Origin of the sequence: Acinetobacter sp. 226-1 (assembly GCF_030329325.1) — a bacterium.
Classification (GTDB): domain Bacteria; phylum Pseudomonadota; class Gammaproteobacteria; order Pseudomonadales; family Moraxellaceae; genus Acinetobacter; species Acinetobacter sichuanensis.
Genome location: NZ_JACANU010000004.1, coordinates 57,672 through 115,342, shown reverse-complemented (window position 1 = coordinate 115,342; position 57,671 = coordinate 57,672). Strand labels below are relative to the sequence as shown.

General features: G+C 35.4%; 62 protein-coding genes and 1 riboswitch (2 of these 63 cut by a window edge). Of the genes, 24 read left to right on the top strand and 38 right to left on the bottom strand.

From position 1 onward, the window contains the following. Positions 1–176, bottom strand: the 5' portion of a protein-coding gene (locus HX124_RS09240; protein ID WP_286382344.1) for a phosphotransferase family protein. 946 nt of this gene lie to the left of the window's left edge; only the first 176 of its 1,122 coding nucleotides appear in the window; the start codon lies at positions 174–176; its stop codon lies off the left edge, out of view. 479 nt (positions 177–655) lie between these two features. Further along, complete coding sequence (locus tag HX124_RS09235; protein ID WP_286382343.1) at positions 656–1,894, bottom strand: acyl-CoA dehydrogenase family protein; 1,239 nt, start codon at positions 1,892–1,894, stop codon at positions 656–658. Between the two features lie 136 nt (positions 1,895–2,030). Here HX124_RS09235 and HX124_RS09230 point away from each other — a divergent pair, with 136 nt between their 5' ends. After that, positions 2,031–2,948: a LysR family transcriptional regulator gene (locus tag HX124_RS09230; RefSeq protein WP_286382342.1), complete on the top strand. Its 918-nt coding sequence runs from the start codon at positions 2,031–2,033 to the stop codon at positions 2,946–2,948. A gap of 90 nt (positions 2,949–3,038) precedes the next feature. Here HX124_RS09230 and HX124_RS09225 read toward each other — a convergent pair whose 3' ends face one another. From HX124_RS09225 to HX124_RS09210, 4 genes are all read right to left on the bottom strand, one after another. Continuing rightward, positions 3,039–3,905, bottom strand: a complete 867-nt coding sequence (locus tag HX124_RS09225) for a hypothetical protein (protein ID WP_286382341.1) — start codon at positions 3,903–3,905, stop codon at positions 3,039–3,041. 81 nt (positions 3,906–3,986) lie between these two features. Continuing rightward, the gene (locus HX124_RS09220; protein WP_286382340.1) at positions 3,987–5,072 is read right to left on the bottom strand and encodes an LLM class flavin-dependent oxidoreductase; all 1,086 of its coding nucleotides are present in this window, start codon (positions 5,070–5,072) and stop codon (positions 3,987–3,989) included. Between the two features lie 42 nt (positions 5,073–5,114). After that, positions 5,115–5,648 (bottom strand): flavin reductase family protein, encoded by a 534-nt coding sequence (locus HX124_RS09215; RefSeq protein WP_174492644.1) that lies wholly within the window; start codon positions 5,646–5,648, stop codon positions 5,115–5,117. A gap of 60 nt (positions 5,649–5,708) precedes the next feature. Beyond that, complete coding sequence (locus tag HX124_RS09210) at positions 5,709–6,959, bottom strand: dienelactone hydrolase family protein (protein ID WP_286382339.1); 1,251 nt, start codon at positions 6,957–6,959, stop codon at positions 5,709–5,711. Between the two features lie 280 nt (positions 6,960–7,239). Here HX124_RS09210 and HX124_RS09205 point away from each other — a divergent pair, with 280 nt between their 5' ends. Beyond that, the gene (locus HX124_RS09205) at positions 7,240–8,223 is read left to right on the top strand and encodes a helix-turn-helix transcriptional regulator (RefSeq protein ID WP_286382338.1); all 984 of its coding nucleotides are present in this window, start codon (positions 7,240–7,242) and stop codon (positions 8,221–8,223) included. Positions 8,224–8,296: 73 nt separating this feature from the next. Here HX124_RS09205 and HX124_RS09200 read toward each other — a convergent pair whose 3' ends face one another. The 8 genes from HX124_RS09200 to HX124_RS09165 form a co-directional block, all read right to left on the bottom strand. Further along, a complete protein-coding gene (locus HX124_RS09200; RefSeq protein ID WP_107007692.1) occupies positions 8,297–8,404 on the bottom strand; it encodes a DUF2474 domain-containing protein in 108 nt (35 codons plus the stop codon). 87 nt (positions 8,405–8,491) lie between these two features. Beyond that, positions 8,492–9,496 carry a cytochrome d ubiquinol oxidase subunit II gene (gene cydB, locus HX124_RS09195; RefSeq protein WP_286382337.1) on the bottom strand — a complete coding sequence of 335 codons (1,005 nt, stop codon included), beginning with the start codon at positions 9,494–9,496 and terminating at the stop codon, positions 8,492–8,494. Further along, positions 9,496–10,953: a cytochrome ubiquinol oxidase subunit I gene (locus HX124_RS09190; RefSeq protein ID WP_286376840.1), complete on the bottom strand. Its 1,458-nt coding sequence runs from the start codon at positions 10,951–10,953 to the stop codon at positions 9,496–9,498. Before HX124_RS09190 ends, cydB begins: the two co-directional genes overlap by 1 nt. 258 nt (positions 10,954–11,211) lie before the next feature. After that, the gene (locus tag HX124_RS09185; RefSeq protein ID WP_107007696.1) at positions 11,212–11,649 is read right to left on the bottom strand and encodes a DUF2946 domain-containing protein; all 438 of its coding nucleotides are present in this window, start codon (positions 11,647–11,649) and stop codon (positions 11,212–11,214) included. Between the two features lie 264 nt (positions 11,650–11,913). Then, positions 11,914–12,780 carry a hypothetical protein gene (locus HX124_RS09180; RefSeq protein WP_286382336.1) on the bottom strand — a complete coding sequence of 289 codons (867 nt, stop codon included), beginning with the start codon at positions 12,778–12,780 and terminating at the stop codon, positions 11,914–11,916. Positions 12,781–12,900: 120 nt separating this feature from the next. Beyond that, positions 12,901–13,503 carry a nitroreductase family protein gene (locus HX124_RS09175; RefSeq protein WP_286382335.1) on the bottom strand — a complete coding sequence of 201 codons (603 nt, stop codon included), beginning with the start codon at positions 13,501–13,503 and terminating at the stop codon, positions 12,901–12,903. Between the two features lie 239 nt (positions 13,504–13,742). Next, entirely contained in the window at positions 13,743–15,137 is a 1,395-nt protein-coding gene (gene fumC / locus HX124_RS09170) for a class II fumarate hydratase (protein ID WP_286382334.1), read from the bottom strand. A 124-nt stretch (positions 15,138–15,261) separates the two neighbouring features. Then, positions 15,262–16,266: an SDR family NAD(P)-dependent oxidoreductase gene (locus HX124_RS09165; RefSeq protein WP_107007699.1), complete on the bottom strand. Its 1,005-nt coding sequence runs from the start codon at positions 16,264–16,266 to the stop codon at positions 15,262–15,264. Positions 16,267–16,336: 70 nt separating this feature from the next. Between HX124_RS09165 and tusD the strand changes: the two genes are divergently transcribed. From tusD to HX124_RS09145, 4 genes are read left to right on the top strand one after another with little or no spacing between them, the layout of a single operon-like run. Next, positions 16,337–16,705, top strand: coding sequence for a sulfurtransferase complex subunit TusD (gene tusD / locus HX124_RS09160; RefSeq protein WP_107007700.1), 369 nt, complete (start codon positions 16,337–16,339; stop codon positions 16,703–16,705). A 43-nt stretch (positions 16,706–16,748) separates the two neighbouring features. Further along, positions 16,749–17,099 (top strand): hypothetical protein, encoded by a 351-nt coding sequence (locus tag HX124_RS09155; protein ID WP_286376845.1) that lies wholly within the window; start codon positions 16,749–16,751, stop codon positions 17,097–17,099. 22 nt (positions 17,100–17,121) lie between these two features. Then, positions 17,122–17,406: a DsrH/TusB family sulfur metabolism protein gene (locus HX124_RS09150; protein WP_286382333.1), complete on the top strand. Its 285-nt coding sequence runs from the start codon at positions 17,122–17,124 to the stop codon at positions 17,404–17,406. A 52-nt stretch (positions 17,407–17,458) separates the two neighbouring features. After that, a complete protein-coding gene (locus tag HX124_RS09145; protein WP_286376846.1) occupies positions 17,459–17,770 on the top strand; it encodes a TusE/DsrC/DsvC family sulfur relay protein in 312 nt (103 codons plus the stop codon). A gap of 9 nt (positions 17,771–17,779) precedes the next feature. Here HX124_RS09145 and HX124_RS09140 read toward each other — a convergent pair whose 3' ends face one another. Further along, positions 17,780–18,250, bottom strand: coding sequence for a winged helix-turn-helix transcriptional regulator (locus tag HX124_RS09140; protein WP_286382332.1), 471 nt, complete (start codon positions 18,248–18,250; stop codon positions 17,780–17,782). Positions 18,251–18,534: 284 nt separating this feature from the next. Here HX124_RS09140 and HX124_RS09135 point away from each other — a divergent pair, with 284 nt between their 5' ends. The 6 genes from HX124_RS09135 to HX124_RS09110 all read left to right on the top strand — a co-directional run bounded on the left by HX124_RS09135 (position 18,535) and on the right by HX124_RS09110 (position 24,631). Beyond that, entirely contained in the window at positions 18,535–19,113 is a 579-nt protein-coding gene (locus HX124_RS09135) for a LexA family protein (RefSeq protein WP_107007705.1), read from the top strand. A gap of 271 nt (positions 19,114–19,384) precedes the next feature. After that, positions 19,385–21,247 carry an ABC transporter ATP-binding protein gene (locus tag HX124_RS09130; protein ID WP_286382331.1) on the top strand — a complete coding sequence of 621 codons (1,863 nt, stop codon included), beginning with the start codon at positions 19,385–19,387 and terminating at the stop codon, positions 21,245–21,247. After that, positions 21,248–21,697: a MaoC family dehydratase gene (locus HX124_RS09125; protein WP_286382330.1), complete on the top strand. Its 450-nt coding sequence runs from the start codon at positions 21,248–21,250 to the stop codon at positions 21,695–21,697. A 93-nt stretch (positions 21,698–21,790) separates the two neighbouring features. After that, a complete protein-coding gene (locus tag HX124_RS09120; RefSeq protein ID WP_107007708.1) occupies positions 21,791–22,822 on the top strand; it encodes a helix-turn-helix transcriptional regulator in 1,032 nt (343 codons plus the stop codon). An 80-nt stretch (positions 22,823–22,902) separates the two neighbouring features. Continuing rightward, complete coding sequence (gene gcvH / locus HX124_RS09115; protein WP_107007709.1) at positions 22,903–23,277, top strand: glycine cleavage system protein GcvH; 375 nt, start codon at positions 22,903–22,905, stop codon at positions 23,275–23,277. 175 nt (positions 23,278–23,452) lie between these two features. Next, positions 23,453–24,631 carry an MFS transporter gene (locus HX124_RS09110; protein WP_286382329.1) on the top strand — a complete coding sequence of 393 codons (1,179 nt, stop codon included), beginning with the start codon at positions 23,453–23,455 and terminating at the stop codon, positions 24,629–24,631. Between the two features lie 76 nt (positions 24,632–24,707). On the opposite strand, the gene HX124_RS09105 is transcribed toward HX124_RS09110, so the two are convergent. Further along, positions 24,708–24,899: a hypothetical protein gene (locus tag HX124_RS09105; protein WP_286382328.1), complete on the bottom strand. Its 192-nt coding sequence runs from the start codon at positions 24,897–24,899 to the stop codon at positions 24,708–24,710. A 112-nt stretch (positions 24,900–25,011) separates the two neighbouring features. On the opposite strand from HX124_RS09105, the gene HX124_RS09100 reads away from it, so the two are divergent. Next, complete coding sequence (locus HX124_RS09100) at positions 25,012–26,427, top strand: cryptochrome/photolyase family protein (protein WP_286382327.1); 1,416 nt, start codon at positions 25,012–25,014, stop codon at positions 26,425–26,427. A 124-nt stretch (positions 26,428–26,551) separates the two neighbouring features. Here HX124_RS09100 and ybaK read toward each other — a convergent pair whose 3' ends face one another. After that, positions 26,552–27,019 carry a Cys-tRNA(Pro) deacylase gene (gene ybaK / locus HX124_RS09095; RefSeq protein ID WP_107007713.1) on the bottom strand — a complete coding sequence of 156 codons (468 nt, stop codon included), beginning with the start codon at positions 27,017–27,019 and terminating at the stop codon, positions 26,552–26,554. A 188-nt stretch (positions 27,020–27,207) separates the two neighbouring features. On the opposite strand from ybaK, the gene HX124_RS09090 reads away from it, so the two are divergent. After that, entirely contained in the window at positions 27,208–27,909 is a 702-nt protein-coding gene (locus HX124_RS09090; RefSeq protein WP_286376853.1) for a lysophospholipid acyltransferase family protein, read from the top strand. Continuing rightward, entirely contained in the window at positions 27,906–28,850 is a 945-nt protein-coding gene (locus HX124_RS09085) for a phosphatidate cytidylyltransferase (protein WP_107007715.1), read from the top strand. Before HX124_RS09090 ends, HX124_RS09085 begins: the two co-directional genes overlap by 4 nt. Positions 28,851–28,967: 117 nt before the next feature. Here the strand turns inward: HX124_RS09085 and HX124_RS09080 are convergent, their stop codons facing one another. The 5 genes from HX124_RS09080 to ftsY form a co-directional block, all read right to left on the bottom strand. Beyond that, positions 28,968–29,633 (bottom strand): DUF2057 family protein, encoded by a 666-nt coding sequence (locus HX124_RS09080; protein WP_286382326.1) that lies wholly within the window; start codon positions 29,631–29,633, stop codon positions 28,968–28,970. Between the two features lie 165 nt (positions 29,634–29,798). After that, complete coding sequence (locus tag HX124_RS09075) at positions 29,799–29,975, bottom strand: hypothetical protein (protein ID WP_171405097.1); 177 nt, start codon at positions 29,973–29,975, stop codon at positions 29,799–29,801. A gap of 207 nt (positions 29,976–30,182) precedes the next feature. Beyond that, the gene (locus HX124_RS09070; RefSeq protein ID WP_286382325.1) at positions 30,183–30,776 is read right to left on the bottom strand and encodes a nitroreductase family protein; all 594 of its coding nucleotides are present in this window, start codon (positions 30,774–30,776) and stop codon (positions 30,183–30,185) included. 291 nt (positions 30,777–31,067) lie between these two features. Next, positions 31,068–31,751 carry a nitroreductase family protein gene (locus HX124_RS09065; RefSeq protein ID WP_286376855.1) on the bottom strand — a complete coding sequence of 228 codons (684 nt, stop codon included), beginning with the start codon at positions 31,749–31,751 and terminating at the stop codon, positions 31,068–31,070. A 165-nt stretch (positions 31,752–31,916) separates the two neighbouring features. Continuing rightward, positions 31,917–33,008 (bottom strand): signal recognition particle-docking protein FtsY, encoded by a 1,092-nt coding sequence (gene ftsY, locus HX124_RS09060; protein ID WP_107007720.1) that lies wholly within the window; start codon positions 33,006–33,008, stop codon positions 31,917–31,919. A gap of 273 nt (positions 33,009–33,281) precedes the next feature. On the opposite strand from ftsY, the gene HX124_RS09055 reads away from it, so the two are divergent. Together HX124_RS09055 and HX124_RS09050 are read left to right on the top strand one after the other, a co-directional pair. After that, a complete protein-coding gene (locus HX124_RS09055; RefSeq protein ID WP_286382557.1) occupies positions 33,282–34,619 on the top strand; it encodes a M16 family metallopeptidase in 1,338 nt (445 codons plus the stop codon). Positions 34,620–34,638: 19 nt separating this feature from the next. After that, a complete protein-coding gene (locus HX124_RS09050) occupies positions 34,639–36,180 on the top strand; it encodes a M16 family metallopeptidase (RefSeq protein WP_286382324.1) in 1,542 nt (513 codons plus the stop codon). 37 nt (positions 36,181–36,217) lie between these two features. Here the strand turns inward: HX124_RS09050 and HX124_RS09045 are convergent, their stop codons facing one another. Together HX124_RS09045 and HX124_RS09040 are read right to left on the bottom strand one after the other, a co-directional pair. Continuing rightward, positions 36,218–36,541, bottom strand: coding sequence for a hypothetical protein (locus HX124_RS09045; RefSeq protein WP_286382323.1), 324 nt, complete (start codon positions 36,539–36,541; stop codon positions 36,218–36,220). A 145-nt stretch (positions 36,542–36,686) separates the two neighbouring features. Next, positions 36,687–37,046: a hypothetical protein gene (locus HX124_RS09040; RefSeq protein ID WP_107007723.1), complete on the bottom strand. Its 360-nt coding sequence runs from the start codon at positions 37,044–37,046 to the stop codon at positions 36,687–36,689. Positions 37,047–37,278: 232 nt separating this feature from the next. Here HX124_RS09040 and HX124_RS09035 point away from each other — a divergent pair, with 232 nt between their 5' ends. The 3 genes from HX124_RS09035 (at position 37,279) to HX124_RS09025 (ending at position 38,639) form a co-directional block, all read left to right on the top strand. Further along, complete coding sequence (locus HX124_RS09035) at positions 37,279–37,512, top strand: hypothetical protein (protein WP_107007724.1); 234 nt, start codon at positions 37,279–37,281, stop codon at positions 37,510–37,512. Positions 37,513–37,640: 128 nt separating this feature from the next. Further along, entirely contained in the window at positions 37,641–38,018 is a 378-nt protein-coding gene (locus tag HX124_RS09030) for a DUF2750 domain-containing protein (RefSeq protein WP_107007745.1), read from the top strand. A 189-nt stretch (positions 38,019–38,207) separates the two neighbouring features. After that, a complete protein-coding gene (locus HX124_RS09025; protein ID WP_107007725.1) occupies positions 38,208–38,639 on the top strand; it encodes a CBS domain-containing protein in 432 nt (143 codons plus the stop codon). 80 nt (positions 38,640–38,719) lie between these two features. On the opposite strand, the gene trpB is transcribed toward HX124_RS09025, so the two are convergent. The 9 genes from trpB to HX124_RS08980 all read right to left on the bottom strand — a co-directional run bounded on the left by trpB (position 38,720) and on the right by HX124_RS08980 (position 46,627). Further along, on the bottom strand, positions 38,720–39,928 hold the full coding sequence (gene trpB / locus HX124_RS09020; protein ID WP_286382322.1) for a tryptophan synthase subunit beta: 1,209 nt from the start codon (positions 39,926–39,928) through the stop codon (positions 38,720–38,722). Between the two features lie 75 nt (positions 39,929–40,003). Continuing rightward, positions 40,004–41,191, bottom strand: a complete 1,188-nt coding sequence (locus HX124_RS09015; protein ID WP_107007727.1) for a vWA domain-containing protein — start codon at positions 41,189–41,191, stop codon at positions 40,004–40,006. 15 nt (positions 41,192–41,206) lie between these two features. Further along, positions 41,207–42,058, bottom strand: coding sequence for an AAA family ATPase (locus HX124_RS09010; RefSeq protein WP_107007728.1), 852 nt, complete (start codon positions 42,056–42,058; stop codon positions 41,207–41,209). A 22-nt stretch (positions 42,059–42,080) separates the two neighbouring features. Next, positions 42,081–42,497: a hypothetical protein gene (locus HX124_RS09005; protein ID WP_286376859.1), complete on the bottom strand. Its 417-nt coding sequence runs from the start codon at positions 42,495–42,497 to the stop codon at positions 42,081–42,083. Then, on the bottom strand, positions 42,490–42,795 hold the full coding sequence (locus tag HX124_RS09000; protein ID WP_107007730.1) for a YcgL domain-containing protein: 306 nt from the start codon (positions 42,793–42,795) through the stop codon (positions 42,490–42,492). The genes HX124_RS09005 and HX124_RS09000 overlap by 8 nt, the downstream gene beginning before the upstream one ends. Before the next feature lie 152 nt (positions 42,796–42,947). Further along, positions 42,948–44,090, bottom strand: a complete 1,143-nt coding sequence (locus HX124_RS08995; RefSeq protein WP_286382321.1) for a ribonuclease D — start codon at positions 44,088–44,090, stop codon at positions 42,948–42,950. Positions 44,091–44,457: 367 nt separating this feature from the next. Beyond that, a complete protein-coding gene (gene recR, locus HX124_RS08990) occupies positions 44,458–45,054 on the bottom strand; it encodes a recombination mediator RecR (protein WP_286376861.1) in 597 nt (198 codons plus the stop codon). 14 nt (positions 45,055–45,068) lie between these two features. Continuing rightward, positions 45,069–45,398, bottom strand: a complete 330-nt coding sequence (locus HX124_RS08985) for a YbaB/EbfC family nucleoid-associated protein (protein WP_107007732.1) — start codon at positions 45,396–45,398, stop codon at positions 45,069–45,071. Positions 45,399–45,439: 41 nt separating this feature from the next. Then, positions 45,440–46,627 carry an O-succinylhomoserine sulfhydrylase gene (locus tag HX124_RS08980; RefSeq protein WP_286376862.1) on the bottom strand — a complete coding sequence of 396 codons (1,188 nt, stop codon included), beginning with the start codon at positions 46,625–46,627 and terminating at the stop codon, positions 45,440–45,442. A gap of 138 nt (positions 46,628–46,765) precedes the next feature. Between HX124_RS08980 and HX124_RS08975 the strand changes: the two genes are divergently transcribed. Both HX124_RS08975 and HX124_RS08970 read left to right on the top strand, forming a co-directional pair. After that, on the top strand, positions 46,766–47,857 hold the full coding sequence (locus HX124_RS08975; RefSeq protein ID WP_286382320.1) for an alpha/beta fold hydrolase: 1,092 nt from the start codon (positions 46,766–46,768) through the stop codon (positions 47,855–47,857). A gap of 9 nt (positions 47,858–47,866) precedes the next feature. Beyond that, positions 47,867–48,739 carry an NAD(P)-dependent oxidoreductase gene (locus HX124_RS08970; RefSeq protein WP_286382319.1) on the top strand — a complete coding sequence of 291 codons (873 nt, stop codon included), beginning with the start codon at positions 47,867–47,869 and terminating at the stop codon, positions 48,737–48,739. Positions 48,740–48,817: 78 nt separating this feature from the next. Here HX124_RS08970 and HX124_RS08965 read toward each other — a convergent pair whose 3' ends face one another. Then, positions 48,818–49,870, bottom strand: a complete 1,053-nt coding sequence (locus HX124_RS08965) for a hypothetical protein (RefSeq protein WP_286382318.1) — start codon at positions 49,868–49,870, stop codon at positions 48,818–48,820. 1,418 nt (positions 49,871–51,288) lie between these two features. On the opposite strand from HX124_RS08965, the gene HX124_RS08960 reads away from it, so the two are divergent. Beyond that, positions 51,289–51,708 (top strand): hypothetical protein, encoded by a 420-nt coding sequence (locus HX124_RS08960; RefSeq protein WP_107007735.1) that lies wholly within the window; start codon positions 51,289–51,291, stop codon positions 51,706–51,708. Between the two features lie 64 nt (positions 51,709–51,772). Here HX124_RS08960 and HX124_RS08955 read toward each other — a convergent pair whose 3' ends face one another. Further along, positions 51,773–52,315 (bottom strand): hypothetical protein, encoded by a 543-nt coding sequence (locus tag HX124_RS08955; RefSeq protein WP_228198997.1) that lies wholly within the window; start codon positions 52,313–52,315, stop codon positions 51,773–51,775. A 423-nt stretch (positions 52,316–52,738) separates the two neighbouring features. Further along, on the bottom strand, positions 52,739–53,536 hold the full coding sequence (gene hpaI / locus HX124_RS08950; RefSeq protein WP_286382317.1) for a 4-hydroxy-2-oxoheptanedioate aldolase: 798 nt from the start codon (positions 53,534–53,536) through the stop codon (positions 52,739–52,741). Positions 53,537–53,756: 220 nt separating this feature from the next. Here hpaI and nfsB point away from each other — a divergent pair, with 220 nt between their 5' ends. Further along, on the top strand, positions 53,757–54,410 hold the full coding sequence (gene nfsB, locus HX124_RS08945) for an oxygen-insensitive NAD(P)H nitroreductase (RefSeq protein WP_107007737.1): 654 nt from the start codon (positions 53,757–53,759) through the stop codon (positions 54,408–54,410). Between the two features lie 45 nt (positions 54,411–54,455). Here nfsB and HX124_RS08940 read toward each other — a convergent pair whose 3' ends face one another. Both HX124_RS08940 and HX124_RS08935 read right to left on the bottom strand, forming a co-directional pair. Continuing rightward, on the bottom strand, positions 54,456–55,703 hold the full coding sequence (locus HX124_RS08940) for a D-amino acid dehydrogenase (protein WP_286376869.1): 1,248 nt from the start codon (positions 55,701–55,703) through the stop codon (positions 54,456–54,458). A 141-nt stretch (positions 55,704–55,844) separates the two neighbouring features. Beyond that, positions 55,845–55,933, bottom strand: a riboswitch (glycine riboswitch). A 175-nt stretch (positions 55,934–56,108) separates the two neighbouring features. After that, on the bottom strand, positions 56,109–57,671 hold the 3' portion of the coding sequence (locus HX124_RS08935) for a DEAD/DEAH box helicase (RefSeq protein WP_286382316.1). 153 nt of this gene lie beyond the right edge of the window; only the last 1,563 of its 1,716 coding nucleotides appear in the window; its start codon lies beyond the right edge, outside the window — the gene reads right to left on this strand; its stop codon occupies positions 56,109–56,111.

Here is a 57,671-nt window from a genome sequence, read left to right as displayed (position 1 = left end):
AAATCGGCATTTTCGTATTTCAAACGATATGTCCAATTTGACGCTCCACCTGAATACTGTGTGACTTCCACAGGTCCTGAAATTTCAGAACCATTTTCAATGAGCCAATTACCCACTGCACGGACATCGAGTTCTTCGCCTTCACGGACATTTCCACCAACATCAATCACTGACATGCTTTTTCCCTGATTTTGTAAATTTTGAATGGTGTGTATTTTCCTATGTCTATCTTTACATAGGAAAATGGTGTTTCAAATCATTTAAATTAATCATAGTCATCTATATGGATAAGTAAAATTTGATCATAATATTACGTATAATCATTATTGAATGAAAAGAATCCTAAACTTAACAATGGAATCTTATCCATGAAAATTTTAGTTTCAGGATTAGCCTTCGGCTCGACCTACTTTTCTTTCGGGAAAAGTAGGCAAAACCATTGTCATCCGCAAAACTCTTCATTTTTCATCAATATATTAAATACATCGCAAAACCATTATCAATTAAATATATCGTTCCTCAAACAATTGCGGATGAAGTTATCGCGTATCCTTAACCATTGTCGAAACAATTTACCACTCAATTTTCATCCATAGATGATCTTTTATAAAGATAGGATCTACTATCAATTATGTAGATCCATTCTGTTACAGCATTACTTTTTACTTGAAGCATAACCACGTTTTTTAAGTTCGAGTTTGGCAATCATGCCTTTATGCACTTCATCAGGACCATCGGCTAAACGTAAAGCACGAGCCTGTGCAAAAAATCCTGTCAATGGCGTATCACGTGATACGCCTGCACCACCATGAATTTGAATCGCCATATCCACCACTTTTTCAAGTACCGATGGCGCAACGACTTTAATTGCAGAGATTTCAGTCAATGCCGCCATATTCCCTAAAGTATCCATTTTATAAGCCGCATACAAGGTCAATAAACGTGCCTGATCAATCGCAACCCGTGCTTCGGCAACCCGTTCGAGATTGCCACCGAGTTTTAAAATTTCTTTGCCAAATGCATGACGAATCATGCCACGGTCTATCATGAGTTCCAATGATTTTTCAGCCGCACCGATACAACGCATACAATGGTGAATACGTCCCGGTCCTAAGCGCCCTTGTGCAATAGCAAAACCTTGTCCCGCACCGCCAATAAAGTTGGATACAGGTACACGGACATTATCAAAACTGACTTCGCCGTGACCGTGAGGCGCATCGTAATCTCCAAAAACAGGCAGCATACGCTCAATGGTTACGCCTTGCGTATCTACAGGAACCAATACCATCGAGTGTTGTTGATGACGACTTTTTGTTTCGTCAGGAGTATGTGCCATGAAAATAATGATTTTGGCATTGGGATCGCCTAAACCTGAAGACCACCATTTACGACCATTTAGAACAATTTCATCACCATCCACCACAGCCGTTGCTTGCATATTGGTCGCATCCGATGATGCCACCGCAGGTTCAGTCATACAAAAAACAGAACGGATTTTTCCATCAAGTAAAGGTTTCAGCCATTGTTGTTTTTGCGCGTCTGAACCATAACGCCATAAGACTTCCATATTGCCACTGTCAGGCGCGTTACAGTTAAATACGGTTGGTGCAATTAAACTGCGTCCTGAAAGTTCTGCGATATGGGCATATTCCTGCACAGATAGTCCCTGACCGAGTTCAGGACAAGGCAAAAACATATTCCAAAGCCCTGCTTGTTTAGCTTTATTTTTTAAAATTTCAAGTTGAGCCGGCCATTGCCATTTGGTCCAATCCCCACCTTGATTAAGGTGATGGACTTCATTCCAAAATTCTGTTTCGATGGGTTCAATTTCATTTTTTATAAATGCTTTGGTGCGTTCTACAAAATCCTGCGCACGTGCTGAAAGTTCAAACATCCTGCTGTTCCTATTATTTAATAAAAATAAAATGCTGATCGAGTCAAATATGAAATGTTTGCGTGATCAATCTTGCTTTACATTACCTTAACCGAAAATATATTATGAACCAAATGATTTAATTCCATAGAAGATTATGAATAGCATTCATTCTAAAAACACCTTGGATATGGCAATTTTTCATCAGATGGATATCAATTTATATCCACTGTTTTTGACCATTTATGAGCAAAAAAGCATTTCCAAGGCAGCACAGATTTTATGTATTACTCAATCTGCGGCGAGCCATGCCCTACAACGACTTAGACAACATTTACAAGATGATTTATTTGTTCGTGCAGGCAATAAAATGTTGCCAACGCCTTTTGCTGAGCAGATTTATTCACCTGTCAAAAATGCTTTATTTGTCATTCAAAATATTTCCAAACAAAAACAATCTTTTGATCCGACTATGGTGCATACCCTTAAAATTGCGGTTCATGATGAAATTGAACCGATTATTTTTCCGCAACTGGTACAACATTTTCAACAGCAACAATTGGATATTCAATTTTTCAGCAGTAAACTCGACCGTAAAAATGTTGTGGCTGACCTCGCCTCGCAGCAAATTGATTTTGTAATTGATCTTGAACAAAATTATGGTGAGCGTGTTTTGTATCATCCTTTGGTTCAAGATCAGTTTGTGATTTGTACCCAGCAAACTATAATGAACAGCGATCTATATTTTCAGGCACCACATATTGGAGTTTCATCACGCCGTACAGGCTTGTTATTGGAAGATATTTATTTAAATAAAAAACAATTCAGCCGACAAATCTTTATGCGTTGTCAGCATTATTCAACCGCCCTACAAGTGTTGTTACAGTATCCTGAAGCGGTTTTGACGATTCCACAACAAATATTGTCGCATTTAATTATTGATCAAAGTATTTATATTCATGAACATCCGATTGAATTGCCTTTTTTAAATATGGGGATGTATTGGTATAAAGATTTGAATGAAAATTTGAGACATAATTATTTGAAAAATGAAATATTTAATATTTTTGCTTAGGCTATTTATAAAAAATTTAATATGCCATCTAATTGTTATTGCTTTAATACTTTGTAAAATGGCATTTACAAAGTATTCTGCTTAAAATGATTAGAAATGATAGGCTGCTCGAATCATAGGTACACTCGCTGTTGCCCCTTTGCCTGCTGCACCATTGGTATCATTGCCATATTTATTTTCCCAATATTGATAAGCAGCACCTACTTTAAATTTTTGTGATATATGTAACACTTTGCTTAAATCATACATTAGAGCGACATCAACAAAAATTTCAGGTTTGGTTTTATCACCAAATTCATTTTGACCTTTTGAACTCATCCATGTGGCAATACCATCAAAATTTAAACCTGTTGATGCAATAGGTATCCCCCATACAGCTTGTAAAGCAATGTAGGGATCATATGTGTATTTGTGATCAATCACATTGGGTTGATTGCTTTCAAATAAAGCCAACACATTAAAATTAAGATAGCCTACAACATCGAACATCACTGTAGGTCCAACAACCCACATTTGACGATTTGAACCATAATCATCATTTTTCGTATTCCAATCAAAACCAAAAGTTAAGCCATAACCTTTTGTTACACCTGCCGTATATAGCTCCTTCTGAAATATTTTACCAAAATCTAAGGTATGCCTATAAATTGCATAGGCTTCTTGTGCCCCTTTACCTGCTGCATTGCTATTAGGTTCATTATTAGAATGATGCAAATTAAGATGCACAAAATTTACACCATATTTATAAGTGCTATTATGCACAATAGAAAAAATTTGCTTATCAATATCAATTGCACGACCATCTGCACTATTTTTGAAAGGTTCTGAAAATTCTTGCCCATAGCTCCATATCAATGCTGTATCACTCCATTCAGCAGCATGGCTTTGTACAATCCCACAAAATATACAAATAGCAATATTCATTTTTAATATAAGTTTCATCTTATTTTTAAGCATTCAATACATCCTATATTGATCTTCACTACAGATTAAGTTTAAAAAAAGCCGACAATTTATCTAAAAATGTCGGCAGTTCTATTAACGAATGCCTTTTGCTTCAAGTAGTGGTAAAACTTGATCTCTAAAGTATGGAAATTCTTCAATGTAATTTAAAAATGATAAAGTCGTACCACTGAACCCAACTTCATGTAATGCGATTATTTTTTCTGCAATACTTTCAGGTGTTCCAACCAATGGGTAACCACCATGACCAACTGCCATACGATCACGTAATTGTTGACGAATGTCATGTGGAAAACTATGAGCATGTGCAAACATAAGATTCATTAAATTATCAACAGCTTGTGTATCTTCGTTTGCAAGTTGACGATCCCATTCTGCCTGAGCCTCTTGCATGGTTGGACGACAAATAACATGTGAAAAAGTCATCACATTGGTCTTACGCCCAATATCGTGACCTGCTGCTTTTAATTCTTGAATTTCACTACCAGAACGCGCCAAATCAGATACTGGTGTAAATAGGAAATCGGCATTTTTAATTGCAAAATCCCGTCCTTGTTTAGAACCTGCAGCATTGAAAATAGGAGGTTTTACATGTGGATGAGGCTTACTATAACTGCCCTTTGTTTGAAAATATTGACCATTCCAGTCAAATGGTGTGTCACTTTCCCAAAGTTTTTCAATAAAATCAAACCATTCCTGTGCATAACCATAACGTGTTTCATGGTCATTGGGTAATTTTAATCCTAAGGCATCATATTCTGGTTTATTCCAGCCTGCCACAATATTTAACCCGACACGCTCTTTTCCAATTTGTGACATAGTCGCAATTTGTTTTGCTACAACCATAGGATGATTAACAGCCGCTTGCACTGTCGCAAAGACCACTAAGTTTTTAGTAGATGCCAATAAAGCAGAAGTCCATGTTAAAGTTTCTAAAATCGTGCCTTGAAAATCTTTTTGACCACCATAACCAATAAAACGGGCGATTGGCAAAATAAAATCAATACCAGCATCATCTAATAACTGTGCTAATTTTAAATTTTTATCCCAACTCGCATCCCACGTTTCATCTAGCGCTGAAGGTGTCATGCCACCTGAACAATTCGATGCAAATGTACCAAGTAAAAATTTATCACGTTCTAAAAATGGATGTTGTTGCATAGATAACTTCCCTATTTATTTAAAAATTAAAAAACATTTGATTTATCGACAATCGTTATAAGAATGATGCAAGCTTGCTGCATGGTACTTTCCATTATGAAATAACAAAGGCTTTCCTCCGTTATGTTTACAAAGCTCAATTTCACCTAAAATAATATGGTGATCACCACCTTCATAAATTTGATAGGTTCGACAAATTAAAGTCGTCAAAGCTTCATCAATCACAGGAATGTTTTCAATTTCACTGACACAACTCAGACTAGAAAATTTGTCTGTGGATGATTTAGAGAAATGGTTTGACTCCGTATGCTGTGCTTCATTTAAAATATTGATAGCAAAACGTTTACATTTACAAAAATCTGCAACATTACTTGCCGTTTTGGCAATACTCCACAAAATCAAAGGTGGGTCTAAAGACACTGAAGAAAAAGAGTTTGCTGTCATCCCAACTTTTTGCCCCTGCTCATTCAGTGTCGTGACAATTGTTACACCTGTTGCATATTGTCCTAACCACGTTCTTAATACACGCTTATCTACATCTGCTACTGAAAGTACATTATTCTCTTGTTCAATCATGATTCCCTCTACGATTAAATTTAAATATTTGATAACTATGTGATTTGAGATTTTCTATTTTTAAGGTGTAATAGGTCTATCTTCACTACTCGACCAAGTGGGCATTAAGGTATTTGAAGCCAAACTTTCATCTAATAACTTTCGTGCTGTTTCAACTCCAGCAATAGGTAATCCTGTTGGATCTAATTTGCCAATTTGTACCAATAAGCTCGCTTGATCCCAATAAATATGCTCATGACAAAGTTTTGGACCACGAAACTTAATCACACCAAGCATTGGAATTTCGACATATTTTCCTGTAGGTGCGATACCAGGAATGAGCCAATCAATTTCTTCATCATGGGTAAAACTCATGATAAATTCATCGACTACTTGAGTCATACCAACCGTTCTAGAAATCGGGGTAAGTTTCATATCTTTTGGATTATTATGAATAAAATGATAACGATAAAAACGAGATAACTGTTTATAACCTACGCCACCTGTCAATGTTGGAATATGGTTTACATAAGGTTCAGCCACCATCGTTGCCATTGTTGCAGGCACATCACGTGTTTCAAATTCAAACTTGATATGATTTTCCCAAAGTGCTTCTAGATCGTAGTCAGGTCCTACAATTTTTCTAAGAACAGTAATACTACGTTCATGTGCAATCAATGCACTAGATTTATGATAATGATCACTTTTAGGTCGAGCAAAAGCATGATCAACCCCTGTATAAATATAGGTTTCAGCTTTTGGAATAGGGGCTAATGTATTAATAATTTTTTCACGTGCGTTAGCAGGACAAAATTCATCTAATTCAGCAAAATGTAAGACTAATTTAGCTTGAATATTTTTAGCTTCATCTAAGTTATTTTCAATACCCACACCATAATAGCCAACCACGCATGCTAGCTCAGGAATACGGCATGCAGATAAATAAGCCAGTTTTCCACCTAAACAGTACCCTACAACGCTCATCCCTACAGAAGTATCACACTCCTGAAGTGTCTTTAAGTGTTCTATAGTCTGTTGAATATCCTGTACACCAAGATTTTCATCGAATTGTTGGTAGAGCTGAAAAGCTTTTTGAAAATCTTCCTGACTATATGCCAAATCAACATTTTCTTCTAAACGCCAATATAAATCTGGTACCAAAACGGTATAACCTTCTTCAGCTAAAAAATTAGCTTTTTCACGCAATGCATCATTAATACCAAAGATTTCTTGGCATAACACGATTCCTGGTCCTTTACCTGCTTCAGGTACAGCAAGATATGCTTGAAATGATTCTGTTCCATTTTGAATAGTTACATATGTACTTGTCATGTGTATTCTCCGTTGATATGACAAGATCATGCAAATTTTATAAAAAATTGACTATCCAGTTTTTGATATAGATTTATCCAGTTTTATTATGCTAAAAAATATTGCAAGAAATTAAGCTTGTATTTATGTCGATATTTATATACAAATGATACCAATCAAAAGTCTAAGGATAGACTTACATTCAAAAGTGATATTTAAATATTTTTGAATTATTTTCAAAACAAAAATTACGGAATATTTATTGCTTTAAATATTCTAAAAATTGCATTGGAAAATGAAAATGGATCATATTAATTATCTTCCTCGTATTATTATCTCAAACACGCATTCATTTAAAGATGCCAATGACTGCTTAAATCAGATCATTGGTCCACATGAACTGATAGATACTGCAATTAAGCAACCTCTAGATTTTAAGTTTAAAGGTAAACAATATAACTCAATCATTACAGGAGAGTTAGTGTACGGTAAAGATTTAATATTCAAAACAAATCAACACGATAACATGCATTATTATTGTATTACTCGACCAAAATCTGGCACACCTATTTTTAAGAAAGATCGACATACCTTTCATGCAACTCAAAATGATGCAGCTATTGTTTCGCCCAATGAAAAATTTGAAATTTTTTTAGAAAAAGACTGTATTCAATCCTTTACTTCAATATCAAAACCTTTGTTAGAAAATACTTTATCAAATATTATATCCAAACCTATTTTAGAACCGATTTACTTTGAAAATACTATGTTTGGTGATAATGACAAAGTTTCAAGCTGGTGGAATTTAGTCGAAACTTTCATGTCATCTGAGCATCAAAACCATTTTAATCCACTTTTTCATGAAATACGCTCAGACTTAGAACACATCATCATAAAATCTTTATTATTAGCTCAACCTCACAACTACTCACATGAAATTTATAAAAAATATTCTGATCAAGATCCAGAGTATTTTAAAATTGCTTTAGATTATATTCACCACAATATTTGTGATCCAATTGATATTGATGACCTTGAAAGTATCACAGGTATTTCTCGTAAAATATTAGCAAGAATTTTTAAGAAAAAATTAAATATTACATTACAGTCTTATATTCGATATTACCGTTTACAGTGTATTTATAATGAATTATTAAAGTCGAATAAAGATGCAAATATTACCAATATTGCCTTAAAGTGGGGAATTTCACACTTAGGTCGATTTTCTGTAGAATATAAAAAGCGTTTTGGAGAAAGTCCAAGTAATACAATTAAAAGAAAATAAAAGTCATTAAAATAGGGAGTATAAAAACCTCTTATTTTAATGACTAAATTTTGATTGTAACAATAAATTTACATTAATATGCCAACTGAATCAGCATTCTAAAAAATCCTGCAATGATTAATAAAGTCAGAAAACCACCGATCCAAAGCACAATAAACCATTGAGTCTGAGACAATTTCAATTTTCATCTCCTTTGCGTTTATTTAAAGTGAATGTCTTTGTTTTCAATCACTCAGACATTCACCCAATTTAAAATAACAACACCTGATTAATGATAACCGTCATCACCAATACGGACTTTATCTCGGAATACCCAATACGACAGTCCTGTATAGATCAAAATAATTGGTATCAAGATCAAGGCGCCAATCAAAGCAAAAAGCTGACTACTTTCAGGAGCAGCGGCTTCCCAAATGGTGATGGATGGCGGAATCACATAAGGCCAAAGACTGATCATAAAGCCTGTATAGGCTAAGAATACCAATGCCAAAGTATAAATAAACGGGCTTAATTCAGCGCGTTGTTTACATGCACGTAATACCAGCCATGTAAAAATCACCACTAAAATCGGTACAGGACTGAAATACATCAATTGCGGCTGACTAAACCAACGCTCTGCAATTTCAGGATGTGCCATAGGTGTATAAATACTGACTGCACCAAAAATCACAAATAATGCAATGATCATTTTCGGCATGAGTTTGTACATACGATCCTGTAAATCAAGTTCGGTTTTAAAAATCAACCACGTACAACCCAATGCAGCATAAAGCACCACCACGCCAATGCCTGTAAAAATGGTAAATGGTGTTAACCAATCCAGACCACCACCTGCATACATATGATTTTCGACTTTAATGCCTTGAATATAAGCCCCCAAGATCATCCCTTGAAAGAAACTCGCCAAGATTGAACCGCCAATAAAGGACTTGTCCCAAAAATGCTTGGTGCGATTGGCTTTAAAACGAAATTCAAATGCCACACCACGGAAAATCAAAGCAATCACCATCAAAATGATCGGCATATACAATGCAGACAAAACCGTTGCATAGACCAATGGAAATGCCGCGTATAAGGCTGCACCACCGAGTACCATCCACGTTTCATTACCATCCCATACAGGTGCAACGGTATTCATCATCACATCACGTTCATGTTGGTCTTTGAAGAATGGGAATAAAATCCCGATGCCTAGATCAAAACCATCCAACACCACATAAATAAACACGCCAATGGCAATAATCACAATCCAAATCAGAGATAAATCAATCATTATTTACGCTCCTGTTCATTGCTATTGCCAGCATTCAAATCTGAGTCAACGCTTTCTTCTACACTGGTCAATGGACGTTTTGAGGCAAGAATCACCGCCTCTTCGCTGTGAATTGCACCTTCTGGCGTTGCATGAATAAATTGCGGACCTTTATGCATCAGTTTCAGCATGTAATAAATCCCGATGCCAAACACCACGCAGTACACCACCACAAAAATAATCAGCGTTAGACCCACTTGCTCTGCCGATACAGGCGATAATGCATCTTTGGTGCGCATTACCCCATAAACCACCCACGGTTGACGACCAACTTCAGTGGTAAACCAACCTGCAAGTAGTGCAATAAATCCTGATGGTCCCATCACAAAAGCAAAACGATGTAACCATTTATTTTCATACAGCTTGCCACCTTTACGCAAAATCAAAGCAAAGAATGCTAATGCAATCATCAACATACCAAGCCCAACCATGATGCGGAAACTCCAGAACACCACCAATGAATTTGGACGGTCTTCTTTGGCAAATTCTTTTAAGCCTTTAACTTCACCATCCATCGTATGTGTCATGATCAGGCTTCCAAGATTAGGAATACCAATCGCATATTTGGTTTCTTCCGCTTCCATATCAGGAATACCGAATAAATATAACGGCATGCCCTCGCCTTTATTGGTTTCCCAATGCCCTTCAATCGCAGCCAATTTTGCAGGTTGATGTTTCAAGGTATTTAAACCGTGATTATCGCCAATCAACACTTGTAATGGTGCAAGAATCAGGATCATCCACATTGCCATAGAAAAAGATTTTTTCACCAAGGCATCACGGCGACCTTTGAGTAAATGCCATGCCGCAGTTGAAGCAACCAACAAAGCAGACACTAAAAATGCAGCCGCAGCCATGTGTGCTAAACGGTATGGAAATGATGGGTTGAATACGATGGCAAACCAATCGGTTGGAACAATAATGCCATTTTCAATCGCAAAACCTTGTGGTGTCTGCATCCAACTGTTTGAAGACAAAATCCAAAACATGGAAATACAAGTACCTACTGCGACCATCGCGGTTGCAAAAAAGTGTGCACGTGGACCAACACGCCCCCAACCAAACAGCATAATACCGAGAAAACCTGCCTCCAGGAAAAAGGCGCTCAACACTTCATAGGTCAATAAAGGTCCTGTTACAGAACCTGCCACCCGTGAGAACTCGCTCCAGTTGGTACCAAACTGATAACTCATCACCACACCTGATACGACCCCCATACCAAATGCAACCGCGAATATTTTCACCCAAAATTTAAATAAGTCCTGATACACAGGGTCTTTGGTTTTTAGCCATCGCCATTCTAAAACAGCTAAAAAGCTTGCTAAACCAATTGAAATAGCTGGAAAAATAATATGAAAAGACACTGTAAAAGCAAACTGAATACGTGCCAGTTCTAGTGCTGTAAGTCCTAAAGTCATAACATCACCTTACTGTTTTGAGGCAGTTCAATGCTAAACACTGCACAGGAATATTGTTGTTTTACTAAATCAGCATAAACGCTCGTTTTATTACTCGTCTGTTGCTTTATGTTTGTAGTTTTTTTAACCAAACCCAAGCTCAAGATGAGTATATTTCTTCCCACCATTTTTGGAAATTTCATGATAAATCTCTACATAATAAATTCGTAAATTGATTGTTTTATTCTGAAATTTAGAACAAAAAATCATTGAATAGTTTTATGCAAAGCTGAACGGCGGGGCTCGTCCTTGGGGAATTAAATAGAGACGCTGTAAAGCAAAATAAACATGCTGAAATGTTTTGCTATAAGCAATCAATCTGACTTGTAAGCGTACAAAGACTTCACTAATGCCAAACTCGGGTGGTAAGACTAAATTGCCATAGACCACACAATATTGACATTGATGATTGATATCATGCTGATGATCGTGATGATCTGAGTTTTGCGCAGACTGATCTAAATGTAGATAATGATGAATAAAACTGGTTTGATGTACAGGATCTGATTCATCACCGTCAGGATGCAATAAAGAATGCGTAATGTGTTCACAGACCGGAGCAATTTGATATTGCTCAGGCAATAGCGGCTGTAAGAAAACCGCAATCTGTAACAATACTGTTGCAAATGCTAGCAACAGCCCACTACGTCTTAGCACAATTGATTGCTCATATTGAATAAAAGGCGGTGCTGAATAACAACTTGAAAGACACTCAATACTAGATTAGATCTACTAAATTAGACAATATTGAATAAAAACCAAGCACATCACTCAACTTTACTCTTTCAACTATAGTCCATATTTTTAGGTTTTTAAAGCCTATTTCATGTTTTTATTGCAATACCTATATGTTTTCTAAATAATATTTAAATCCTGATAAAATAAGCTCAAACAGCGTTATAAATACTTGAAATATTGAATTCAAAGCAGATGTTGATAGTCAGGATAAAAAATAGCTGCAAAGCTAACACTAATGAAAACCACCCAAAACAGAACATTTGACCATTTTAATAAAAATAATCGTCTTTCATTTAACTGAAAATTTTCCATATTAAAATAACTTTTATACCAAAAACCTGTATAAATTTTTGCACTCGGATTTTTAATTTGCAGTTGTTGTAAGAAAGCACTATACATTTGATATTTATTTTTGAGAAAAAATACTTTCTTGAACGTAAAATCCAACTCAAACATTCGAGGATAATCTTGTAATTCCTTCTTATGTGCTAATGTATAGCGTATTTCCATCCGATGTGTTTTCCCTACCGAGACCATATGAACAGAATCAATATCACAATAATGGATCTGCTCAGTTGAACCATCTGTAAAAAGAATCGCGACAGTATCAGGGTAAATCTGAAAGTTTTGGATGATTGCTTGGGATTGAGATGTAGATATATTTCTATAAAACAAAATAAAAATCGGTAAAACCAACAACAGACTCAAAAAGATGGTGGTATGTACCTCCATAAACACCTCAGGATCAAGGAATTTAATAAACTCAAATACATCTTCAAAAATTGTGTAAAAAACAATCCACACACAAAAGATCAATTGCAAAATAAAAACCAAAATAAAATATTTAATGATCATACTCACAACATACGCAGGCTTACCCTTGAGTGGTAAATCAAACTGCTGTTTATAATACTTAGTTTTAAAAGTTTGATCTTTGCGTAATTGGCTTTCTATAACCTGTTGTTCCACCCACTGCTGTCTTAAATGATGTAAATGAATTTTATTGGGATCAAATTTTTTATGATGTTTACGATGTCGTATCTTAGCCATTTATATAATTTTGCAAAAACAATAGTATGATATAACAATCATAAATCAGCAGTAATATCATGTATACAAAAGCGAGTGATCAATCACTCGCTTTACTGACAATATAAAAATCAATGAAAACTATTTAAAAATTTTAAAGCGTACTTGATCTTCAATATATGTTTTTTCTGTTGCAGGTGCTTCAATAGAACCAAAGACGAATTGTGCGCGCAATTTCCAACTCGCAGGAATCTCCCATTCAGCATGAACTTGATCATCTACGATTGGATTATAATGCTGTAAAGAACCACCTAAACCTTCTGTATGCAATGCTGTCCATGTCGCAAACTGAGCAATTGCGGTTGAATGCTCTGACCAAATGGGGAAATTATCTGCATATAATGGAAATTGATCCTGCAAATGTTTCACTACATCCAAATCTTCAAAAAATAAAACCGTTGCAAAACCTGCTTTAAAGCTTTCAATACGTGTATTGGTTTTTGTTGCAGCAACTTCATCCACAGCATAGCTACGCAATTTTTCTTTCACCAATTGCCAAAATTTTTCATGTTGTTGATTAAATAAAATAACAGCACGTGAAGACTGGGAGTTAAACGAAGATGGACTTTGCTTGATTGCATTTTGAATTAAGGCAGTTAACTGCTCAGGTGTTTGCTCAACACGGCGTCCAATCGCATAAATTGTTCGTCTATTTTCAATTAAATCTAAAAAATGATTCGACATTTTTAAAAATCCTTTGCTATTTTCTCGGGGAAATACCAGACAACGCCAGTTAATTATTAAATAAAAATAAACAATATGTGTTTAATAACGATTTATTTATTAGAACAAAAAAATAGTGAAAAATCTTCTTTTTCACATATAAAAGATCATGATTTATATATCATTTTTTGAAAAAAGATGTTCTCTGATATAAAAAATGCCAATACAAAATTGGCATTTTCATTAAAACTTAATCATGTTTATTTGACATTTGGATGAACCATTTTTTCAGGTTGTACAACCTCATCAAACTGTTCTGGACTGACAAAGCCCAACTCCACTGCGACTTCTTTTAAAGTTTTGCCTTGTTTATATGCTGTTTTTGCAACCTTTGCTGCATTTTCATAACCAATCACAGGATTTAAAGCTGTAACTAACATCAATGAATTATGTAAGAAATAGTCTATTTTTTCACGATTTGGCTCAATCCCTACTGCACAATGCTCGTCAAAACTATTACAAGCATCACCTAATAATTGAATAGATTGAATTAAATTAAATGCAATCACAGGCATAAAAACATTCAGTTCAAAATTTCCAGATGCACCAGCAAAGTTAATCGTTGTGTCATTGCCCATGACCTGTGCAACCACCATTGTCATTGCTTCACATTGTGTTGGATTTACTTTCCCTGGCATGATACTTGAACCAGGCTCATTTTCAGGAATATGTATTTCACCAAAACCACAACGCGGTCCACTTGCTAACCAACGAATGTCATTGGCAATTTTATTTAAACTCGCAGCTAAAGTTTTTAACGCGCCTGAAGCAAAAACAGCAGCATCACGCCCAGCTAAAGCCTCAAACTTATTTGGATTGCTGATAAATGGTAACGAGGTTAAAGCTGACAATTGTGCGGCTGCTTGTTCAGCATAATCAGGGTGAGCATTTAAACCTGTACCCACAGCTGTACCGCCTAAAGGTAACTCATACAACCAAACCAGTGCTTGCTCTAAACGCTTAATACCATTGTCCAGTTGTTGCACATAACCACTAAATTCTTGTCCCAAAGTTAAAGGCGTAGCATCTTGTAAATGGGTACGTCCAATTTTAACAATATCGTTAAAGGCTTCTGACTTTGCATGCAATGTGTTTCGCAATCTTTGTACAGCAGGAATGAGTAATTCATTGATGTGTAATGCAGCAGCAACATGAATAGCAGTAGGAAATGAGTCATTTGTAGACTGTGCACGATTGACATGATCATTTGGATGAACTGGCTTTTGTGAGCCTAAAGGATTGCCTAATTTTTGGTTGGCGATATTCGCAATGACCTCATTACAGTTCATATTGCTTTGTGTGCCAGAACCTGTTTGCCAAACAACCAAAGGAAATTGGTGATCCCATTGTCCTGAAATCACTTCATCTGCGGCATCTACAATATAATTTTTAAGCTCATCTGGAATTTGTTTAAGTTCTGCATTTGTAATTGCAGCAGCCTTTTTGACTAATCCCATCGCACGAATCATGGGACGTGGTAAATGCTCATGACCAATTTTAAAGTTTTGTATACTACGTTGTGTTTGCGCACCCCATAATGCTTCACTTGGGACTTCTACCTCTCCCATGGTGTCATGTTCAATACGTGTCTGCATACTCACCTCTTGCTCACTTAATAACGATTTATCATGATGTTAAAATGCTATTTATTGCATTTTCTGCATGCTAATCAATATTAATACAATTGTAAACAATAATCATTATCAAATATAGCTTAATTTACCCATGATTTAATGTATTTTGATAAAATCGCCATTCATCTTGGATCATTGTGCTTAAAGATCGCTTCGCAGTCCATTTAAGTATATTTTCAGCCTTGTTACTTTTTGAACCTACTTGAGCGAGTTCTTGGTAGATATAACTTGCATCTACTGTGTGAATTTGAGCTTGTGTTACTTCCGCAACAATATCAATTAAATTCTGAATTGAGCTAGGTTGCCCTGCGATATCAAAACTTTCACATATATTAAACTGGTTTTGCAACCACAATATACTGGCTTGAACTGCATCACATACATCCAATACATGAACAAAACTTCTCTCAACTGTTCCATCCGCAGTTGCAGCTTGGTTTTGTAACTCAATCACATCTCTTTGCTGCGCTGCGACTTGTAAAAGCATCGGTACAATGTTTTTCGGTAAAGGATTTACAAACTCGCCTAATACGCCATGTTCAAACGCTCCCACAACATTTGCTAGACGTAAAATCGCAATGCGCCATTCATTATCAGTTTTACATGTATCCTTAATAATTTCCTCAATCATTTGTTGAGATTTAATGTAAGGATTTTCATAAGAATAATTAAACTCAACCGATTCATCGAGTTCTAAACTCGACTTTCCATAAACAGCTAAACTTGATAAATGAACTAAAGTTCGTACACCTGTACGTTGCATTGAGCGTAATAAACTCATAATACAACTCACATTATCATTATAATATTCAAGTGGTTTTAATTTAGACTCTTCAAGTGCCTTAAATCCTGCGGTATGTACGACAGCATCAATCGAATATTGCTCAAAAACTTTATTTAAAGCGGGTGTATTTCGAACATCGATTTTGACAAAAGGAATATACATTCCTGAAATATATTCAAGTCGTTCTAAAGTATGTAAATTTGAATTGGCTAAGTTATCCACAATGACGACCTCTTGCCCTTGAGCAAGCAAGCTTATCACCACGTGCGAGCCTATAAAGCCTAAACCACCAGTCACTAAAATCATTGTATACTACCTATTTTTATCAAGTGTAAATGACATTGCCTTTACCATCTAATCTTCAAGTGAAGTTTCAATGAGTACTCTATTACTAATCACCTCTACGCCTAATTCAGTTCATGCTTGGCATGCCTTAGGCTTAGCACAGGCTTTACAAGCAAAAAATCAAGATTTTCGTGTTTTCTTCTATCAAGATGCTGTCACTGTTGCAAATGGCTTGCAGTGGGTGCCTGATGATCAACGTAATTTAACCCATGAATGGCAACAGCTAGCCATACGCTTACCTGTTTGTGTCAGTGCTGCCCTAGCACGAGGTATCACAGATCAGGAAAATGCTAAACGTCATCAAATTTCAACACATAACCTTGCCGAAGGCTTTGAGTTAGTCGGCTTAGGAGAACTTGCAGATGCAGTTGAATCCTGTGATCGACTCCTTCAATTCTAAGATGTTATTTTCAATTAAGTGTTGCAATTAAAAGGTAAATTGTGTGAAAACTGTACTCGTCATTTTAACTCACCCAAACCTCAACCATTTACAAGTCAATGAAAGTATTTCAGCAACAATGGTTTTGGCAACTTTTGGTAGTGAAGTCAAAGTCTTACTTAAAGAATCAGCACTCAGTTTACTAAAATCTGATCTGCTTTTTGATGCAAAAAAACATCCATTTAAATTAGCATCTAACATGCTAGATAGTTTTGAGTTCTATGATCTCACCCCTATTTTGGTAGAAAATAAGGATAAAAATTCAGTTTTTGTTACGCATTCACAACAACAAATTGAATTTATTGATTTAAATCCAGAATTCCTCCACGATTTTGATCATGTGCTGTATTGGTAAACGCAGAAATAAGAGAATATAAATGTCAGAACCTACTTTATTTTTAATGCAATCTGAATTTGCGAAAACATCAGCACATATTGAACAATTCAAGATGATGAGTACCCCTCAAGATATTCTTGTTTTAATGGGAGATGCTGTTTTATTTGCAGATGATGAACGTTTATCTGATGATTGTCAGATTTATATTTTGGCTTCAGATCTAGACTTATGGGTGGCTGATTTACCAAAATATATTAAAGTGCTTTCTTATGCTGAGTTTGCAGACTTAATTTTAGACTTTAAGCGTTGTATCAGTTTAAAATAATCTTTTGTTTGATTTTATTAGATAGGTTTGCCCTATCTGCTTAGGCTATTTTATGACTTTAGAGTTAGACCAAGATGGGCATTTGGTGGATTACACCATTTGGGATGAACGTGTTGCTCAGCAATTAGCACAAAGTTTAGATTTAGAACTAAACGCTTGGCATTTTGAAATTTTACAAGCAGTTCGCCAATTTTACGCTCAATTTGGGCATTCTCCTGCAACGCGCCCCCTAATTAAGTTTCTCATGAAAACAGTGAATGCTGATATCAATAACGCCATGCTACAAGAAAGATTTAATACAGGTTTAGTTGCCCGTCATTTAAGTCGCTTAGCTGGCGTTCCGAAACCGGCTAACTGTCTATAACACGCTATTTTATGATGACTTCGCTGTCATATTTTCGAGCACATTAAAAATAGGTTTGATGTGCTTTGCTTGTAGAGGTTCACCACAATCTGAACAGATCAGCACAGGCTTTAACCGATGTTGACAAGGTCGATGCACAAACTCAACTGGACGTTCAAATTTTGGATCCATCCATTGCTCTGCCCAATGCGCCATCGTCAATAATACAGGATATAAGGCATGCCCTTTTTCAGTCAGTTGATATTCAAAGCGTTCTTGTTTTTCTTTATAAGGCGTTTTGACTAAAATTTCATGCTCAACTAAACGCTTTAAACGTTCTGACAAAACATGCCGAGTTACACCTAAGCCTTGTTGAAATGCATCAAAACGACGTATCCCCATAAATGCATTTCGAATGATCAAAAATGTCCAACGGTCTCCGATGACAGATAAAATACGTGCAATTGGACAAGGTTGCTCACCGATATCATCCCACTTCATTAGACGCTCAACTTTTTGACTTTCTTTGGCTTAATGTAATGATCTCGTCATACTTTTTAAAGTATTATTTTTAGTCATTGTTAAATATAATGTTTGATCATACAACGTATTACTTGAATTATGACGTAAAAACCAAAATTGTAATGACAATGTATATCTTTATGAATTACATTTAAAATAAAAAATCACTATTTATCTCATTGAAAATAAATATTTTTTAAATTTGATATTGTTCCAATCTCTCTATAATATTTAAAAAGATTTAATTTTTTAAGAATAAAGATATGACGATTTCAAGTAATTCTAATGTAACAAATGAAGTAATTTATTCCTCATCAGATGCTCATGAAGAACTAGAAATGATTCATATTCCAAAATCAAAAGTGAATGAAGTTAAACAATATTTAACGCAAAAAGCGCAAATGAAAAAAGTACAGGAAATTGCATCAATTGCTGTTTTTGAAGCAAAGACGTCGATCTCTATTCCACTTGCTCAAACTAAAATTGCTGCTGGATTACCCTCTCCAGTACAAGACCATACCGAACAATCAATTGATTTTAATGAATATCTTATTCGAAACCCAAATACAACTTTTGTCGTTAAAGTTGCATCATTGTCGATGCTTGGTGCAGGCATTGATGTAGATGATGATTTGATTGTAGACCGTAGCATAGAGGCAAAAAATCGTAATATTGTCGTAGCCTTAGTTGACAATGACTTTACAGTTAAGCGTTTGATGATCGACGGTGATAAAAAATGGTTACAAGCAGAAAACCCTGAATTTCCAGATATTCATTTTAACGAAGGTCAAGAAATGCTGATTTGGGGTGTCGTAACACGTGTGATTAAAAATTTAAAATAGCTCTTAACGCTCAGTTTTTCTGTTTTATTACTTGTAAAACGAAGCAGTATTTGAGCTTTTGCAGCATGCAGTAAGCTGTTTTTTTAGACAATTTATACTTATTTTGGACGTTTACAATTTTCAAAAGTTCTGAATAGAGTTTTAATATTACAACTTGCTCATGTTATCCTACCCTAATTGATTAAATCGCATGTATGAGTCAACTGTTTAAACATTTGTATTGATTCACATCATTTAATTCATTGACGACTAAAGGGTGTCACTTTCTAGTATGAACAATCTATTAAAATGGTTTGAAAATCGCGTTGATCCCTATCCAAATGAGGGACTCAATGAACCTTTGCCTAAAACATTTTTTGCTTTTGTTTGGCAGGCTGCTACAGGTGTAAAAAAGTATTTAGCTCTGCTGATTCTATTTACTGCGGCAACAGCAAGTTTTGAGGCTATATTTTTCTCACAGATTGGGCACTTAGTCGATTGGTTGACACAATCTACACCTGAAACCTTTTTAGAAAATCATCAGAATAATTTAATTATTTTGGCGATGTTCTTAATTGCCAATATTTTCTTTGCAAATATGCAATCTATTATTCGTCATCAGGTACTTTATAGTAGTTTTCCGATGCGTTTGCGTTGGAGATTTCATAATTTATTGCTACGTCAAGGCTTAGACTTCTTCCATAATGACTTTGCAGGACGTTTGTCCGCTAAAGTCATGCAAACCTCATTGGCTGTACGTGAATTTTGGGTCATTTTGGGTGACATGGTCACTTATGTCGTGATTTATTTTATTACGATTAGTGTGGTACTTGGCGCAATTTCTCCAATTTTATTAGTTCCCTTACTCATTTGGTTAGTGCTTTTTATTTCTGCTGCTTATTATTTTATTCCTCGTTTAGGTAAAGTTTCTAAAGCCCAAGCTGATGCACGTGCTGAAATGACAGGTCGTGTAACGGATGCTTATACCAATATTCAAACGGTTAAGTTATTCGCACATGCAGGTCGTGAAAGTCAATATGCCAAAGCCTCTATGCAAAAGTTCATGGTAACTGTATTTCACCAAATGCGCTTAGGCTCAATGTATGAAATTTGCATTAATTTACTCACTTTTGTTTTGTTTTTTGGCGTGCTGGGTACAGCCGTTTGGTTATGGTTGCAAGGTCAAGCTGCGATTGGTGTAATTGCTGCGACAACGGCTATGATCTTAAAACTCAATAGTATGGCTGAGTTTATGATGTGGCAAACTTCAATGCTATTTGAAAATGTCGGGACAATTCAAGATGGTATGAATACGCTCGGCAAACCGATTAAAATTCAAGACAAAGAAAATGCTCAACCCTTAAAAATTCAACAAGGTAATATCAAGTTTCAAGATGTATGTTTTGCTTATAACAATAAAAACGTGATTGATCACTTTAACTTAGATATTAAAGCAGGTGAAAAAATCGGGATTGTTGGGCGTTCTGGCGCAGGAAAATCTACTTTAATCCAACTTCTTTTACATTTCTATGAAATCAACCAAGGTCGTATTTCTATTGATGGGCAAAATATTGAAGATGTAACTCAAGATAGTTTACGCAAAAATATTGCTTTGGTTACACAGGATACTTCTCTATTACATCGAACTGTAGCAGAGAATATTAAATATGGTCGTCCAGATGCAACCGATGAAGAAATGTTTGAAGCTGTAAAAAAAGCCAAAGCTGAAGAGTTTATTCCTCAACTTTCTGATCTACGTGGTCGTACAGGTTATGATGCTTATGTCGGTGAACGCGGTGTAAAACTTTCTGGTGGTCAACGACAACGTATTGCTATTGCTCGAGTATTTTTAAAAGATGCACCTATTTTAATCTTAGATGAAGCAACCAGTGCTTTAGATTCTGAAGTTGAAGCTGCTATTCAATCAAGTTTAGATGATTTGATGCAAAATAAAACAGTTATTGCAATTGCACATCGCTTATCTACCATTGCCCAAATGGATCGCTTGATTGTTTTAGATCAAGGTAAAATTGTGGAACAAGGTCGTCATGAAGATTTAATCACCCAAAATGGTATTTATGCAAGTTTATGGCAAAGACAAACAGGTGGTTTTTTAGTTGAACAACAGCGTATGAAAGAAAAGGAAGATAAATAAATGTTGTATTTAGAAGATCTAAATGTGGGCGATCAATTTCAAAGTCGTGAATATGAAATCACCTTAGAAGAAATTTTAGATTTTGCTCAAAAATACGATCCTCAAGTTTTTCATACAGATCCAGAAAAAGCTAAAAACCATCCTATTTTTCAAGGACTTGCAGCCAGTGGTTGGCATACGTCAGCCATTGTCATGCGGCTTTGGACAGAATGTTTTCCTGTTGCTTATGGCTTGATTGGTTCAGATTCTAATTTACGTTGGCCACGACCAACTCGCGCAGGCGATAAAATATCAGTTGAAGTTGAAATCGTTTCCATCACGCCATCAAAAACCAAAGCTGACCGTGGTATTGTGAGTTATATCACACAAGCAAAAAATCAAAATGGTGATGTTTTACTGATTTCAACAACTAAAATTGTTGTTTTTAATCGACATTTTCAAGAAAATTAAAAGCTAAATTTTGTCTTACAATTTTTATGGTTTTTGATTAGAATCATGACAATATGTAATTTAAACACATATGTTGAGAGCAACGGATAGCATATGAAGAACACTTCAGCTCGCCAAGATCAGGGAATCCCTGGTGTTTATGGACTTTTATTACTAGATATTGTTTCTAGATGGGGCTACAGCGCTGAAACTTTTTTTGCGCCTTTTTCTTTTAATAGTGAACAGTTGGCGGAACCCGATTTTCGTATTCCGACACCTATTGCAAATGAATTAGTCAAACAAGCGCTAAAGTTAACAGGTGAAAGTACATTAGGTTATCAAATTGGTACGCAAATGCGTATTTCAATTCATGGTTTTATTGGCTATGCCATTATGACAGCAAATGATATTACCGATGCCCTTGTACTTGCGAACCGCTTTATTCAACTGCGAATGCCATTTTTACAATTGTATTTTTCTACTTTTGGTGAAAAAGCAACTTTACAATTGCAATGTGATATCGATATAGAACCATTAAGAACTGAAATTTTAATGGGTCTAACCTTTGGCATTATGACGATGGCGCGTGCACTTACAGGTATAGACGATTTACGAGGTGATATTGACTTTGACTTCCCTAAACCTGAAGGCTTTGATAAATACATTGATAAATTACAAAATCGCTATCAAATGCGTTTTGAGCAGCCACATTTAATTGCAAGTTTTGATAAATCCTATTTAGGTTTAAAGATGGTCAATGCAGACCCTATCGCTAGCCAGATTGCTATCAATCAATGTGAAGCGGAGCTTTCTGCAATTGGTGAACGTCGTCGCTTATCTATGCGTGTTCGCGACATTTTGACGCATTCAGAACAGCATTATTTAAGCATTGAAAATGTTGCTGATCGCTTGCACATGTCAGACCGAACTTTAAAGCGTCAACTTGCAGCTGAAGGGACTTCTTTTTCCACCTTAGTTGATGAAGTTCGTTATCGTCATGCAACCTCTTTACTGTCACGAACAGACTATACACTTGAGCAAATCGCAGATGAACTTGGCTATAGTGATGTTGCAAATTTTAGCCGTGCTTTTAAACGTTGGAGCGGACGCAGTCCAAGCAATTGGCGTAAAGACCCATATCTATAGCATTTTTAAATCTTTTGTTTTGTAACAAAAACCTGTATAACACGTAGAAAAATAAATTGAAGTCTTTTTAAGGAGTCAACATGAATCATCCTGCTGAATTGAAGTATGCAGCAACACATGAATGGGTACGTATTGAAGGTGATCTGATCATCACAGGTATTTCTGATCATGCACAAGATGCTTTAGGTGATCTTGTTTATGTAGAAAGCCCAGAAGTTGGTCGTCAAATTACCGCAGGTGAAGCTGTTGGTGTTGTTGAGTCTGTAAAAACAGCTTCAGATATCCATGCGCCTGTTTCAGGTACAGTTGTAGAAATCAATACAGCGCTTGAAGATGATCCAGATTTTGTGAATGATGCACCTTATGACAAAGGTTGGATCTATAAAATCAAAGCCGATAATATTGCCGATGTTGAAAAATTATTAAGTCATACTGAATATGAAGCGGGTTTATAAATCATAGATTTTTACCCTCTGTGAAAAGGAATCTTTTTAGATTCCTTTTTTACATCTTTTAATTGAATTTTCCACTATACTCACGTTCAACATTGTATTAAAATTAAACAAAATTTCTTTGCTTTAAATGACAGCTTTTTTGCTGCCTCGCTCTCTCCCAACATTCAGGTTATTTATGTCAACTGTAAATGCGCAACATTTATGGAATAAATCCTTTATTCTTTGTTTAGCCAACAACTTATTTTTATTCATTTTTTATTTCGCACAAACCACAATTCTTCCTATTTATATTCTGCAAGATTTAAATGGTAGTTTGGCACAAGCAGGTTTAGCGATGACCTTATTTATGGTTTCGTCTATTGCTGTGCGTCCATTTAGTGGATTAATCATTGAAAAATTTGGGCGAAAAAAAACGCTCTATATTTCAGAAACGCTCTTTTGTCTTTTTGCAATTGCGTATCTTCTTGCAGATAGTTTAACTATGCTCATGGTCATTCGCTTTTTACATGGCATCTGGTTTAGTATTTTAACCACAGTGACTGTGCCTATTGCCAATGACTTTATTCCTGAAAAACGTAAAGGTGAAGGAATGGGTTATTTTGTTATGTCTATTAATCTAGGTATTGTCCTTGGACCTTTAATGGGTTTGACATTGATTCAATCAACGTCATACTTTACCGTGACCAGTATTTTAGCTGCGATTATTTGTTTAGGTTTTACTTTATGTTTCTTCATTCCTATACAAAATAATCGTGTTTCACCGCCACAAATGACTGCTAAACGCAAAATTAGCATTCATGATTTTGTTGAAAAAAAAGCGATTCCTGTTTCTATTATGGCAATGATTATTTCTTTTGCCTATGCCAGCATTATGTCATTTATTTCCACTTTTGCAGCTTCACGAAATTTACTGGCTTATGCAAGTGTATTCTTTGTGGTGTTTGCTATTTCGATGATGAGCTTACGTCCATTTACAGGAAAATTGTATGATCGTAAAGGTGCTAGTTATGTGATTTATCCAGCAATTGCTTTATTTGCTGTCGGTCTAGTCGTTCTCAGCCAAGTGGAAACTGTGTTTGGTTTTATGCTCGCTGCTATTTTTATTGGTATGGGTTTTGGTTCAGCACAGCCTTGTTTACAAACATTGGCGATTCAGCGTTCACCTAAGCATCGTATTGGACATGCAACTTCAACGTTTTTCACATGCTATGATTTTGGAATCGCGATAGGCTCTATTTTACTCGGTATGATCATTACTCTTTTTGATTATAGCTTTGCATATTTATTATGTGCTGCAATTACCGCAGGTAGTTTAATATTTTATCGCTTTGCTGTGGCACATAAACCGACTTAAAAGAAAAATTTTCAGCCGCTTAAATGCGGCTTTTTTACACCTAAATATCTAATATATTAGCCATTTTTTAGACTAATTAAAAGCTAATATCAAGACTATCTAAAGCAGATGAGATCAGATCTAAAGTACCTTTACCTAATTCTACCGCCAAGTCTAACACATCAATTGGATTTGTATGATTGATCAAGTCAGTTGCGCTATTTGACTGCGTTTCTTCTTGTTGTACGAGTTCTGATGTTTCATCACTTGGTATTTCTGGAATTGACATTATTTTTTACCTTTTTAAATATCACAATAAAGTATGTCACAGATAGACTACTGTAAATATTGCCGTAGCTTATTATAATTTTATATTGTTTTATTTAAGATACAGTATTTTTATGCAATTGGTATGGTTTCGACAAGACTTAAGAATAACTGATCATGCAGCCCTTTGGCATGCTTCACAAACAGGAAAATGCGTTGCTTTAGTGATGATTTCCATAGCACAATGGCAACAACATGATGATGCAGCCTGTAAAATCTCACTTTATCTTAGGCAAATAGAAACCTTAAAAAGGCAGCTAGCACAACTGAATATTCCTTTAATCATTCAAGATGTTCCATTATGGAAAGATGTCCCTCAACAACTTTATACAGTCGTTCAAGATCTAAAAATTGAAAATGTATTTGCAAATATTGAATTGGGTGTAAATGAACAAAAACGGGATAATCAGGTCAATGCGCTGTTAAGTAAACATAATATTTTGCTTAATCTTTATCATGATCGAACCTTATTTCCTATTGGTTCTATTTTAAATCAGTCTAATCAGCCTTATAAAGTTTTTGGTGCATTTAAAAAACGCTGTTACGAACTTTTAAGTATTCGAGTTCCAAGTTGTTACCCAACACCTGAACCACAATCCTCTATTACATTAGATGATTCACTTGATCTGGAAATCATAACTCAACATATAGCTGCTCTAGATCACAAAGATCTAGCAGACTCATGGTCTGTACGTGAAAACCATGCAGAATCGTTATTAGATGATTTTCTTGAACATAAATTAGCATATTATGCTGAGGAACGTGATTTTCCTAATCTCAGCGCAACCAGTCAACTGTCTGCTTATTTAAATATGGGCGCAATTTCAATACGCCAATGTATACATGGCTTATTTCGCGAACAACTTGGGAACTTTCACTTATCAGGTCATGGGCAACAAATATGGTTAGATGAATTATTATGGCGTGAATTTTATCAGCATATTTTATTTACTTTTCCTCATGTTTCTAAACATCAACCATTTAAAGAAAATACCAATAAAATAAAATGGTTAAATAATGATAACCATTTACAGGCTTGGCAACAAGGTCAAACAGGTATTCCTATTGTCGATGCAGGTATGCGTCAATTAAAAGCAACTGGTTGGATGCATAATCGAGTTCGCATGATTACTGCAATGTTTCTCACAAAAAATTTGCTTATTGATTGGAGAAAAGGTGAAAAATGGTTTATGCAGCATTTAATTGATGGGGATTTAGCAGCCAATAATGGTGGATGGCAATGGTGTGCATCTACAGGAACTGATGCTGTTCCTTATTTTCGAGTGTTTAACCCAACCACTCAGTCACAAAAATTTGACCCTGAAGGTGAATATATTAAACGTTGGGTTCCTGAACTCGCGCATTTAGATGCAAAACAAATTCATGCACCTTTTGCTAAAAACCCTAATTTAGCCTTAAATTACCCTCATCCTCTTGTAGATTTAGGGCTTAGTCGTAAACGCGCAATTGAAGCCTTTAAACTCATTTAAATCAATCAAAAGCTAAAAAACATTCACTCGCTAAATGATTGAATGTTTTTTAGCATTATTTAATCAGTAACTTTGTGAGTAACACTAATAAAATAAAGCATTTCTCATTGATAAAAAATACAGCTTATTCATCCACAATATCTGCAAAATGTGCCGCTAAAACCTTCACTAAGTCATGTGGATTAACCCCGATATCTAAACCTCGTTTCCCACCACTGACATAGATTGTATTTAATGCTTCCGCACTTGAACAAATGACTGTTTTTAATCGTTTCTTTTGTCCAACAGGGCTAATTCCACCCACCAAATATCCTGTTAAACGTTCTGCATCTTTTGGGTCTGCCATATGCAGTTTTTTTGCACCAAATGCGCTTGCTACTTTCTTTAAATTTAACTGATGACTTACAGGTAAAACAGCAACAAAATAGTTTTTATCATCTGTGACCATTAATGTCTTAAAAACTTCTTCAAGCTTTAAGCCTAATTTTTCTGCAGCCTCTAAACCAAAGCTTTTTGCATTAACATCATGTTCATATTCATGGATTGAGAATTCAATTTTATTTGATTTCAAAACTTTACATGCAGGAGTCATAAATTTAATTAAGATGGAGAGGATATGTAATTATATGTCATCTGTGGCTAGATGTTAAATAACTTAGGCTATTTAAATATCTACTGTTCATAATGTAAATTAAACAACTTTACTCGTCATATCGCCTTTTGTTTTAATGAGTTAAGTTGGGCACTTATATTCACACAATAACAATTTTGGTTTGAATTATGACTCAAATTGCACCACAACAAGATAATAACCAACAGACTTCAGTAACACCCTCATCTACTGGAGTTTCTAGCTATCTTGCTCGCTTTATTTCATTTTTCACACGACGTGGCGCGCGTTTATTAACAGGTGCTCGTAGCCTTTGGCTAGGTTGTGAACCTGAATTAAAGCAACGCATTTATTATGCAAATCATAATAGTCATATCGACTTTATTTTATTATGGTCTTCTTTGCCCACCGCTATTCGTCGCAAAACCAAGCCTGTTGCAGCTTCAGACTATTGGTTAAAAGATGGATTTAGGCGTTTTCTCATTCAAAATACTTTTAATGGTGTCACAATTCGGCGCAATCGTGAAAATAATCAAGACCCTTTACAACCCATCAAAGATGCACTTGAACAAGGTTATTCTATTATTTTCTTTCCTGAAGGCACACGAAATCTCAATGATGATGTAGAACTATTACCGTTTAAAAGCGGTTTATATAATTTGCATGAACAATTTCCACATATTGAAATTGTACCTGTTTGGATTTCAAATCTTAGACGTGTTATGCCTAAAGGAGCATTTGTTCCACTCCCATTACTTTCAACAGTGTGTTTTGGTTGCCCTTTAGATCAGCATTTTGAAATGAATAAAAGCGAATTTTTGACCTATGCACAACAAGAATTACTTAAATTAAAAGAGGTTGAAAACCAATGACCTTGAACAATTTACAACAAACTTATCTTTTATTTGGCATTTTTGCATGTATTTTAGTTTTTGCATCAAGTGTTGGATTTATTTTAAAAAAACGTACAGGAGCAAATGCTTCACCTGTGATTGACAACCTGAATGCTCGAATCAATGCATGGTGGGTGATGTTGATTGTTATTGGTGCAGCGATTTTACTTGGTAAAACTGCATTTATCATCTTATTTGGTATCATTTCTTTATTTGCATTACGAGAGTTTATTAGCCTACTTCCAACTCGACGTGGTGATTATTTCCCGTTACTCATCGCTTTTTATTTTGTTATTCCCTATCAGTACTATCTCATTTATACAGATTGGTACGGATTATATTCTATCTTTATTCCACTTTATGTTTTTTTATTGATTCCGATTGCCAGTCTAAAACAAGAAGATACCACTCATTTTTTAGAACGAAGTTCAAAAATTCAATGGGGGCTGATGGTCAGCGTATTTTGTATTTCTCATGTTCCTGCATTATTAAACTTAAAACTACCAGATTTTCAAGGTGAAAAAATTTGGCTCGCGATTTGGCTGATTATGGTGGTGCAAGCTTCAGATGTTTTACAATATGTTTGTGGAAAATTATTTGGAAAACATAAAGTTGCACCTGTTTTATCACCTTCAAAAACTGTAGAAGGTTTAGTTGGTGGCATTCTACTTGCGACAGGTTTAGGTGTATTAATGGCTTGGTTAACACCGTTTACTTATTTACAGGCTGCTTTTATTGGGCTTATTGTCTGTGTTTTTGGCTTCTTTGGCGGTTTAGTGATGTCTGCCATCAAACGAGATCGAGGTGTAAAAGATTGGGGGCAATTAATTCATGGTCATGGCGGCATGTTAGACCGTATTGATTCTATTTGTTTTTCTGCACCCATTTTCTTTCACATTTTACGTTATTGGTGGAGCTAAAATAAAACGCTAAGATGAAAATGATCCAACACATACTCATCTTAGCGTGTATCACGCTTTATTGTTATTCTTGATTATTCGTATTCAATTGACTTAGACAATTTCTTGATTATTCACTTATTGTTCTGCCAACCAACTCATAAAACGCTGACGCTCTACTTTTGAGGCATTTTGCCATATTTGAATCATTTGCTGATCAGCCGTTGTACTATTTACAGATACCGCAGTCGATGTTGTACTCAACGGCATTGCTGTTTGGGATTTTGTATAAACAGGAGCAGGCTGATTACCCTCTTGTTTTTTCGTGGTTGTTAAATCAAAAACTCGACCAAAAAGCCCACCAGATAACCAAGGTTTAGCTTCATTATTTGCCCCAGTTTGCTGTACAATTAATTGATTATGAGCATCATACAAAGCCACTGTAGGTTGTTCTGCATATTTTTTTGCGGCTTCAAAACTTTGTGGTGCATCAACCAAACTTAATTTATAACTTTGCCCATCTTGTAAATTAGGCGCTTTAATTGTCACAACACCTGATTTTAAAATATCGTGTTCACTGTTTAAATGTTCAAAATATTGTTGGTAACGCACACTAATTGAGGCATTGCCTGCATCGACTTTATATTCATTTTTTTTTGTTCTAAAAATACCTGTATTTACTTCCTGATCATTTACTGCCAAGACAACAATTTCTTCAGGTGCAGTAATCGTCACTGCCGCCAAAGCAGAATTACCAATCACTAAACCTAAACTCATGATACTTGCTGCAAACTTTAAACGCATAGATATTTCTCAAATGTCAATAAACTGTAAAATTTAATGCACTATGCTCTGTCCTCATGACAATTTTATGACAATTATCATTTACAGTCATTTTTTAGACATAAACTATTGAAAATACTTAATTTTATAAATTAGCTTATATCTTAAAAATTTGAAAATCAAACATTATTCATTTTTATTTTCTGGGATACTATTCCGATTAGAATGCTGAAAATTTTGCTGACCACAATATCGACATCTTTTTCCACCCTGTCTACGCCACATTTCATAAATCACACCTGGAATAATCGCAAAACATAATAACAATAAAGTCAGCAAAATATTGCCACGAAAAGTAGGCACACTATAATGTCCACATGATAAGCATTTTTCTTTGTTTGACATATTTTTAAGTGATTTAAAATTTTTAGAAATACTAACTGATCCTTATTCACTCAATCAATTGCTACTCATAGCCTCTTGTTAAGATTTTCAGCCAAGTACTATTATTTTTATATCATAAAAAAAGAGTACCTTAGTACTCTTTCTCTTTTTCACATAAAATTTCAATTAGTTAAATGTTTTAAAACGCTCAGCATCATCCATAAATGGTTTTTCACCCGCAGGCGCTTCTACTGAACCAAAGACCAATTGAGCACGTAATTTCCAGTTGCTTGGAACATCAAAAGTTTGCGCAACTTCTTCGTCTACAATCGGATTATAATGCTGTAATGATGCACCTAAACCAGCTTCTGATAAAGCTGTCCATGTTGCAAATTGAGCAATACCCGTTGAGTGTTCAGACCAAATTGGGAAATTTTCTGCATAAAGTGCAAATTGTTCTCGAAGACTTTTTACAACGTCTTGATCTTCATAAAATAAAACTGTGCCATAACCTGCAATAAAGCTATTAATTTTATTGCTTGTACCTTCAAATGCTTCAGCAGGAACAATTTTTCGTAAAGTTTCTAAAACAATTGTCCAAAACTTAACATGTGAATCACCAAATAAAGTGACAGCACGTGAAGTTTGCGAGTTAAATGCTGATGGACTTTGTTTGATTGCTTCTTTAATTGTTTCTTCAATTTTTGCATTGTCTAAAGTTACATTTTTACCAATTGCATAAATTGTACGGCGTTGTTTAATTTGATCTAAAAATGACATTGTATTTTACCCTCAATATTGCTTTGACCATTTTGGTCGTGTTCTTAAGATAGAGTCAGTATATTGCATTTAAATGATAGGCGTCAGTGATATCTTTATGACATAATGTTGCATAAATAGAACGCCCAGCAGTAAAGATAAAAAATACACCTTTCAATTGAATTTGGTCTATTTGTATAAGCATGATTTTACTTCAATATTGAGTGATCTCATCCTATTTGGTCTATTTCTTTCAGCCTTAAAATGTGTATTTTTACCTTCAACTGAATGAATGAATAATTCTTTCTAAACTTATGAAAAAACAAGAAATGTTTCATCATCCTCTACACATATTTTTTCGTCAGCTGGACTTAAAATAGAACCAAAAGTCATCTGTGCTTTAAGCTGCCAGTGTTGTGATAAATTATATTTTTCAATCACTTGAGTATTAATGCTTGGATTATAATGATGCAAAGCAGCACCTAAACCTAAACTTGCAAATAGCGCCCACACAGCAAACTGAACCATTCCTGAGCTTTGTTCAGACCAAATTTCAAACTCTTCTGCTTGTAAGGGTTTAAGTTTTTGTAATTTTTGAAGCACCTGTTGATCTTCAAAAAATAAGACTGTGCCATAAGCTGCACAGCATTGATCAATTTTTAGCGCCACACCTTCATACGCTTTTTCATGCATGTGTTGGCGTTGAATATCTTTTACCATTGTCCAAAATTGTTCATGTGATTGTTGTATTAAAATAACCACTCTTGCACTTTGACTATTCTGTACCGAAGGACAACACGAAACTGTTTCTTTAATTAACTGAATTAATTCATCCTTCTGATAAGGAACTTTTTTCCCTAAATGATATATGCTACGACGTTTCCGTAAATTTTCTAAAAATGGATATTCATCAGACACATTGTCTTTCTTTTTAAACAATAAATCTTTTGACAATTCCGTTGTCAAAACATGACCAATTTTAGATAAAATTGTCATTACACTTCCCCAAGAAATAAAAAATAAAGACATACATTTTGTAAGTATTTTATGGTTTTTATCTATTTTTATCAAAGTTTAATGTTTACTTTTATAGCAATAAATCATGTAAAAATAAAAAAACTCCACACAAATGCAGAGTTTTTTATGATTTAAATTAACGTGTTATTTATCAGTTTCAAATAAAGCTGCAACAAATGACTTCGCTGAGAATGGACGTAAGTCATCAATTTTCTCACCCACACCAATAAAACGAATAGGTACATGTGTGCGACTTGCGATATTAAATAACACACCACCTTTGGCTGTACCGTCAAGTTTAGTGATCGTTAAACCTGTTAAGCCAACTGCTTCATCAAACATTTCAACTTGATTAATTGCGTTTTGACCTGTACCTGCATCCACAACCAACATAACCTCATGAGGTGCAGTTGCATCAATTTTTTGCATCACGCGTTTTACTTTGGTCAACTCTGTCATTAAGTTACTTTTATTATGCAAACGTCCTGCTGTATCTGCAATCAGTACATCAACACCTTTTGCACGTGCACTTTCAAAAGCATCAAAAATTACAGAAGCACTGTCAGCACCATGTCCTTGTGCAACCACTTGAATATTATTACGTTCACCCCAAATCTGAAGTTGTTCCGTTGCTGCTGCACGGAAAGTATCCCCTGCCGCCAACATCACTTTTTTACCTTCACCTTGTAAACGTTTAGCTAATTTACCAATTGTTGTGGTTTTCCCCACACCATTTACACCCACCACTAAAATCACAAATGGATTTTTATTTGGGTCAATATGTAATGGCTTAACACGCGGTGCAAGCAAAGCCACCAATTCTTCTTGCAAAGCTTTATAAAGTGAATGTGAATAGATCAAATCACCACGTTCAGTACGCTCAGTTAAATTTGCAATAATCGTTTTAGTTGCTTCAACACCAATATCGGCAACCAATAATTGCTCTTCAACTTCTTCAAGTAGCTCATCATCAATTTCTTTGCCACCGATCAAGATATTGACCATACCATCAGCAAAGTTTTTACGAGATTTCGTTAAGCCTTCTTTCATGCGGCTAAAGAAGCCACCTTTTGCTTTTGTTTCTTCTTCTACAGCTTCTGCCACAACAGCAGTTGTCTCTGCTCGTTCTATTTTATTTTCAACAATAGGCACATTAACGGCAGGTAAACTAGGTAATGTGACATCGTCATCACCGATATCCGCATCAATCAAGAATTTATTTTGCTGTTCTTGCATGCCGAGTCCTTGAAAAGCATCGTATTAAAAAAGAAAGAGTTTAGCACAGATTGTCATTTTTATAAGAATTTAAGATGTTTTTAAGTTAGGGTTGTGCAGTTTAAAAGCTAGATGCTACAAATCAACCAAAATGCAACATTCTAATATTGATTTAAAACGTAATTTTTTGAAGAATATTGCTAAATACTTTTATATTTTCTTGGATAAGTAGTGATCAATATCAAAAAATTATGCTTGAATATTTTTTCACCACATTTATCTCAACGCTGTCTATTGAGTGGCTTTTTTCTAGTTGGATCGCCTATCCCAACAGTATTTGCAGAAACACAAAGCCAATTGGCACGTACAACTTTTGAAACGACATTAAATAATGGTCTCAAAGTCATTATTCGTGAAGATCACCGTGCTCCTATTGTGATGACACAAATTTGGTATGCTGTGGGGAGTAGCGACGAATCTGGAAATCTGTTAGGTATTTCGCATGTACTTGAACATATGATGTTTAAAGGCACACAAAAAGTCCCAGATGATGAATTTACCCGTCTTAGCCGTATTTATGGTGGACGGATCAATGCAGCAACCTACACCAATTATACAAATTATTATCAACTCTATCCTAAAAAATACTTTCCTCTCGCCTTAGAACTCGAAGCTGATCGCATGCGAAATTTAGTTTTACGACAGCAAGATTTTGAACCTGAAATCAAAGTAGTGATGGAAGAAAGACGCCAACGCACTGATGATAATCCTCGAAATTTAGCATATGAACGCTTTAAATGGATTGCTTATCCCACCAGTCATTATCGTCAACCTGTGATTGGATTTATGAAAAATCTACACAATATTAAACTTGATGATCTAAAAAAATGGTATCAAACATGGTACACACCCAATAATGCAACTTTGGTGATCGTGGGTGATATCAATGCAGAACAAGCCTTAAAACAAGTACAAAAATATTTTGGTGCAATTGCGAAAAAAACCACACCTGACCGTAATGATGTACTTGAGTTTGATCGCTTAGGCTATCGTCATATGGAACTTGCGCTTCCTGTTCAAGTGCCAAATTTGTACATGGCTTGGAATGTGCGTTCTTTAGCAACTGCCAAAAACCCTCAAGATGCTTATGCGCTCACTATTATTCAATCTTTACTTGATGGAGGAATTTCTTCTCGTCTACAAGACCGTTTAGTTCGTGATAAAAAAATCTTAACTGCAATTAATGTCAGCTATGAACCCTATAACCGAGGTGATAGTTTATTTACCATTTCTGCTTTACCTTCAGAAAATGTCAGCTTAGAACAAGCACAAAGCGCAATTGAAAAAGAAATGGATTTATTTAAAACAGAACTGGTAAATCAAGCCGAACTAGAACGTGTTAAAAACAATTTCGTTTCTAACTTAGTCTATAGTCAAGATGATATTGCAGGACAGGCGAATATGATCGGAAATTTAGAAGTTAACGGTTTAAGTTTCCGTCTGATTGATGAGTTACCACAACACTATGACAAAGTGACACCACAAGACTTACAGCGCATCGCTAATATTTACTTTGTTCGAGATAATCTAAGTACCTTGTACTTAAGCCCTGAGTCCAAAGATAAACCCTAAGCCCATTCAGGAGTTTTAAGTGCCAAATTTAAAATTATTGCTTTTAATCAGTACACTTTTATGTTCAAGCTATAGCATAGCCGAATTTAGTGCAGAAGATGCCACAGAAGCAGAACCATTGCCTACCGACACGCCATTAAAATCTCTCAATGTATTGGAAAGTTTAAAAAATTTAGATCAACAAAAAAATTATCAAGCGCCATTTGTCCAAGAATTAAATAATGCACAAAAAGTCAGAACGCTTTTCGTTTCGACCCAAGATCTGCCCATTGTGGATATTCAACTGACTTTTAACGCAGGTTCTGCACAAGACGAAAATATTGCAAAAGGCATGTCGGGTTTAGCAAATATGGCAGCCAAACTTATGGCTGAAGGCACAGATCAATATACAGCCAAACAAATTGCCAGTACTTTTGAAGGATTAGGTGCTAAATTTAGCGTTAATGCTTATCGAGATATGTTTACAGTCCGTTTACGCGTACTTTCTGACCCGCAGAAACTAAATCCTGCAATCAATATGATGTTACATGTACTCAATCATGCGACATTTAATAATTCTGGTCTAAATTTAGTCCTCAATAATACCAAAATTGGGCAAAAGCAAGTTCAAGAAAATCCTAGCCGCTTGATGGGCATTCGCTTTTATCGTGCTATTTATGGCAAACATCCTTATGCAGAGCCTAGTGTCGGCACCAATGCCAGCATTCAAAAAATCACGCCTGAATTGTTAATTCAATTTAGAAATCAATTGCTAGTTGCACAGAATATGAATATTGCCATTACAGGCAATTTAAGCACAGAACAAGCCACTCAACTCGGTAGTTTATTCGCCAGTAGCATCCCTCAAGGCATAGCAGCACCCGAGCTTCCTGAACCCATCGACCAATCTGATTTTAATATTCAGTTTATCCCTTTTCAATCTAAACAAGCGAATATTATGATGGGGCATTTAGCAATTACACGCTCAGACCCCGATCGAGTCGCATTAGAAGTCGCCAATCAAATGTTTGGAGGAAGTGGATTTAATTCTATTTTAATGAAAGAGTTACGTGTAAAACGTGGTTATACTTATGGTGCTTATAGTACGTTATCTTCAACCCAAGCAAAAGGCTTATTTAGTTTAAGTTATGGTACACAACAAGAACAAATGATGGAAAGTATCCGCGTTGCTCATCAAGCATTAATTGACTTTGTAAAACAACCGATTCAACGTAAACAGCTTGAAGAAACCAAAGAAGGAATGTTACGTTCTTTTCCAATGTCATTTAGCAGTAATGCCAATATTAATGCACAATTAGCAGCGATTGGCTTCTATCATTTACCTTCAGATTATCTAACTCAATATCAACAACAACTCAGTAAAATGACAGCCAAACAGATTCAAGCCGCGCTTCAAAAACATATTCGTGCAGATCGGCTTACTTTTGTGATTGTTGCAGAACAGCTCAATAAAGAAGCATTGAAAAAAATGTTGAATCAAAATTTAGGCATTATCACACCTGAAATAGAATCAAACATCGCGAGTAAAAGCATGAAAAATGGTCAAAAAAGTGAAGAATAATACAGTCTTAATCGCTTAAAAATTTGCCTATTGATTGTTATTCATCTTCAATCGCCATCGCTGGATATTCTTTAATACGCGCAGCTTCATAAGCATGTGCACGCATTAATCTAAAATATTGATGTGTAGAAATATAAGGTTGTGTTTGTAAATATTTTGCTAAATCTTGGGTACGAGGATATTGGGCTTGTAATGATAATTTACTCACTTGATAATATTTTTCAGGACTGATTGGACGAATCAGCGTGTAACCTGAAACAAGCAAAATAAAGACCACAACGATCATGATCCCCATTTTCAAAAAAGACTCTAAAGTCATGTGTGACTTTAATTGTAAAATTTGATTTTTTGATATGAGCATGTACTACCTCGAATGAATTCTTAGTGTAATCTTGAGGCAGTGAAAAATATAGTGTTTAGAGAAAAAGCATACAAATTTAAGGGTTATTAAACAACAATGTGCCTAATAACCCGATGGATTCATCAAAAATAGCTAAATTAAACATTTAGTTCAACATACTACGAATCACTGCAAAGTATAAAATTAATGCAATAATTGCTAAAACCAAAAATACTGCAAAAACACTCACTCCCCCTTCTGCATGAGCTGGATGTAAATCATCGTCATCGGCTAAGCGACGTAATTCCCCATCGTATATTCGATAAAAACCCATTTTTTGCAAAGGTTCTAGATTTCGTGTATAATCGTAAATACGCTTCCTTTGCGCTAAACAAAACTCTCCTAGATGTATTTCTTGGTGGAAAATTGCTTCGTCCAATTGTTTGCGGTGATACTGCGCGAGTGCAACTATTTGAGACTCAGCTGGAGGTACATCAAAATTAAAACCATCTATTGTGTTTATCATCTTTGTTCTCCCTTTTTTAGTCTTCCTCATATAGATTTTAATAAAAATCATGATTGATTAATGTTTAATCATGTAATCTTAAGTTATTCTATATTGCTCAAAAATAATAGTTGACAAGTTAAGTAAATTGTAATATTAGTTTAATACAGATAAGTTAGATTAGTTAGCAATGTAAATAAAAGACCTCATGGGAGGTCTTGTAAATGATCATAATTACAATAAGGAGTTATATATGATTCATCAAATCTCTCAACATGACTTAGAACATGTGTATGCAAGTGCGGTAAATACAATTCATTCAGAAATGAATTTTATAGATGCAGTAAAACAACTTGAAGACGCAGCAAAAGCAGGTCATGGTAAAGCAGCAATGTTCTTAGCAGAACTTTATTATCAAGGTTTCCGTGTAGAACGCGATTCTTTAAAAGCACAATACTGGCAAAAGATGGCAACCATGCAAGCATAATACAACGTCACCTAGGTGGCGTTTTTTAATGCTTATTTTCATAATTATTTACGATTTAACACGAAGCTTTCATTTAAAGCATAGCTGAATCACTTACAATGATGGAGAATCAAATGCGATTGTTTATCATGAAAAAATTTATCCATCTTCAACCAATTTCCAAAGAACTAATCATCAAACTTTCGATTCTTAAATCTTTTATGTATTGCGGAGTTTTATGGGGTTTATATCATCAGGGTTGGGCAATGAAGACCGACAAAAATGATGTATTTTTTCCTTTTTGGTTAAATTCTTTGCAAGCTTATCAATACGCAAGCCTGCATTGGCCACAGTATACGCCACGTAAAATCACTCCAAAAGATTTTCAGGAAGCGCTACTACCAACACTTACCCGCTTAAATGTAAAACCTGCTTTATTTAATTCTTCAGGTCGTAAATTTAAACTTTCAACTTTACAAATGCACCAATTCTTCTTCAACAATTCACTACCATTCCACGCAATTTAAACCAAACAAATATTTAGTCACGCTTTAATCTTGCCATTGAAGCGTGTTATTTGATTATTCAAATAAAATTTGATGAAAAATCCAACAAAATACTATTTTTTTCTGTGATTGTCATACAAAAGTATTTGCATTCTTTTAAAATATAGTTAAGTTAAAAGAATGCAATAAAAATCGCAAGGAACAATAATTATGACCACAGTTGCCCAAGTTATCCAAAATAAAATCGGACAAGAAATCCATACCATTCGCCCTGAAGCAACCGTTTTAGAAGCCATTACACTTATGGCAAATAAAGGCATTGGCGCAGTCGTGGTTGCCGAAGACTCTACTGTTGTGGGCATTCTCTCTGAACGTGACTATACTCGCAAAATTGCCCTCATGCAGCGTACCTCTGACCATACTACTGTTGCTGAAATTATGACAAATAAAGTCCTTTCAGTCACTCGCTCAAATACTGTTGATGAATGCTTAGCGCTCATGACTGATCGTCACATTCGCCATTTACCTGTAATAGAAAACAATGAACTCCTTGGCTTAGTATCTATTGGAGATTTAGTAAAAGCCACGATGGAAGATCAACGCAAACTCATTGAACAATTACAGCAATATATTTCAGGTTAATTGATCTACAGTTTGACTTGTAACAAAAAACCTCTCAAATCGAGAGGTTTTTAATTGAATCACAAAATTTCGATCAAAACTTAGTTCAAGCCCAATTTCGCAGCCACATAATCGGCATCTTTGTCACCACGACCTGACAGATTAACCACAATGTTAATGTCTTTTGCCAGTTTTGGCGCTTTACGAATTGCCCATGCCACTGCATGAGAACTTTCCAATGCAGGTACAATTCCTTCAACACGAGACAGTGTCATAAAGGCATCAAGACATTCCTGATCAGTTGCAGTTGAATATTCAACACGACCAATATCTTTTAAGAAACTGTGCTGCGGACCAACACCCGGATAGTCCAGACCCGATGCGATCGAATGCACAGGTAAAGGCTCACCTTGTTCATCTTCCAGTACATAACACGCCATACCATGCAATTGGCTTGGCTTACCCAATGTCAATGTTGCTGAATGCATGTCTGTGTCCAAACCATGACCCGCAGGTTCTACACCCACCAGTTTCACTTCTGCATCATTTAAAAATGCAGTAAAAGCACCCACTGCATTTGAACCACCACCCACACACGCCACCACATAGTCAGGCTGCGCACCAAACTGATCTTGTGTTTGAACTTTAATTTCGTCCCCAATAATTGATTGGAAATCACGCACCATTTTCGGGAAAGGATGCGGTCCAACCACAGAACCAATCGCATAAATAAAGTTGGTTGGATCTTTTAAATATTCATCAAATGCACTATCTACAGCATCTTTTAAAGTAGCTGTACCACGTGTTACAGAAATGAGATTTGCACCTAAAATTTTCATTTTCACGACATTTGGGTGTTCTTTTTCAATATCCGCCTGTCCCATATGAATTTCACATGGAATTCCCACCAACGCACAAGCCGTTGCCAAAGCCACACCATGTTGCCCTGCACCTGTTTCAGCAATCACTTTAGTTTTGCCCATATATTTTGCAAGTAAGGCTTCACCCAGACAATGGTTAATTTTATGCGCGCCTGTATGATTTAAATCTTCACGTTTTAAATAAATCTGCGCACCGCCCAGTTGTTCAGACAGGCGTTTTGCATGAAATAATGGACTTGGACGACCGACATAATGGGCAAATAAATCTGCCAATTCCTTTTGAAACTCTACTGTATGACGAATTTCTTCATAAGCGACATTAATATCATCCATTGCCTGTTTTAAATGTGGTGGGATAAACTGACCCCCATATTCACCAAAAAAACCTTCTTCATTTGGTAAAGCAATTCCATTTATTTGATGGTTCATGTTGATCCCCTGATCCCACTTCTACAACATACAAAACAATAAACTTATTTTAAATAAACAACTTATGCTACTTATTTAACGTGACAAATACTTGGTCATATCCTCAATGCCTTTTAAAGTCATTGGGAACATATGATCATCAAAAATTTGCTTAATGAAGGCAATGGTTTGGGTATAGTGCCAATAATTTTGCTCTTCAGGATTTAACCATGCGGTTTTTTCAAAATGATTGCGCAAACGACGTAGCCAGACTTCGCCTGCTTCCTCATTATTGTATTCCACCGAACCACCGACCGATCGAAGCTCATAAGGCGCCATACTCGCATCACCAACCACGATGACCCGATAATCTTTACCATAAGTATTGAATAAATCCCAAGTATTCATTCGTGTTGATGAACGACGGAAATTATCTTTCCAGACATAATCATATAAACAGTTATGGAAATAAAAATATTCCAAAGTTTTAAATTCTGTCTTTGCCGCACTGAAGAGTTTTTCACATTGTGCAATGTGCGAATCCATCGATCCACCCACATCAAACAACATCAATACTTTAATGCGATTACGACGCTCAGGCACCATTTGCACATCAAGTATGCCCTGCTTGGCGGTTTCGTAAATTGTCCCGTTAATGTCCAGCTCTTCAGCAGCACCCTGACGAGCAAATTTACGTAAACGACGCAACGCCATTTGCATTTGCCGAGTACCTAAAATCTGTTCATCATCCAGATTTTGATATTTACGTTGTTCCCAGACTTTAACAGCAGAGTTTTTGCGACTTGGACCACCAATCCGCACACCTTCAGGATGGTCACCAAACGCACCAAACGGTGATGTGCCCCCTGTACCGACCATGCGGTTGCCGCCTTGATGCTTTTTATGCTGTTCACGTAACCGTTCTTCCAACATTTTCATCAATTCTTCAAGCGAACCCGCTTTCATCAGTTCGGCACGTTGTTCAGGGGTCAGATGCTTTTCAAGCAACTCCAGATCAAACCAGTCTTTGGGTAATTTCTGCACCTTACTGAGCAAATCATCGATATCAAAGGTTTGAATACCCTCAAAATAATCTTTCATGGCACGGTCATATTTGTCAAAGAAACGCTCATCCTTGACCATGACCGTTTTGACCAATTGATAGAAATCATTTTGATCTGCAAACACCAAACCTTCACTGACCGCCTGATTTAAATCGATCAGCTCACGTGTCGAAACAGGAATGCCATATTTTCTGAGGGTATAAAACAATCGCACAAACATGTTGCGCTCTCCTCATTAACGACGTGACATAAATGCAAGACGCTCAAGCAACTGTACATCTTGCTCATTTTTGATCAGTGCGCCATATAAAGGTGGAATTGCTTTAGATTTGTCATGATTACGCAATACATCTTCTGGCATGTCATCCGCCATGAGCAGGCTGAGCCAATCAATTAATTCAGAGGTTGAAGGTGGTTTTTTCAGCCCCGGAACCTGACGCAGTTTAAAGAAAACCTGTAAGGCTTCAGAAACCAAAGTGCCTGAAATACTTGGGAAATGCACCGCAATAATTTCACGCATGGTAGCTTCATCAGGAAATTCAATATAATGGAAGAAGCAACGACGTAAAAATGCATCTGGCAGTTCTTTTTCATTATTTGATGTGATGATAACAATTGGACGTTGTGTTGCAGTGATGGTTTCACCTGTTTCATACACAAAGAACGACATTTTGTCGAGTTCATGCAACAGGTCATTTGGAAACTCAATGTCCGCTTTATCAATTTCATCAATCAATAAAACACAGCGTTCTTCGCTGGTGAAGGCTTCCCACAGTTTACCTGGTTTAATATAGTTTTTAATGTCATAGACACGATCATCGCCCAACTGGCTGTCACGTAAACGTGAAACCGCATCATATTCGTATAAGCCTTGCTGAGCTTTGGTGGTTGACTTGATGTGCCAAGTAATCAACTTAAGTCCCAAACTTTCAGCCACTTGCTCTGCAAGTAAGGTTTTACCCGTTCCCGGCTCACCTTTGACTAAAAGTGGTTTTTGTAATGCACGTGCTGCTTTGACAGCAAGCTTTAAACTATCCGTCGCGATATATTGAGACGTACCTGTAAATTGTTGAGCATCAACAGACATAGATAACCTTTATTTTTAATATTTAAAGTGGTGAAACTTTTTTAGTGACTGTGGTTTTTTGCAGTGTATTTTTATTGGCTTTATACTTAGACCAGAAATAGCCTAGCATTAAGCCCACACCAATCACAAAAGTAATAAGTGCTGCATTTGACCAAATGAGTGGATTATCTTTAGTTAAAATACCAAACATTAATCCAAAAATTGCAGGTGCAATTGCAGAATTAGGTCCTTCTGAAATTGTTGGCGTTGCTATCACAGCAAATACAATAATCCATGTAATCCCGCCTAATGGTGAAGGCAATCGTTTTGCAATCGAAGACCAACACCACAATATAATCAATGCCCCAAGAACATAGACAGTAACCGCTATACTGTCTTCAGGGATAGAATCGAGTACTTCTGCAATATTTGCCCATATTCCTGATAATTGATCAAGCACCGCGTAAACCCTCTGGCTCTACCGCATTTGGATTAATTAAACCTTCTGGCGGCATTTGTAAGAAAAAGCCTTTTGTTTGCAATGAATCAATGACATGTAACACATTTACACGTGCTAATTTACGAGATTCAGTTAATTCAAGGTGCATCACATGTGTTGCTCGACCAAAAGCAGCACGTAAAGGCTCAGATAAAGCTGCTAATGGATCAGCATTTTCATCTTCATTTGGATGATTTGGACGCGCTACATAAAGATACATTTCATCTTTTTTGCTTGACTTATAAATATCACAATGCATTTTATTCAACAGTGTTACTAAAAACTCAAGGGACAGCATACATGAAAAAAACAACAGATACATTAGCGTTTGTTAACGCATCGGTCGTTATTTTGTGCTGTTTGTAAATTCTTTAACCAATTTATTTATATAGCGCAAAGTTTCAATTTAATCTATGGGTAAACTTCCATTTGTGCTGACAAATAAGGCTTATCCTTGGACAATAAACGAATCAAAGGCTGAGTTAGGACATCATAGCGCCACCCAAGCAAATAACGTGGTAGATCCTGCTCATTACGATGAAAAACAACATGTTGATATAATGCATTCAACCATTTTTTTCGCATTAATACTTCTTTAGGTGTTTGCATTTCATTTGCAACGTTTTGAATTAAATCATCCACTGCTTGCGTAACACCTTGAGAAGAATGCTTAATAGGTTTAGCAATACGCAAAGGCCAATCGTCCATTGCAGGTAAAAATTTTAATAAATCTAAAATCGTTTTACCGTGCTCACGTACAATATTTGGACGAATATCTTTTGCTTGAGCCAACTGAAAGTTATTTTTTGGATTTTTTTCAACCAAATCATTCATGGTTGAATTTTTTAAAATAAAACTTCGAGGTTGATTTAACGCTTTAGCCAACTCTTCACGCCACAAACTCAATTGTTGTAATTGCATCAACTGTTTACGTGAATGTCGATAATTTCCAAGATCAGAATATAATTTATCTTTTGGCGTTTCCTGTGCAATTTCGTATGTCAAGTGATTACAATCTTCAATCACACATTCATACAAACCTTTGGCTTGCAACTGCGCTTTCAGATGATTTGCAAGCTGCACAATATACAAAACATCATTTGCAGCATAATCCATTTGTTTACACGTTAATGGTCGTGCCAACCAATCAGAACGCGTTTGATCCTTATCTATCTCGATATCTAATATGATTTTCAGTGCTAATTGATAACTCACTTGCAACCCATGTCCTAAAAAAGACATAGCGACTTGAGTATCAAAAACATTTTCCAAGCAGTTTTTTTGAGAATAATGATAAATTAAATCAATATCTTCACTACATGCATGGAATATATTTTGTTCCGCTTGATAAATTGATGACCAAAATGTAGATAAATCAAGTGTTGTACCATCAAGCAAAAATACTTGATTTTCAACATTAATTTGAAAAACTCCAAGTTTTGGCCATAAGGTGTCGACCTTTATAAATTCTGTATCAAGACCATAAACAGAACTTTGACGCATTAACTGAATAACGTGGTCGAGTTCATTTTGTTGATTAATAAATTGAAACATGCCTGTTAGCGTCAAATGTTGCATTTAAATGATTTGTTGATTTTACCCTAATATATAAAATATAAATATAATAAATTTAAGATAATTTACAACAAAAGCTATATTTTTCAGCAATATCAATACAACAAATCTATTTTAAAAATAGTTTTTAACACTTAATCCCTATACAAATCCATTTATATATGAATATCACCTGAAAACAATCACTCTCATGATCTTTTTGCATCGTGGCACAAAATCACGAGCATTGAGTAACATTTATGAAGGACAATTGTAAATATTTATATTTCAAAAAATAAAGTTTTAGGAAAAACACGAATCATTTCATTTTCATAAAATTAAATAAAAAAATAAGCACATAATGTGCTTATTTCATTTTCATTCGATTATGAACAGCTTGACTCAAGGTATGACTATCTACATATTCAAGCTCACCTCCTTGAGGTACACCTTGTGCAATACGCGTCATTTGCAAGTTTAAATGTTTGGTTGCTTCAACCAAATAATGTGCTGTGGCTTGCCCTTCAACGGTGGCATTTGTTGCTAAAATAACCTCATGAATCTCTCCTTGAGATAATCTTTGCACTAAATATGGAATCCCAATTTCTTCAGGACCTATGCCATCTAAAGGTGACAAATGCCCTCCAAGCACATGATATTTCCCTCGAAAACTACCACTTTGCTCAATCGCCATCACGTCTGCTGGAGACTCAACGACACAAAGTAGATGTTCATCTCGGTCATGTGAAGAACAAATGTCACAGACATCATTTTCAGTCAAAGAATGACAAATAGCACATTCATGAATATAAGAAGTCGCCTCATTTAAGGCATTTGCCAAACCGATCGCGCCTTCTTTATTTTTCATAATCAAGTGTAAAGCCATGCGTTGAGCTGACTTTGGTCCTACACTTGGCAGTACTCTTAAGGCTTGTACAAGCTGATCAAAACGATTGCTAAACACTGATGCCGCAACCCTTAGAACATGCCCGCAAGACCTGGTGGCAAGCCCATCCCAGAGTTTGCTTCTTTCATTTTTGCTTCAGACACAGTTTCAGCTTGACGTGCAGCATCATTGATTGCCGCAGCAATTAAATCTTCAATCATGTCAGGATCGTCTTGCAATAAATCTGGGCTAATTTCAATGCGTTTAACCACATTACGGCAAGTCATTGTGACTTTAACTAAACCACCACCTGCTTCAGCATGAACTTCTGTTTGAGCAAGCTCTTCCTTTGCTTTTTTTACATTATTTTCCATTTCTTTTTGCATGCGTTGTGCTTGCTGCATTAACATTTGAACATTCATAAATGTCTCCAAAAAAAATTAAATCTACTGAAAATAGCGAATTAAATTAAATCTAAACCACGAGATAGATCGCGAATAATATCATCAATATTTTCTAATCCAACAGATACACGGATTAAACCTTCCTCAATCCCTGCGGCTGCTTTGGCTTCCGCTGACATTCTACCATGTGAGGTTGTTGCAGGATGCGTAATCGTTGATTTTACATCACCTAAATTACTGGTGATTGAAAGGAAACGTGTCTGATCAATGACAGTCCATGCACCTTGACGCTCACCTTTAACAACAAAAGATACAACACCACCAAAACCTGATTGTTGTTTTTTCGCCAATTCATGCCCAGCATGGTTGGGTAAACCAGCATAATAAACTTTTTCAATTTTTGGATGAGCATCTAGCCATTCTGCAAGTTTTTGAGCACTTTCACAGTGTGCTTTCATGCGTAGACTGAGCGTTTCTAAACCTTTTAGGAAAATCCATGCATTAAATGGACTCATTGAATTACCTAAAGTACGAATTACACCGTTAATTTCTTCAACCAGTTTATCTTTACCCACCACCGCACCACCCAACGCGCGACCTTGACCATCAATATATTTAGTTGATGAATAAACAATGAGGTCTGCACCAAATTTAATCGGTTGTTGTAATACAGGCGTACAGAACGTATTGTCTACAGCAAATAAAGCACCATGCTCATGCGCAATATCGGCAATGGCTTGCATATCACCCACTTGTGCAAGTGGATTAGAAGGTGTTTCGATAAAAAGTAAACGTGTATTTGGACGGATTGCTTGCTTCCAAGCATCTAAATCTTCTAAATCAACAAATGTGACTTCTACAGCAAATTTAACAACATATTTTTCAAATAAAGAAATAATTGAGCCAAATACAGCACGTGAACAAATCACATGATCGCCCGCTTTAAGATATGCCATACATACTGCATGTACCGCTGCCATACCTGAGCTTGTTGCTACTGCGCGTTCTGCACCATCTAAAACAGCCAAACGTTTTTCAAAAGTTTGTACAGTTGGGTTGGTATAACGAGAGTAAGTATTTCCTTCGACTTGTCCTGAAAACTTAGCGGCTGCATCGGCAGCACTTTCACAAACAAAAGATGAAGTTAAGAAAATTGGCTCACTATGTTCACCCTCAAAACTACGTGTATGACCTGTACGAATTGCTAATGTATCAAGTTGGTATTCTAGGTCGTCTTGTTGGCTCATCTTAAATTCAGTTATTCACTGCCTTTGCAAAGTATTGCTAACATTTTGAGCGTCTAGTGTATTTAAGGTCAAGGTATAATATGAAATTATCGCTTAGACTTCGATCAAACTTTTATGATTTTTGGACAAAAACGGTTTATGGAACAATTCAAGAGTATTTCTCCAGTTCGTTCGAACAAAATCAAAAACCTTTCAAGACGTATCTTCAATGGTAAATCTTTGGTTTTATCACAAAGTACGCCTTATGAAGTGATTGGTCGTTATAAGCATGCAAAAATTCGTTTTTATGCTGCAACAGAACGAAAATACCAAGAGCCTTTGGTTTTTGTTGCACCTTTAGCAATTAACATGTCTATTTATGACTTATATCCTTATCGTTCTTTAATTAAATATTTTACTGAACAAGGCTTTGATGTTTATTTATTGGATTGGGGCAAACTCAGCTATAAACATTATTACCTGAATTTTTTAAACTTTATTGATGAAGCTATTCCTTATTGCATTGATCGCATTCGTGAACATGCTCAAAGTGAGCAAATTTCTTTGCATGGTTGGAGTATGGCAGGTATTTTTGTTTTACTGTATACCGCACTACGTCAACCAAACTATGTCAAAAACTTGATGGTCATGGCAAGTCCAATTGACAGTTATTCTTCTGGTGGTATTGGAAAACTGTATAAAAAAATCAATATGCTGTTATCTAAAAATCATAAAATTCAGCAATCAATTTATCAAGGTATTATTCCTAAAAAAATCCTACATACACCTGGCATTTTAAATGCAATTGGTTTTAAAATTTTAGACCCTAAAGGTTGGTATGAAGGACATAAACAACTTCTACTTAATTTAGACAATGAACAGCTTTTGCATGAGCATGCAACTTTGGGTAATTTTTTAAATCATATGATTGATTATCCTGGGGGTGTAAATCATGACATGCTCTTTAATGTTTGGTTACAAAACCCACTTAAAAATGGTGTAATTCAACTTAAAAATAAAAAAATTGAATTAAAAAATATCGATTGCTCTTTGATGATCGGTGCAGGTCGCAATGACCAAATGGTAACTGCCGCAGCAGTTCAGCCTTTGAGCCAATTGACAAATAGCCAAGATGTCACGTTTACTCTAATTCCTGGCGGACATTTAGGTTTAATGTCAAGTCAAAAAAGCGCTGACGAGTTTTGGCCTACTCTGGCACTTTGGTTAGATGAACGTTCAACAAAAATTTAGGAATTTAATATGATCCAGTCTGTTGCATTTATTGGTTTAGGCGCTATGGGTTACCGTATGGCAGCACATTTACCAAAACATTTTAATGACGTATATGTCTGGAATCGAAATTCTGAAAAAGCCAAGCAACATGCAAGTGAGTTTGGAACTCAAGCTGTAGATCTACAACAAGCGGTGCAAGCAGATATTATTTTTTCTTGCTTACCAACGAGTCAAGATGTAGATGAAATTTTAGCGCAAGTTAGCCCCAAAAAAGGCAGTATTTGGATAGATTGTACCAGTGGTGTACCCGATACAGCGAAAGCCCAAGCCGACTATTTAGCAAAGCAAGGCGTTTATTTTTTAGATGCTCCTGTAAGTGGACAAACTATTGGGGCAGAAAACGCGACTCTAACATTTATGGTCGGTGGTGATGCTACGGCTTTTCAAAGGGCTTTACCTGCAATGCAAGCAATGGGTTCACTGATTAAATTAGTCGGAAGTTCAGGTGCAGGTTTTGCAGTTAAAGCCATTAATAATATGATGATGGCGGTACATTTATGTGCAGCAGCAGAAGGCTTTACAACGCTTAAAGCACATGGCGTAGACTTAAACGAAGCTTTGGCTTGTATCAATGCATCAAGTGGAAAAAGTGGGGTTACAGAAACTGCTTTACCACAACGGATTTTAAATCGTGAATTTCCTCTTACTTTCGCTTTACCTCTTTTAGCCAAAGACACAGGAATAGCTGTAGATCTCATTCGTGATGCACGACTTTCAGCACCTGTGATTGGCTTAACACAAAGTTTGATTCAAGCTGCAAATGCTTTAGCAGAACCAAATAGCGATTTTTCTACTGCCGTTAAATTGTATGAGTCTTGGAGCAATATCACCCTTAAATAAGCTCATCTGCAACATATGGTATTTATTTTTAGTTCTGTTTCGGTATTGGGTAAAAGTTTTTATCCAATACCATGATCATTAGCAAAATTTTAGAGTGCCATAACAGTTATTTACAGGTCTTTGACCTAAATCCATTGCAGGAATATCTACAGTTGCACCTAAAATCCCTCCAATTGCATCTAAAGCAGATAAACGCACACCTGAACCATCCATGGTTAAATTTGCAAACTGAGTATCAGGAACTGAGAGCCACCAACCTTTTTTAGCTGCGATATTATTCCATTGTCCTGTGGCAATGTTTTGCCAATTAATATCTTTTTTCTGTAAAGATAAATACGCACCACTTGTCGGATTACCATTAACATCAGATACTTGTAGTCGATGTGCTGTATTAAAAGGAATATTGTTCATATTTGCAGTTAACTGCAAATCTATGGGTACAGGAATAAAACCACCCAACATTAAGCGAGCTGTTGCCTTTAAACCCGTTAAACTAAAACTTGTAGAACGATCTGCAATAATTGTTCCTGAATAGTCATTCACTCGAGCATTTGCTGTCCCAATTAAAGTAATATTGATGCCATTAATATTTGCATTGGTCACACGCACACCAATATCACCACTCAATGAGTTAATACCAGTATCATCGGTTAAAGTTGATGTATTTTCATTTGAACCCAAACTCATCATACCCAATGCCGAAAGTGCACCTAAACGAAAACCTTCAATACTTCGTGTTGAAGCTTGGTTTGAGTTTGAAATTGCAAACTCAACAAAAGGGTTATTCAAAATAAAATCTGTCGTTGCGCCTGCACCTTGTGCATTACTGGTCGTAATCCCTGTTAAAGCAACATTATCAATATCAATATCGCAACCTGCGCCTTTTGAGCCACCACATCCGAGTTGTAATTTTTTAATATTGGCGTTTAAAGCAATCTCAGCTTCCATACCTAAACGATAGAAACTTAAACCTTGGCTACTATTGTCTGTTTTATTTAAATTAAATAACGCCTGACCTTCAATATTTGATAATTCTTCATCACTGAGTTGTGACAAACCATTGGCTTGTGCTGTTTGCAAACAAATAAGAAAACCACATAAAGCCAATAACTTTATTTTTTGTCTTGACATGTTCCTATGCCTTATTTTATTAGACCTTGCCTTATTTTTATAAAAAACCCAACAAAAAAATATATAAGTTATGTGAATTTTCAAAATAATGGTGACATAAAAAATACATATAAATCAAAAGAAATAATATTTAATTTCAATTTTAAACTATACAAAAAGCAAACAATATTATGGTGATCAAAAACTCAAAGAATAAAAAATCATTTCAATGTAAAGAAATTTTTGAATTGCAGATTTCATTTTCACTCAGCATTTCAATCTGAACTTTCTTATATCTGCTTTAAATAGATGATGATCTTTTTATTTACTCAAGAAAAAAAATTAGATTTGTCATGCTAAAAAGCCCTTCATCACTGAAAGGCTTTTCCCCCTAAACCTTTTTACAATGATTCAGGTTATTTTTTAAAAAATAGTATTAATAACTATACTTGAGTTATGCATCTGCACTTTATATCGAATAGTTTTACAACCATCAATTCAACTATGAACCCAAACTTGCATGACCTATTAAATATACTAAGGTTGTAAGTGCAACATACATCAATAAAAAGAATATGAAACTCATAGACTTAGCAAGCATATCTTATCTCCCTATCCTGTTATTGATTACTTCTTATACAACAAATATTATACTTACACAATCTAATAGAAATATTACTTTACATATAAATACCTGATAATACTGATATTTATTTATAAAAACTACAAATAGAATGCACAAAAACTACTTAATATCTCATTATATTTTGCCAAATCATTTATAAATAATAGTTTTATATAATAAAAAACTTCATCTGAGTTGATGAAGTCCTAAAAATGTTACTTTTATTATCATTTTTAATAATGAGTTTATCTTATAAAATTATAAGCCCGTATGAATATTTCCAATCAAATAAATCAAAGAAGTCAGCATACAAAACATCACAATGAAAAAAAATAAACTCTTGGATGTATAGATAAGTTGATCAATATTATAACTATAGATTTTATGTTTATTTTTCATAAAGCCCTCTTCAGTTTTAGAACAATTTTCCCTTCAATTAGTAGAATATTCAAATGTTGATGGCTCAGTTAAAAAAATACCTGCACATCATGTGGCAGGTATATAAAACTTTCCCCAAGGTTACAACATTCTCCTTCTTTGAAACGCATAATACACAGAACAAATAACATAATCAACATTTATTGTGAAATAAATCACATTATTTTAAGATTTGGTAAGATTAGACCAGTTAAAGTGTAATGTAAAAATAGAGAGACGATAATATCCATCCATACATTGCTAAAATTTGATTGGCTTTAATATTAAAATTTGGTTTATTTGTTGTTTATTTAGACTTTTTATACAGGTGTTTACTTTGATTTTACGGCTATTTCCAACATACTCAGGTTTATTTTGTCTGATCTCATGAGTTCTTATGTCGACCTTTAGCAATATTACTGTAATTGAGCATGAAAATGATAAAGTTGCTTTATTAATTGATGGTAAAGCAATTTCAGAGCGTTATGAAATTCATCACGAAAAAAAAGTGATTGATGAATTAAAAGCTTTAGAAGATGGTCAAGCACTCAAACTTTTTGAACAGTTTATTTTTTCACATACAGATTTAAATTTAGAACATGCCTACTTATATAGTACATGTATTATCAAGCAAAATACGGCATACAAAGTTGTGGTTAATTTTATTTATAAATTAACTGTTTCAGGACAAGCACCTTCAGAACATGTCATTACCAATCAAGGTAAAGCAATGACTGCGGAAGATATCAAAAAGTTTATTCAAGACCATGTCGAAATGTCTTTGACAAAATATACTGACTTAAATTATGCCTACTAAAAAATAAATGCAAAAATAAGCGCTATCAAATGATAGCGTTTTTAAATTTTTTACATTCCAAATTTTAAAAATTATTTTTATCGTCACCTAATTTTGCAAATTGTGCTTCCATATCATTAAATGCATCGGTAAAACCAACTAAAGAAATTTTATTCTCTATAGCTTGACCTTTGTTTTGTTGAAAACGTGTATAGGCATAATTACCACGTTTCAACTGCCCAACAATGCTCGTACCATTTCTAAATAGCCCTTCACGCTCTTGTAGAGAGTCGCCTTGATCTACACGAACAAATGCCATTGTATTTTTTTCGTGTTTATCTCCAATATTTACAATATATTGGCTGTTCATATGTAAAATAGAAATTGGACCTTTGCTCATCACACATGCTTTCATATCATCAAAAGCTTTGTACTGACATTTTATTTTCCAACTCGCTCGTCCTAATAGTTTATTTTCCAAAGGAGAAATCACATCACTATTTTTAGTTTGTGTATTTACCCGTGTGATTAAGGACGACAATTGATCATCCGCTGCATGTACAGCTCCCGTCAAAAAAACTGGAAAAACTGCCAAAATGACCAACCCCATTAACGTATTTTTAGACATAATAAAACATTCTCTGTTAAGCTCTTGCTAAAATTCACTATGGAAACAGCAAGTTATAGTAATGAATAAATTTTGTTGCACTATACCTGAAATTAGGTATTTTTCACTACTTTTATAAAAATAATTTAAATTACAACAAGTTTACTCATGCATCTTGCAATTTTTTGTATATCCCCATATCCAAAAAATAAGATTTTTTTTGCATTAATAGCTGATTATTTTTTAAATTATTCATCCATTATTTTTTATTGCCCCAAATGAAACGACGACAAAAAAACTTAAAGTTGTGACTTGCTTCTCAATTATATCAACAAATCGTACAATTTATCAGCAGAATATTTAAATTTAATCACTTAATACACCTACAACAATTCATTTTTTCTTATAAGAAATAAGTATATTAAGTGATATTTTTCACATAGATTAGTAACCATTTGTTTTTATAGAAATTTTACAATTTTCTTTATATTGTGCCAAAAGCTGTGTTAAGCCATTCATCAACACACTTGTATCTACACCCACTGCCACAAATTCAGTACCTAAATCTAAATATTTCTGTGTCATTTCATGTTGTGTTGATAAAATTCCTGCTGCTTTGCCTGCTGCACGAATACGTTGGATAGCATCTATAACCACTTTTTGTACTTCAGGATGGTTAGGATCACCTTGATAGCCCATACTTGCAGATAAATCTACTGCCCCAATAAATACGCCATCTATTCCATCTAATTTTAAAATTTCGTCTAAATTTTCTAGACCTGTCACAGACTCTATTTGAATCAATAAACAGATATTTTCATGTGCTGTTGCATAATAATCAGGAATACTGTTCCAACGTGTTGCTCGTGCTAAGGCTGCACCAACGCCACGAATGCCTACAGGTGGATAATTCACCGCTTTGATCATAAGCTGAGCTTGCTCCACTGTTTCAACCATTGGAATCAATAAAGTTTGTGCACCAATATCTAATAATTGTTTAATAATTTGGACATTTCCAATAGGTGGACGTACAACTGCTTGAGAAGGATATGCTGCGATACTTTGGAGTTGTGATAATGTTGTTCTTAAATCACTTGGCGCATGTTCACCATCAATCAAGAGCCAATCATAACCAACATTTGCTGCAATCTCAGTACCATAGGCATCTGCTAAACCAACCCAGAGACCAATTTGTTGTTGGGTTTTCAACTTTTTTTTGAAATGATTTGTATGATCAAACATTGACTATTTCTCGATGACTGCAAAAACTGTTTTATTAAACCTTGATTAAATAAAAGTACAAATATTGATTTTATATGATGTTATTGCTTAAAAATCTGATTCTATTTTCTTTTAAAATTAATCTTTACCCATAAAATGTATATCTAAATTTTAAAATGCTCTTCTTTTACATGAAGATTAAAGTAAAATCGGAAATTATCGATTAATGGAATCTTATCTTATGGATTTGCTCAGTATTTCTAAAAAGCGTTATACCACAAAAGCTTATGATGCCACTCAAAAAATCCCTCAAGCACAATTTGAACGTTTACTTGAAGTTTTACGTTTAGCACCTTCTTCAATTAATATCCAACCATGGCACTATTTTATTGCAGACAATAACGCTGCCAAACAACGTATTGCAAAAGCCCTTGTCGGTAAATACGCTTATAATGCACCCAAAGTTTTAGATTCATCACATACTATTTTATTTTGTACCCAAGCCGACATTACTGAACAACATTTAGAAAACTTGTTAAATCAAGATGATCTCAGTGGTCGTTTTAAAGATGAAAAAGCAAAACAAGGTCAAAAAGACAGCCGCACAGGTTATGTCGATTATTATCGTAATGAAAAAGGTGATATTCAGCGTTGGGCAGAAAATCAAACTTTTATTGCACTTGGTCAGGCTTTATTGGCTGCGGGCATTGAAGGCATTGATGCAACACCAATCGGTGGTTTTGATGAAGATATTATCAGCCAAGAACTAGGGCTAGAAGAAAAAGGGCTGATTCCTTCTGCCCTACTCACTTTAGGTTATCGTAGTGAATCTGATTTCAATGCTAAACTCCCTAAATCTCGTCTAAATAAAGAAGAGATTTTTACCCAACTTTAAAGATACATTTGGGGGAAAAGCTCCCCCTTTTGTAACCATCATCTGTTATGAAATAGGATAATTTTTTGAAATTTCTTGACTGATCATCACCGCAGTTGCAGCAGAAAGTGTCCAACCTAAATGTCCGTGTCCTGTATTATAAAAAACGCGTTCATGCTTTCCTCGTTTAACCACAGGCATCATATTTGGCATCATTGGTCTTAATCCTGCCCAAGGAGTGCAATGCTCTGTTGAAATTTCAAAGTTTTTATTTGCCCAATCAACTAAAGGTTGAATACGATCTGCGCGAATATCTCGATTATAGCCATTAAACTCCGCAGTACCTGCGATACGCAAACGATTTTTACCTAAGCGTGAAGTTACAATTTTTGCACTTTCATCTAATAAACTGACCCATGGCGCACCTTTTTGGCTATCTTCATCTTCAAGTTGCACTGTAATCGAATACCCTTTAACAGGATAAATATTCACTCGATCACCCATTTTTTCTGCCAATTGATAACTTCCCACCCCACCACAAATGACAATGGCATCCGCAGAAATTTGAGCTAAAGCCGTATAGTCTTGTTGCATATTGGCTGCACTTGGATGGTACTGAATATGAATACCTTGTAAATTGCGTTCTATATGTGCAACTTCCATCCCAAACAAATATTTTACGCCATATCGTTCTGAAGCTTTGGCTAAGCCCATCGTAAACTTATGAATATCACCTGTTGCATCTTTAGGACAATAAAAACCACCATAATAATTGCCTGTTAAACTCGGCTCAATTTGAGTAATTTCCTCAGGAGTAATTGCATGGCGCTCTAAACCACCTGCACACAATAAATCGTTGACTGAGGTTGCAACCTTATAATCAGCTTCATTATGATAAAAATGTAAAATTCCACGTTTTTCTAAGTCAAACTGAATGTTTTCTTGTTCTGCAATTTCAAATAAACGTGCTCTTGCCAACAAGGCTAAACGTACTGTTTCTTTGGTATTGGCTTGATAATGTTTAATATTTCCTAAAAACTCCATGAGCCAGCTATATTTATGCAAACTAAAAGAAGGATTTAATAATAAAGGTGCATTTTTTTTAGACATCCACTTTATACCCTTGAGTACTGTGGCTTTTTGATTCCAAACTTCTGCATTACAAGCAGATAATTGTCCACCATTGGCAAAAGAAGTATCCATTGCAGGAAAAAGATGTCTGTCTATAACAGTAACAGCATAACCAAGTTGGGCTAATTCATAAGCTGTTGTTACACCTGTGATTCCCGCACCAATTACAACAATATGACGCATGTGCATACTCCTTTGAAATACAAAATTTCATGTATGCCCCATCTGTCATTGGTACCTGAGAGCTTCGGATACAAATACACACCTATGTATTTTTTCCATCCCCTTCGGTGAGTCACCTAAATGACTACTCTCCAGATTTTGTTTATTATTACAGTCCTTTTGCCTGAGAGTTTCCGGGGTCGTTGCTCCTTCGGCGTGTCTACAGAAGACATCTCTCCTGCAATAATATTTATTATTGTGTAGCAATCACTATGCCATTATCTATAAAAAACTCAAGTCACCTTTTATAAATATTTTAAAAATGGCAAATTAAACAAGCGTAAATTCAATAAGCCAAAACAATCATCTATCTATTTTGAGCAATGATTGTTTTGACTAAAAAATACAAGTGGTCTTTATAAGAATTTATTCAATAAATAATAATGCCAAGCGTACTTGGTCATATCCCATACGAGGACTACTTAGCTCGACTATAGGACGCAACTTTATGTTGCCATCTTCACTAAAATGACTTGGATCTTGTCTTTTTTGCAGTTTTTTATAAATTTTTCGAACTTGCTCAAGTACATTTTCATCTGGGCTTGCCACTGAAATATCTAAACCTTGTTCACGATGTAGTTTGGCTAAATGATTAATAATCGTTGCAGGGGTCAAACCACGTTCTTGTGCAATATCTTGAATGTCATAACCATTTTCAAATAATTCACGTGTTTCATCTAAAGTTGCTGTGGCATAGCTAGTTTTGCCATTAGTTTTTGCCAGCTTTTTCTCATTGCGTTGAATTTCAGTTGCATTTAAAGTCCCTCCACAATGACGAATAAATGCATTGTGTTGTACTGTTAAGTCCGTTTCTGCAAAATTCTGTTCGGCTTCCGTTGATAACTCCTGAAAACGTCGATCTGCTTTAATGGCTAAACTGTCTAACTCTAAAGCTTGCTCATTAAAACCAAGTAAACGTAATCCATCTATAGATTTTAAACGTGAAAGTGCGACATAGCCTTGTCCTTTTTCAAAGGTATGTGTGAGATTAATCTCCGCTGCTTCTAGTGTCATGCCTTGTGATTTATGGATCGTGATCGCCCAAGCCAAACGCAAAGGTACTTGTTGTAAACTCGCGATGGTTTTACCTGCATCATTATCCACTGACCATGTTTCAGGCTCTACTAATAATGTTGTTCCGTCATTGAGTTTAACTTTTGGCAAAATGCCTAATTCATCATCTTCTTCAAAACCAATCACTTCACCCAGACTGCCGTTAATATAGCCCATATCAAAATTGTTTTTTACAAACATCACTTTGGCATGTTTTTTTAGCGTTAACTCATCAGGCGCACGTACTGAAGACTTTAAGGTTTCAATGAGTTTTTCATTGCCATCTGTGACAGCAACAAACTGATGTTCTTTACCTGAAATTTCATTTAAATGTTTAAAATTAAGACTATCGACATCCATATTATGTGTATATAAACGGGTATAAGTATCGCCAATATCTTGTTTTTTTGTCGCTTGTAAAGCCTGAATATGCTGTGCTTGAATACTCTGCGCTCGAATCGCATTTAAAATATCATTTAATGCAGAATCATCTTGGCGATGTTGCTCCGTTAAATAACACACACGAAACTTCGCCTCAACCCAAGCATTTGACATAAAACAGAATTTATCTCGATTTTTTTCATCATTTTTGCCTACAGGGGGTAACTGGAAAAAATCTCCAGCAGCAATCACTTGAATACCACCAAAAGCTTCATCGGATTCTTTAAAGTATTTTAGAACTTGATTGACTAAATTCAGTTGCTTTGCATGCAACATCGAAATCTCATCAATAATCAAAACTTGGGCATTTTCTAAATGTTCTTTTAAGTATTTACGTTCTTTCATCCGCTTTAAATCATCGTCTGAAAGTATGTCTTTAATTCCAATCCCTGCCCATGTATGGATTGTCATTCCATTCATATGCGTTGCTGCAAT

Bases quoted from the DNA above. Each gene is read 5' to 3' on its own strand.
- HX124_RS09235 (WP_286382343.1), bottom strand. From the start codon at position 1,894: ATGTTTGAACTTTCAGCACGTGCGCAGGATTTTGTAGAACGCACCAAA.
- HX124_RS09230 (WP_286382342.1), top strand. From the start codon at position 2,031: ATGAATAGCATTCATTCTAAAAACACCTTGGATATGGCAATTTTTCAT.
- HX124_RS09225 (WP_286382341.1), bottom strand. From the start codon at position 3,905: ATGCTTAAAAATAAGATGAAACTTATATTAAAAATGAATATTGCTATT.
- HX124_RS09220 (WP_286382340.1), bottom strand. From the start codon at position 5,072: ATGCAACAACATCCATTTTTAGAACGTGATAAATTTTTACTTGGTACA.
- HX124_RS09215 (WP_174492644.1), bottom strand. From the start codon at position 5,648: ATGATTGAACAAGAGAATAATGTACTTTCAGTAGCAGATGTAGATAAG.
- HX124_RS09210 (WP_286382339.1), bottom strand. From the start codon at position 6,959: ATGACAAGTACATATGTAACTATTCAAAATGGAACAGAATCATTTCAA.
- HX124_RS09205 (WP_286382338.1), top strand. From the start codon at position 7,240: ATGGATCATATTAATTATCTTCCTCGTATTATTATCTCAAACACGCAT.
- cydB (WP_286382337.1), bottom strand. From the start codon at position 9,496: ATGATTGATTTATCTCTGATTTGGATTGTGATTATTGCCATTGGCGTG.
- HX124_RS09190 (WP_286376840.1), bottom strand. From the start codon at position 10,953: ATGACTTTAGGACTTACAGCACTAGAACTGGCACGTATTCAGTTTGCT.
- HX124_RS09180 (WP_286382336.1), bottom strand. From the start codon at position 12,780: ATGGCTAAGATACGACATCGTAAACATCATAAAAAATTTGATCCCAAT.
- HX124_RS09175 (WP_286382335.1), bottom strand. From the start codon at position 13,503: ATGTCGAATCATTTTTTAGATTTAATTGAAAATAGACGAACAATTTAT.
- fumC (WP_286382334.1), bottom strand. From the start codon at position 15,137: ATGCAGACACGTATTGAACATGACACCATGGGAGAGGTAGAAGTCCCA.
- HX124_RS09165 (WP_107007699.1), bottom strand. From the start codon at position 16,266: ATGATTTTAGTGACTGGTGGTTTAGGCTTTATAGGCTCGCACGTGGTG.
- tusD (WP_107007700.1), top strand. From the start codon at position 16,337: ATGAGTACTCTATTACTAATCACCTCTACGCCTAATTCAGTTCATGCT.
- HX124_RS09150 (WP_286382333.1), top strand. From the start codon at position 17,122: ATGTCAGAACCTACTTTATTTTTAATGCAATCTGAATTTGCGAAAACA.
- HX124_RS09145 (WP_286376846.1), top strand. From the start codon at position 17,459: ATGACTTTAGAGTTAGACCAAGATGGGCATTTGGTGGATTACACCATT.
- HX124_RS09140 (WP_286382332.1), bottom strand. From the start codon at position 18,250: ATGAAGTGGGATGATATCGGTGAGCAACCTTGTCCAATTGCACGTATT.
- HX124_RS09135 (WP_107007705.1), top strand. From the start codon at position 18,535: ATGACGATTTCAAGTAATTCTAATGTAACAAATGAAGTAATTTATTCC.
- HX124_RS09130 (WP_286382331.1), top strand. From the start codon at position 19,385: ATGAACAATCTATTAAAATGGTTTGAAAATCGCGTTGATCCCTATCCA.
- HX124_RS09125 (WP_286382330.1), top strand. From the start codon at position 21,248: ATGTTGTATTTAGAAGATCTAAATGTGGGCGATCAATTTCAAAGTCGT.
- HX124_RS09120 (WP_107007708.1), top strand. From the start codon at position 21,791: ATGAAGAACACTTCAGCTCGCCAAGATCAGGGAATCCCTGGTGTTTAT.
- gcvH (WP_107007709.1), top strand. From the start codon at position 22,903: ATGAATCATCCTGCTGAATTGAAGTATGCAGCAACACATGAATGGGTA.
- HX124_RS09110 (WP_286382329.1), top strand. From the start codon at position 23,453: ATGTCAACTGTAAATGCGCAACATTTATGGAATAAATCCTTTATTCTT.
- HX124_RS09105 (WP_286382328.1), bottom strand. From the start codon at position 24,899: ATGTCAATTCCAGAAATACCAAGTGATGAAACATCAGAACTCGTACAA.
- HX124_RS09100 (WP_286382327.1), top strand. From the start codon at position 25,012: ATGCAATTGGTATGGTTTCGACAAGACTTAAGAATAACTGATCATGCA.
- ybaK (WP_107007713.1), bottom strand. From the start codon at position 27,019: ATGACTCCTGCATGTAAAGTTTTGAAATCAAATAAAATTGAATTCTCA.
- HX124_RS09090 (WP_286376853.1), top strand. From the start codon at position 27,208: ATGACTCAAATTGCACCACAACAAGATAATAACCAACAGACTTCAGTA.
- HX124_RS09085 (WP_107007715.1), top strand. From the start codon at position 27,906: ATGACCTTGAACAATTTACAACAAACTTATCTTTTATTTGGCATTTTT.
- HX124_RS09080 (WP_286382326.1), bottom strand. From the start codon at position 29,633: ATGCGTTTAAAGTTTGCAGCAAGTATCATGAGTTTAGGTTTAGTGATT.
- HX124_RS09070 (WP_286382325.1), bottom strand. From the start codon at position 30,776: ATGTCATTTTTAGATCAAATTAAACAACGCCGTACAATTTATGCAATT.
- HX124_RS09065 (WP_286376855.1), bottom strand. From the start codon at position 31,751: ATGACAATTTTATCTAAAATTGGTCATGTTTTGACAACGGAATTGTCA.
- ftsY (WP_107007720.1), bottom strand. From the start codon at position 33,008: ATGCAAGAACAGCAAAATAAATTCTTGATTGATGCGGATATCGGTGAT.
- HX124_RS09045 (WP_286382323.1), bottom strand. From the start codon at position 36,541: ATGCTCATATCAAAAAATCAAATTTTACAATTAAAGTCACACATGACT.
- HX124_RS09040 (WP_107007723.1), bottom strand. From the start codon at position 37,046: ATGATAAACACAATAGATGGTTTTAATTTTGATGTACCTCCAGCTGAG.
- HX124_RS09035 (WP_107007724.1), top strand. From the start codon at position 37,279: ATGATTCATCAAATCTCTCAACATGACTTAGAACATGTGTATGCAAGT.
- HX124_RS09030 (WP_107007745.1), top strand. From the start codon at position 37,641: ATGAAAAAATTTATCCATCTTCAACCAATTTCCAAAGAACTAATCATC.
- HX124_RS09025 (WP_107007725.1), top strand. From the start codon at position 38,208: ATGACCACAGTTGCCCAAGTTATCCAAAATAAAATCGGACAAGAAATC.
- trpB (WP_286382322.1), bottom strand. From the start codon at position 39,928: ATGAACCATCAAATAAATGGAATTGCTTTACCAAATGAAGAAGGTTTT.
- HX124_RS09015 (WP_107007727.1), bottom strand. From the start codon at position 41,191: ATGTTTGTGCGATTGTTTTATACCCTCAGAAAATATGGCATTCCTGTT.
- HX124_RS09010 (WP_107007728.1), bottom strand. From the start codon at position 42,058: ATGTCTGTTGATGCTCAACAATTTACAGGTACGTCTCAATATATCGCG.
- HX124_RS09000 (WP_107007730.1), bottom strand. From the start codon at position 42,795: ATGCATTGTGATATTTATAAGTCAAGCAAAAAAGATGAAATGTATCTT.
- HX124_RS08995 (WP_286382321.1), bottom strand. From the start codon at position 44,090: ATGTTTCAATTTATTAATCAACAAAATGAACTCGACCACGTTATTCAG.
- HX124_RS08985 (WP_107007732.1), bottom strand. From the start codon at position 45,398: ATGAATGTTCAAATGTTAATGCAGCAAGCACAACGCATGCAAAAAGAA.
- HX124_RS08980 (WP_286376862.1), bottom strand. From the start codon at position 46,627: ATGAGCCAACAAGACGACCTAGAATACCAACTTGATACATTAGCAATT.
- HX124_RS08975 (WP_286382320.1), top strand. From the start codon at position 46,766: ATGGAACAATTCAAGAGTATTTCTCCAGTTCGTTCGAACAAAATCAAA.
- HX124_RS08970 (WP_286382319.1), top strand. From the start codon at position 47,867: ATGATCCAGTCTGTTGCATTTATTGGTTTAGGCGCTATGGGTTACCGT.
- HX124_RS08965 (WP_286382318.1), bottom strand. From the start codon at position 49,870: ATGTCAAGACAAAAAATAAAGTTATTGGCTTTATGTGGTTTTCTTATT.
- HX124_RS08960 (WP_107007735.1), top strand. From the start codon at position 51,289: ATGTCGACCTTTAGCAATATTACTGTAATTGAGCATGAAAATGATAAA.
- HX124_RS08955 (WP_228198997.1), bottom strand. From the start codon at position 52,315: ATGTCTAAAAATACGTTAATGGGGTTGGTCATTTTGGCAGTTTTTCCA.
- hpaI (WP_286382317.1), bottom strand. From the start codon at position 53,536: ATGTTTGATCATACAAATCATTTCAAAAAAAAGTTGAAAACCCAACAA.
- nfsB (WP_107007737.1), top strand. From the start codon at position 53,757: ATGGATTTGCTCAGTATTTCTAAAAAGCGTTATACCACAAAAGCTTAT.
- HX124_RS08940 (WP_286376869.1), bottom strand. From the start codon at position 55,703: ATGCGTCATATTGTTGTAATTGGTGCGGGAATCACAGGTGTAACAACA.